General features: G+C 72.0%; 50 protein-coding genes, 1 tRNA gene, 1 pseudogene and 1 riboswitch (1 of these 53 cut by a window edge). Of the genes and pseudogenes, 19 read left to right on the plus strand and 33 right to left on the minus strand.

Going from position 1 to position 56137, the window contains the following annotated elements:
* Nucleotides 1–141: 141 nt before the first annotated feature.
* The 7 genes from ACFU97_RS31810 to ACFU97_RS31840 form a co-directional block, all read right to left on the minus strand.
* Complete coding sequence (locus tag ACFU97_RS31810; RefSeq protein WP_384263901.1) at nucleotides 142–1389, minus strand: hypothetical protein; 1248 nt, start codon at nucleotides 1387–1389, stop codon at nucleotides 142–144.
* Nucleotides 1390–1451: 62 nt separating this feature from the next.
* A complete protein-coding gene (locus ACFU97_RS31815) occupies nucleotides 1452–2522 on the minus strand; it encodes a hypothetical protein (RefSeq protein ID WP_384263636.1) in 1071 nt (356 codons plus the stop codon).
* Complete coding sequence (locus tag ACFU97_RS31820; protein ID WP_384263638.1) at nucleotides 2519–3346, minus strand: hypothetical protein; 828 nt, start codon at nucleotides 3344–3346, stop codon at nucleotides 2519–2521. The genes ACFU97_RS31815 and ACFU97_RS31820 overlap by 4 nt, the downstream gene beginning before the upstream one ends.
* 28 nt (nucleotides 3347–3374) lie before the next feature.
* Nucleotides 3375–4061 (minus strand): LPXTG cell wall anchor domain-containing protein, encoded by a 687-nt coding sequence (locus ACFU97_RS31825; protein ID WP_384263640.1) that lies wholly within the window; start codon nucleotides 4059–4061, stop codon nucleotides 3375–3377.
* Nucleotides 4062–4217: 156 nt separating this feature from the next.
* Nucleotides 4218–5504 carry a serine--tRNA ligase gene (serS, locus tag ACFU97_RS31830; protein WP_384263643.1) on the minus strand — a complete coding sequence of 429 codons (1287 nt, stop codon included), beginning with the start codon at nucleotides 5502–5504 and terminating at the stop codon, nucleotides 4218–4220.
* Nucleotides 5505–5836: 332 nt separating this feature from the next.
* Complete coding sequence (locus ACFU97_RS31835; protein WP_384263645.1) at nucleotides 5837–6361, minus strand: ATP-binding protein; 525 nt, start codon at nucleotides 6359–6361, stop codon at nucleotides 5837–5839.
* Nucleotides 6362–6577: 216 nt separating this feature from the next.
* Complete coding sequence (locus tag ACFU97_RS31840; protein WP_384263904.1) at nucleotides 6578–6955, minus strand: STAS domain-containing protein; 378 nt, start codon at nucleotides 6953–6955, stop codon at nucleotides 6578–6580.
* Nucleotides 6956–7189: 234 nt separating this feature from the next.
* On the opposite strand from ACFU97_RS31840, the gene ACFU97_RS31845 reads away from it, so the two are divergent.
* Nucleotides 7190–8110, plus strand: coding sequence for an RNA polymerase sigma factor SigF (locus ACFU97_RS31845; protein ID WP_384263648.1), 921 nt, complete (start codon nucleotides 7190–7192; stop codon nucleotides 8108–8110).
* Nucleotides 8111–8299: 189 nt separating this feature from the next.
* The gene (locus tag ACFU97_RS31850; protein ID WP_384263650.1) at nucleotides 8300–9841 is read left to right on the plus strand and encodes an RICIN domain-containing protein; all 1542 of its coding nucleotides are present in this window, start codon (nucleotides 8300–8302) and stop codon (nucleotides 9839–9841) included.
* Nucleotides 9842–9902: 61 nt separating this feature from the next.
* On the opposite strand, the gene hutI is transcribed toward ACFU97_RS31850, so the two are convergent.
* Genes hutI through hutU form a run of 4 tightly spaced genes read right to left on the minus strand, consistent with a single transcriptional unit; the run spans nucleotide 9903 to nucleotide 15374 of the window.
* Entirely contained in the window at nucleotides 9903–11078 is a 1176-nt protein-coding gene (gene hutI, locus ACFU97_RS31855) for an imidazolonepropionase (protein ID WP_384263652.1), read from the minus strand.
* 26 nt (nucleotides 11079–11104) lie between these two features.
* Nucleotides 11105–12451: a formimidoylglutamate deiminase gene (locus ACFU97_RS31860; RefSeq protein ID WP_384263655.1), complete on the minus strand. Its 1347-nt coding sequence runs from the start codon at nucleotides 12449–12451 to the stop codon at nucleotides 11105–11107.
* Complete coding sequence (locus ACFU97_RS31865) at nucleotides 12448–13662, minus strand: allantoate amidohydrolase (protein ID WP_384263906.1); 1215 nt, start codon at nucleotides 13660–13662, stop codon at nucleotides 12448–12450. The genes ACFU97_RS31860 and ACFU97_RS31865 overlap by 4 nt, the downstream gene beginning before the upstream one ends.
* 47 nt (nucleotides 13663–13709) lie before the next feature.
* On the minus strand, nucleotides 13710–15374 hold the full coding sequence (hutU, locus tag ACFU97_RS31870) for a urocanate hydratase (RefSeq protein WP_384263657.1): 1665 nt from the start codon (nucleotides 15372–15374) through the stop codon (nucleotides 13710–13712).
* A 195-nt stretch (nucleotides 15375–15569) separates the two neighbouring features.
* On the opposite strand from hutU, the gene ACFU97_RS31875 reads away from it, so the two are divergent.
* The 5 genes from ACFU97_RS31875 (at nucleotide 15570) to ACFU97_RS31895 (ending at nucleotide 19232) form a co-directional block, all read left to right on the plus strand.
* Nucleotides 15570–16937 carry a diaminopimelate decarboxylase gene (locus tag ACFU97_RS31875; RefSeq protein WP_384263908.1) on the plus strand — a complete coding sequence of 456 codons (1368 nt, stop codon included), beginning with the start codon at nucleotides 15570–15572 and terminating at the stop codon, nucleotides 16935–16937.
* A gap of 170 nt (nucleotides 16938–17107) precedes the next feature.
* Entirely contained in the window at nucleotides 17108–17515 is a 408-nt protein-coding gene (locus tag ACFU97_RS31880; RefSeq protein WP_384263660.1) for a hypothetical protein, read from the plus strand.
* Nucleotides 17512–18327 (plus strand): transcriptional regulator, encoded by an 816-nt coding sequence (locus ACFU97_RS31885; RefSeq protein ID WP_384263662.1) that lies wholly within the window; start codon nucleotides 17512–17514, stop codon nucleotides 18325–18327. The genes ACFU97_RS31880 and ACFU97_RS31885 overlap by 4 nt, the downstream gene beginning before the upstream one ends.
* A 13-nt stretch (nucleotides 18328–18340) precedes the next feature.
* Nucleotides 18341–18835: a roadblock/LC7 domain-containing protein gene (locus ACFU97_RS31890; RefSeq protein WP_384263665.1), complete on the plus strand. Its 495-nt coding sequence runs from the start codon at nucleotides 18341–18343 to the stop codon at nucleotides 18833–18835.
* Between the two features lie 22 nt (nucleotides 18836–18857).
* Complete coding sequence (locus tag ACFU97_RS31895) at nucleotides 18858–19232, plus strand: hypothetical protein (RefSeq protein WP_384263667.1); 375 nt, start codon at nucleotides 18858–18860, stop codon at nucleotides 19230–19232.
* A gap of 2 nt (nucleotides 19233–19234) precedes the next feature.
* Here ACFU97_RS31895 and ACFU97_RS31900 read toward each other — a convergent pair whose 3' ends face one another.
* The 3 genes from ACFU97_RS31900 to ACFU97_RS31910 all read right to left on the minus strand — a co-directional run bounded on the left by ACFU97_RS31900 (nucleotide 19235) and on the right by ACFU97_RS31910 (nucleotide 22274).
* Nucleotides 19235–19819, minus strand: a complete 585-nt coding sequence (locus ACFU97_RS31900; RefSeq protein ID WP_384263669.1) for a hypothetical protein — start codon at nucleotides 19817–19819, stop codon at nucleotides 19235–19237.
* Nucleotides 19820–19899: 80 nt separating this feature from the next.
* Nucleotides 19900–20760, minus strand: coding sequence for a MurR/RpiR family transcriptional regulator (locus ACFU97_RS31905; RefSeq protein WP_384263671.1), 861 nt, complete (start codon nucleotides 20758–20760; stop codon nucleotides 19900–19902).
* Nucleotides 20757–22274: an aromatic amino acid ammonia-lyase gene (locus ACFU97_RS31910; RefSeq protein WP_384263674.1), complete on the minus strand. Its 1518-nt coding sequence runs from the start codon at nucleotides 22272–22274 to the stop codon at nucleotides 20757–20759. Before ACFU97_RS31910 ends, ACFU97_RS31905 begins: the two co-directional genes overlap by 4 nt.
* A gap of 141 nt (nucleotides 22275–22415) precedes the next feature.
* On the opposite strand from ACFU97_RS31910, the gene ACFU97_RS31915 reads away from it, so the two are divergent.
* From ACFU97_RS31915 to ACFU97_RS31935, 5 genes are all read left to right on the plus strand, one after another.
* Nucleotides 22416–23450, plus strand: a complete 1035-nt coding sequence (locus ACFU97_RS31915; protein WP_384263676.1) for an ABC transporter ATP-binding protein — start codon at nucleotides 22416–22418, stop codon at nucleotides 23448–23450.
* On the plus strand, nucleotides 23447–24088 hold the full coding sequence (locus tag ACFU97_RS31920; RefSeq protein ID WP_384263679.1) for an ABC transporter permease: 642 nt from the start codon (nucleotides 23447–23449) through the stop codon (nucleotides 24086–24088). The genes ACFU97_RS31915 and ACFU97_RS31920 overlap by 4 nt, the downstream gene beginning before the upstream one ends.
* 1 nt (nucleotide 24089) lies before the next feature.
* Nucleotides 24090–24752, plus strand: a complete 663-nt coding sequence (locus tag ACFU97_RS31925) for an ABC transporter permease (RefSeq protein WP_384263681.1) — start codon at nucleotides 24090–24092, stop codon at nucleotides 24750–24752.
* Nucleotides 24753–24765: 13 nt separating this feature from the next.
* On the plus strand, nucleotides 24766–25698 hold the full coding sequence (locus ACFU97_RS31930) for an ABC transporter substrate-binding protein (protein WP_384263684.1): 933 nt from the start codon (nucleotides 24766–24768) through the stop codon (nucleotides 25696–25698).
* Nucleotides 25699–25808: 110 nt separating this feature from the next.
* A complete protein-coding gene (locus tag ACFU97_RS31935; protein ID WP_384263911.1) occupies nucleotides 25809–26237 on the plus strand; it encodes a hypothetical protein in 429 nt (142 codons plus the stop codon).
* 326 nt (nucleotides 26238–26563) lie between these two features.
* Here the strand turns inward: ACFU97_RS31935 and ACFU97_RS31940 are convergent, their stop codons facing one another.
* A complete protein-coding gene (locus ACFU97_RS31940; RefSeq protein WP_384263687.1) occupies nucleotides 26564–27949 on the minus strand; it encodes a cystathionine beta-synthase in 1386 nt (461 codons plus the stop codon).
* A gap of 149 nt (nucleotides 27950–28098) precedes the next feature.
* Between ACFU97_RS31940 and ACFU97_RS31945 the strand changes: the two genes are divergently transcribed.
* From ACFU97_RS31945 to ACFU97_RS31955, 3 genes are all read left to right on the plus strand, one after another.
* Nucleotides 28099–29151, plus strand: a complete 1053-nt coding sequence (locus tag ACFU97_RS31945; protein WP_384263690.1) for an SGNH/GDSL hydrolase family protein — start codon at nucleotides 28099–28101, stop codon at nucleotides 29149–29151.
* 123 nt (nucleotides 29152–29274) lie between these two features.
* Complete coding sequence (locus ACFU97_RS31950) at nucleotides 29275–30495, plus strand: acetyl-CoA C-acetyltransferase (protein WP_384263693.1); 1221 nt, start codon at nucleotides 29275–29277, stop codon at nucleotides 30493–30495.
* Nucleotides 30496–30767: 272 nt separating this feature from the next.
* Nucleotides 30768–31541 carry a hypothetical protein gene (locus tag ACFU97_RS31955; protein WP_384263696.1) on the plus strand — a complete coding sequence of 258 codons (774 nt, stop codon included), beginning with the start codon at nucleotides 30768–30770 and terminating at the stop codon, nucleotides 31539–31541.
* An 81-nt stretch (nucleotides 31542–31622) separates the two neighbouring features.
* On the opposite strand, the gene ACFU97_RS31960 is transcribed toward ACFU97_RS31955, so the two are convergent.
* Nucleotides 31623–31934: a hypothetical protein gene (locus ACFU97_RS31960; protein WP_384263699.1), complete on the minus strand. Its 312-nt coding sequence runs from the start codon at nucleotides 31932–31934 to the stop codon at nucleotides 31623–31625.
* 102 nt (nucleotides 31935–32036) lie between these two features.
* Between ACFU97_RS31960 and ACFU97_RS31965 the strand changes: the two genes are divergently transcribed.
* The gene (locus tag ACFU97_RS31965; RefSeq protein WP_384263702.1) at nucleotides 32037–32267 is read left to right on the plus strand and encodes a DUF4287 domain-containing protein; all 231 of its coding nucleotides are present in this window, start codon (nucleotides 32037–32039) and stop codon (nucleotides 32265–32267) included.
* Between the two features lie 88 nt (nucleotides 32268–32355).
* On the opposite strand, the gene ACFU97_RS31970 is transcribed toward ACFU97_RS31965, so the two are convergent.
* The 3 genes from ACFU97_RS31970 to ACFU97_RS31980 form a co-directional block, all read right to left on the minus strand.
* On the minus strand, nucleotides 32356–33264 hold the full coding sequence (locus tag ACFU97_RS31970) for a Bax inhibitor-1/YccA family protein (RefSeq protein WP_384263705.1): 909 nt from the start codon (nucleotides 33262–33264) through the stop codon (nucleotides 32356–32358).
* A 194-nt stretch (nucleotides 33265–33458) separates the two neighbouring features.
* Nucleotides 33459–34634, minus strand: a complete 1176-nt coding sequence (locus ACFU97_RS31975; protein ID WP_384263708.1) for a 4-hydroxybenzoate 3-monooxygenase — start codon at nucleotides 34632–34634, stop codon at nucleotides 33459–33461.
* 157 nt (nucleotides 34635–34791) lie between these two features.
* A tRNA-Leu gene (locus tag ACFU97_RS31980) sits at nucleotides 34792–34875 on the minus strand.
* 374 nt (nucleotides 34876–35249) lie between these two features.
* On the opposite strand from ACFU97_RS31980, the gene ACFU97_RS31985 reads away from it, so the two are divergent.
* Together ACFU97_RS31985 and ACFU97_RS31990 are read left to right on the plus strand one after the other, a co-directional pair.
* Nucleotides 35250–36056 (plus strand): ABC transporter ATP-binding protein, encoded by an 807-nt coding sequence (locus ACFU97_RS31985; RefSeq protein WP_384263711.1) that lies wholly within the window; start codon nucleotides 35250–35252, stop codon nucleotides 36054–36056.
* Nucleotides 36056–38584: an ABC transporter permease gene (locus ACFU97_RS31990; protein ID WP_384263714.1), complete on the plus strand. Its 2529-nt coding sequence runs from the start codon at nucleotides 36056–36058 to the stop codon at nucleotides 38582–38584. Before ACFU97_RS31985 ends, ACFU97_RS31990 begins: the two co-directional genes overlap by 1 nt.
* Nucleotides 38585–38641: 57 nt before the next feature.
* Here the strand turns inward: ACFU97_RS31990 and ACFU97_RS31995 are convergent, their stop codons facing one another.
* From ACFU97_RS31995 to ACFU97_RS32030, 8 genes and pseudogenes are all read right to left on the minus strand, one after another.
* Nucleotides 38642–39943: a class I SAM-dependent methyltransferase gene (locus ACFU97_RS31995; RefSeq protein WP_384263717.1), complete on the minus strand. Its 1302-nt coding sequence runs from the start codon at nucleotides 39941–39943 to the stop codon at nucleotides 38642–38644.
* A 208-nt stretch (nucleotides 39944–40151) separates the two neighbouring features.
* Entirely contained in the window at nucleotides 40152–41534 is a 1383-nt protein-coding gene (locus ACFU97_RS32000; RefSeq protein ID WP_384263719.1) for an NAD(P)/FAD-dependent oxidoreductase, read from the minus strand.
* A gap of 442 nt (nucleotides 41535–41976) precedes the next feature.
* On the minus strand, nucleotides 41977–42930 hold the full coding sequence (locus ACFU97_RS32005) for an exopolyphosphatase (protein WP_384263914.1): 954 nt from the start codon (nucleotides 42928–42930) through the stop codon (nucleotides 41977–41979).
* Between the two features lie 204 nt (nucleotides 42931–43134).
* A pseudogene (locus ACFU97_RS32010) lies at nucleotides 43135–43539 on the minus strand (DUF501 domain-containing protein); the annotation flags it as partial.
* 67 nt (nucleotides 43540–43606) lie between these two features.
* Nucleotides 43607–44083: a septum formation initiator family protein gene (locus tag ACFU97_RS32015; RefSeq protein WP_384263721.1), complete on the minus strand. Its 477-nt coding sequence runs from the start codon at nucleotides 44081–44083 to the stop codon at nucleotides 43607–43609.
* A 121-nt stretch (nucleotides 44084–44204) separates the two neighbouring features.
* Entirely contained in the window at nucleotides 44205–45491 is a 1287-nt protein-coding gene (eno, locus tag ACFU97_RS32020) for a phosphopyruvate hydratase (RefSeq protein ID WP_384263916.1), read from the minus strand.
* A 309-nt stretch (nucleotides 45492–45800) separates the two neighbouring features.
* Nucleotides 45801–46469, minus strand: coding sequence for a transglycosylase family protein (locus ACFU97_RS32025; protein ID WP_384263724.1), 669 nt, complete (start codon nucleotides 46467–46469; stop codon nucleotides 45801–45803).
* A 3-nt stretch (nucleotides 46470–46472) separates the two neighbouring features.
* A riboswitch (cyclic di-AMP (ydaO/yuaA leader) is annotated at nucleotides 46473–46642 on the minus strand.
* 195 nt (nucleotides 46643–46837) lie between these two features.
* Nucleotides 46838–47821: a transglycosylase family protein gene (locus ACFU97_RS32030; RefSeq protein WP_384263727.1), complete on the minus strand. Its 984-nt coding sequence runs from the start codon at nucleotides 47819–47821 to the stop codon at nucleotides 46838–46840.
* Nucleotides 47822–48024: 203 nt separating this feature from the next.
* Between ACFU97_RS32030 and ACFU97_RS32035 the strand changes: the two genes are divergently transcribed.
* Complete coding sequence (locus ACFU97_RS32035; RefSeq protein WP_384263730.1) at nucleotides 48025–49263, plus strand: cytochrome P450; 1239 nt, start codon at nucleotides 48025–48027, stop codon at nucleotides 49261–49263.
* On the opposite strand, the gene ACFU97_RS32040 is transcribed toward ACFU97_RS32035, so the two are convergent.
* From ACFU97_RS32040 to ACFU97_RS32065, 6 genes are all read right to left on the minus strand, one after another.
* A complete protein-coding gene (locus ACFU97_RS32040; RefSeq protein WP_384263733.1) occupies nucleotides 49250–50251 on the minus strand; it encodes a nucleoside triphosphate pyrophosphohydrolase in 1002 nt (333 codons plus the stop codon). The genes ACFU97_RS32035 and ACFU97_RS32040 overlap by 14 nt on opposite strands.
* 56 nt (nucleotides 50252–50307) lie before the next feature.
* A complete protein-coding gene (locus ACFU97_RS32045) occupies nucleotides 50308–50958 on the minus strand; it encodes a SurA N-terminal domain-containing protein (RefSeq protein WP_384263736.1) in 651 nt (216 codons plus the stop codon).
* 156 nt (nucleotides 50959–51114) lie between these two features.
* Nucleotides 51115–51942 (minus strand): glycoside hydrolase domain-containing protein, encoded by an 828-nt coding sequence (locus ACFU97_RS32050; protein WP_384263739.1) that lies wholly within the window; start codon nucleotides 51940–51942, stop codon nucleotides 51115–51117.
* Between the two features lie 125 nt (nucleotides 51943–52067).
* The gene (locus tag ACFU97_RS32055; protein ID WP_384263919.1) at nucleotides 52068–53561 is read right to left on the minus strand and encodes a protein kinase; all 1494 of its coding nucleotides are present in this window, start codon (nucleotides 53559–53561) and stop codon (nucleotides 52068–52070) included.
* A gap of 38 nt (nucleotides 53562–53599) precedes the next feature.
* Complete coding sequence (locus ACFU97_RS32060) at nucleotides 53600–54190, minus strand: hypothetical protein (protein ID WP_384263742.1); 591 nt, start codon at nucleotides 54188–54190, stop codon at nucleotides 53600–53602.
* 102 nt (nucleotides 54191–54292) lie between these two features.
* Nucleotides 54293–56137: the 3' portion of an N-6 DNA methylase gene (locus tag ACFU97_RS32065; RefSeq protein WP_384263744.1), read on the minus strand. 231 nt of this gene lie beyond the right edge of the window; the window shows 1845 of its 2076 coding nt (coding positions 232–2076); its start codon lies off the right edge, out of view — the gene reads right to left on this strand; its stop codon occupies nucleotides 54293–54295.

Consider the following 56137-nt stretch of genomic DNA (forward strand, 5'->3'; position numbering starts at 1 on the left):
ACTTGACCGTCGGGTGGTTCCGGATGGTGGGTTCCCCTTTTCTTTTTTTCTTTTCTCCCCCCCCCCGCCGTCGGGCTTCCGTGCGTGGGCGGCCGCGGGTTCGTTGTGGCTGGTCGCGCGGTCCCCGCGACCCTGAAGGAGCTACCGGACCCTCCGGCCCGGCATGAACGTGAACACCGCCGCGCCCAGCAGCACTGCCGTGCCGGCGACCAGTCCCAGCGCCTTCAGGGCGCCGTGGTCGCCGGAGCCCGTCTCCGCCAGGCCGCCGCTCGACGACGAGGACGACGTGTCGCCTCCCGACGTGGACGACGAGCCGCCCGACGCCCCGCTCGCCTGGGCCGAGGTGTCCAGGGTCAGCGAGACCTCCGTCTTGTCCGGCTTGCAGGTGGTGGTCGTGCCCAGGGCGTTGATGGTCAGGACGCCCGGGGACAGCGTCGACTTGCCGTCGGCGCCCGGCTTGTAGGTGCCGGTCAGGTCGGGGATCTCGATCGGGTCGCCCGACTTGATGTCCTTGGCGTTCGTCGGGCCCTCGACGTGCACGGTGCCCTTGTCCGCGCCGCCCAGCACGACCTCCATGGACGGCTTCACCGAGCCCTTGGGGATGTCGGCCGGACTGTCCATCACCGACTTCTTGAACTGCACGGTCAGCGCGAAACTCCCGCCGCTCTTCTTGGCGTTGATCTGGATGGGCGAGGTCGCCTTCTTCTCACCGATGGGTGACTGGCAGGTGTAGGGGATGTCGACTTCCTTGCCGGTGAAATCGGTCTGGTCGCTGCCGGTGCCGTCGCTCGCGGACGCCGACGGGTCCGCGCTTCCGGGGGCCGAGGCGGAGGGGGACGTCGACTGCGAGGCGGAGTCCGTCGGGTCCGGCGTCGTGCTCGACGAGCCTCCGCCGCCCGGCGTCACCTCGATCGTCGCCGCCTTCTGCACGGTCTGGGTCGGCGTGCACTTCGTGTCCGTCGACATGGCGTTGACGGTGTACGCGTCCGGGGTCAGCGTCACCTCGCCCGGCGTCGTCAGCTTCAGGGTGCCCTTCATGTCGGACAGCACCATGGCCGCGCCCTTGGGGATGGCCGGGTTCTCCCGCGCCCCCTGCATCGCGATCGACGCGGCCTGGGCGCCGGCCGCCTTGAGCGTCCCGGACGGCTGGACCGAGTTGGCGGGCAGGTCGATGATGTCCGGGTTCTTCGAGGCGGCCTGCACGAACTTCCATACGACGGTCACCGTGTCGCCCACCTTCGCCGTGGCCGGCGCGGTGACCTCCACCTTCGTGGTGCCGTCGACGGGGTCGATGCCCGCGGGCGGCACGCAGTGCGTCGCGAACGACACCTCGGCGGCCTGCGCGGACCCGGCGGCGAGCCCCAGCAGGGCCCCGGCGCCGCCGAGCACCAGTGCGACGCCCGCCGCACCCAGCCTCCGCGTGCCGCCCGGTGTGACTCTCCTTCGCTTTCTCACGTGGGTCCCTTCGTGGTGGGAGTCGTAGGACTCGTCGGGCTGTCGTCGTGCGGTGCGGAGAGCCGACCGGCCGTGCCCGGATCGGAGTCCGGGGTGAACCACGGCAGGGTCGAGTTCGAGGGGGGTTCCTGGGCCGGCCTGGGGGTGAACTTCGGCATGCGCAGGGTCAGTTCGGGCATCCGCAGGCCGCGGTGGCGCAGGCCGCCCGCGCGCCGCGGCCGGACCCGGTCCACGATCGCCATCCCGGCGCGGAACACCGCGGCCGGCACGACCAGGCAGACCAGGATCCAGAACAGGGTCACGCCCCAGGGCCGGCCCACGCCCCAGGGCTGCTCGGCGAGGACCTTGCCGGTGTACTTCAGCGAGACGTCGTAGTCGCCGTGCGCGCCGCCCGTCAGCTCGACGGGCAGCTTGATCTGCGCCTTCTTCCCGGGCTGGATGGTGCCGTGCCACTGCTGGTCGTCCCACTGCGGGGCGAACACGCCGTGGGAGGTGCCGACCTGGAAGACGGGGTTCCTGACGGCGGTCGTGCCGACGTTGCCGACGGTGAAGACCAGCGTGCGCGAGGGGGGCGCGCCGAACCAGGTGAGCAGCCCGCTCGACCCCTCGAGCCGGGTGTCCGTGAGGACCGACAGGCGCCCTCCGGAGGTGTCGGCGGGCAGCGGTTCGACGGCGTGCCCGGCGACCTGGAAGATCGCGTCGGCGTCGGCCTGGGCGCCGGTGACTGTCGCCACGTGCACCACGCACGGGCAGGGCACAGGCGGTTCGGAGACCGGCAGCTTCTTGCGGAAGGAGCCCTTGGCGTCGGTGGTGACGGCCCTGCCGTCCGCGTTGGCGCAGGAGTTGGTGCCGCCGATGACCCCCCGCGCGGGCACCGACTGCCCGCAGATCAGCATCATCAGCAGCGCGTGCGGCCGCCAGCCGGTGCCGCTGACGGTGATCGAACCGCCCGTCCCCGCCTGGGACTTGGAGAGCTTCACGCTCGGCCCGTCCGCCGTCGCGGGCCCCGCCGTCACAGCCAGCAGGAGCAGCGCGAGCACGGCCGCCGTCCACACCTTGCGGTTCACGTCACCGCTCCCGTCAACTCGACTTCCCTACGCGGGGATTCGGGCGCCTCGCCGTCGTCCCCGCGGCGCCCGCGGCGGCGTAGGAGAAGCAGGGTGGTCCCGGCTGCCGCCGCTGCCGCCGTCGCGGCCACCGCGCCCCAGGGCACGAACCGTGCCGACGCCCCGGCCGTGTCGTGCGCGCCGCCCGCTGCCGTGACGGTCAGCCGTACGTCGACGGCGTCCAGGGCGGGGCGGCCGGGCCAGGGCTCGGTCAGGCGCACGCGGCGGCCGGGCGCGAGGTGCACCGGCAGGGTGCGCGGGGCGCGGTCCAGAACCGGGCCGAACACTCCGTCCGCGTACACGGCCAGGCGCGGCACGAGGGTGGTGGTACCGCGGTTGACCAGCTCGTAGGAGATGCCGTCGCCGCGCACCGAGACGTGCTCGACGGTCAGCGCGGACAGGGCCGGTCCGCCCACCCGCAGGCGGACCGGGACGGTCACCGTGCGGCCGTCGCCGTCGCGGGCGACGATCGAGCCGGTGCGGTCGGCTCCCGCGCCGACCGTGAACGGGACGTCGGCGCGGGTGCGCGCCGGCACCCGCACCCGGCTTCGGGCGAAGGTGACCGCCACGCCCTTGCCGCTCAGCCGTACCGTGACCGCCCGCGCGCCGCGGTTGGTCACGGACACCGTGTCCTGCAGCACCGCGCCGGGCGCGCCCTCGGCGTAGAAGGAGGGTCGTCCGCCGCCGGACGGCGCCAGGGACCAGCCGTCGTCGGCCCGGGCCGACGGCGCGGCGGCCAGCACCAGCAGCAGGGACACGAACAGGACACGGGCGGCAGGCGACATCGGCGGCTCCAGCGGTCGTGGCGGTGGTTCAGCGATGGGCCTGCTGGTTCCTCCGCGTGATCCACAGCGCGCCCGCCGCGCCCACGAGGAGCACGGTGCCGCCGAGCGTGCCGAGCGCGACGGCGGAGTCGTCGGGGCCGGTCTGCGGGAGGGAGGAACCCGACTCGCTGCCGCTCTGGCTGGTCCCGCCGGAGGAGCCGCCGCTCGCCGCCGTCACGTCCAGCGTCAGCGCCGGACCGGGGTTGTTGGACGGCGTGCAGGTGGTCGTGGTGCCCAGCGCCTTGATGGTGAGCACGCCCGGCGTGAAGGTGACGCTGCCGGACTTCTTCGGCGTGTACGTCCCCGTCAAGTCGTTGATCTTGATGGGGGTGTTGGCCGGAATGGCGGCCTGGTTGGCGGGTCCGGAGACGTTCACCGTGCCGCTGTCGGCGCCGCCGACCTTGATGACGGCGCTCGGGTTCATCGCGCCCTTGCCCAGCTCGACCGGGCTGGAGGAGACGCCCTTCTGCCAGGACATGGTGAGCTTGTAGCCGCTGCCGCTCTTGACGCCCTTGATGTCGATGGGCGAGACGGCGCTCTTGTTCCCGATCGGCGTCTTGCACTGGTAGTTGACGTCGACGACCTTGGCCTCGGCCGCGGGGGCGGCGAGCAGCACCACCGAGCCGGCCAGGGCCGCGGCGGACGCGAGCGCGGCGCTTCGTTTCCGGTACGACACGGTTCCGCTCCCTCTGCGAGTTCCTGACGGCATATCAGATTCGGCCGTCAAGGTACGCCCGGGGTCTTGAGGAGGGAAGAGACGGTGCGCGCCGGAGTTGTGGGGATCCGGCGCGCACGCGTGGGGTGGCGGGTGGAGAGGGTGACCCTCGGTAACTCAGGGGCGGGCCGGGTGGGCGGTACGGGTGGCGCCCAGCACCTCCGGCAGGCCCCAGCGCCGCAGCACCTCCGGCACCCGTACCGTGCCGTCGGCCTGCTGGTGCTGCTCCAGGATCGCGGGCAGCAGCCGGCTGGTGGCCAGGCCCGAGGCGTTGAGCGTGTGCACGTGGGCGGGTTTCCCGCCGTTCTCGGGGCGGTAGCGGATGCCGCCGCGCCGGGCCTGGTAGGCGCGGGCGTTCGAGACCGAGCTGACCTCGGTGTACCCGCCGAGGCTGGGCAGCCAGACCTCCACGTCGTACGTCTTGGCCTGGGCGGGGCTGGTGTCCTCGGCGGCGAGCTGGGTGACCCGGTGGTGCAGGCCGAGCCCGGCGACCAACCCCTCGGCGCGGGCGAGCAGTTCCAGCTGGGCCGCCGCCGAGTCCCCGGGGCGCGTGTACTGGAAGAGCTCGACCTTGTTGAACTGGTGGCCGCGCAGCGTCCCGCGCTCGGCGGTGCGGTAGCCGCCGCTCTCCTTGCGGTAACAGGGCGTGTAGGCCACGTACTTGAGCGGCAGCTCGCCCTCGTCGAGCGTCTCGCCACGGTGCAGGCTCGCCAGAGCGGTCTCGGCGGTGGGCAGCAGGAAGTGGTCGTCCACGTGGAAGACCTCGTCGGCGAACTTCGGGAACTGGCCCGCCGTGTAGCCCGCCTCGCGGGTCAGCAGGTGCGGCGGCAGCACGAACTCGTAGCCCGCCGCGCGGTGCGTGTCCAGGAAGTGGTTGAGCAGCGCCCACTCCAGGGCGGCGCCCTCACCCCGGTAGATCCAGTAGCCGTTGCCGGCGAGCGCCGCGCCGCGCCGGTGGTCCACGAGGCGGAGATCCCGGGCGAGTTGCACGTGGTCCCTGGGCGCGAAGCCGAAGGCGGGCGGCGCGCCCGTGGTCCGCACGACCCGGTTGTTCTCCTTGCCGCCCGCGACGACGTCGTCGTCGGGGAGGTTGGGCAGGCCGTCGAGGAAGTCCTGGTGCGGCCCGGCCAGCCCGCCGAGGCGTGCCTCGGCCTCGGTCAGCCGGCCGGCCAGGGCCCTTGCCTCCGCCTGGAGTTCCGCGGCCTCCTCGCCCGCCCGCCGCCGTACGGCGATCTCGGCCGAGATGCGCCGCCGCTCGCCGCGCAGCCGCTCCACGGCCGCACGGGCCTCGCGGAACTCGGCGTCCAGGGCGAGAAAGGCCGGGATGTCCACGTCGACCGCGCGCTTGCGCAGCCCTTCGCGGACCAGGTCGGGATGGCGTCGGATGAGGGTGACGTCGAGCATGTCGCGTGCTCCGTCCGGTCGTCCGGAGCGGTACGCACCACCCCGGGGTGATTCCCTCGGGGCGTGGGCGAGAGGGTGCTCGCGGTGCCACCACGCCTTCACCGCCGTACGCGGGCGACGCACGCCCGCCAGGCGGTCTCGTTCTGGCCCGGTGACGGGGGCCGGCCGGCGGGGCATTGCCTCCCCGCACTCGGGAGGGGATTGGCACCGGGACGCGAGGCCGCCGTCACAGCGGGGGGCGGCTCTCTCGGCTCGCGTGGGTCCGGGCTACTTGTCTCCGTCAGCGCGTTGCCGACGAGGGTAGGCAGCCGCGCCCGGGGCGGCCAAGCGATTTACGCGGGCGCGCCGAGCTCGGCCCACACGGTCTTGCCCGAGACCCCCGGCGACCGTACGACGCCCCAGTCCAGGCAGAGCCGCTGCACGATGAACATGCCGTGGCCGCCGGGACGGCCAGCGCGGTGCGGGGTGCGCGGGGCCGGCTGGCCCGTCCCCTTGTCCGAGACCTCCAGGCGGATGACCTTCTTGTCGCAGGTGATCCACAGCTCGTCCGGGCCCTCGGCGTGCAGACAGGCGTTGGTGACCAGCTCGGAGACGACGAGCAGGACGTCCTCGGCGGCGGCCCGCCGGTCGGCCGTGTCGGCGGGCAGCCAGCCCCACGCGTACAGCGCCTGGCGGGTGAAGTCGCGGGCGAGCGGCACGACGCCGCTCTCGCCGTCGAAGCTCAGCCTGCGGACCTGGCCGCCCCCGGGCGACCCGGGCGCGGCCGGCGATGCGGACGCGTCAGCCTCGGACGCCCCGGAAGCGCCGCTGGTCTCCGGGCCGCGGTCGCCCGGCGAGCAAGGCCGGGTGGTGCTCATCAGCGCTTCACCTCACCGATTCACCGTTCACGATTCAAGAGTCAGTACGTAGATCGACGGTGGATCCGTCGCTGTGCCGCCGACTTGTTCAGAATGTCTCCTGCCCGACCGAACCGGCGGAACACCCCCTTGTTCGGCACCGGGGGCGGGACGCCCGGAAAGTGCCGGTCATGCAGGGGCGGCCCGGCCGGGACACGGGCACGGGCCGCCGAAGACTCAGCCGGCCGTGTCGGCCAGGGCCGCCTCGAGCGTGTCATGAACACTGAAGACCGCTTCCGCCCCGGTGATCTCGAAGACCCGCGCCACCACGGGCTGCATGCCCGCGAGGTGCACCCCACCCCCTGCGGCCTCCGCCTTGAGGCGGGCGCCGAGCAGTACGTTGAGCCCCGTGGAGTCGCAGAATTCCAGCCGCGAGCAGTCCACGACCAGCCGGCTGAATCCCTTGGCGAGGCATTCCTCGAGTGGCTCACGCAACAGATCGGCGGTGTGGTGATCCAACTCACCCGCCGGAGTCACGACGGCACTGGGGCCCTCTTCCCTGACCTCCACCAGTAGCCGGCCAGACTGTGCGCTGCCGACCGTCCCGCGGTCCATGCCGTCTTTCTCCCGACGTCGTGGCTGCTGACTCACGCCCTGGAACACTACGCCTTCCTCACACTCTCCGACACCCGAACATCCGCCCACAAACGGACATATCCCCACAGAACGCACTTGCGGCAGACGGAGGAAAGCAGGTAGGGCTAGAGATACGTAACCGACACGGCCGGCTTTGGAGGCGCCGCACACCGCAGTGCACGCACTGGCTTCGGCAGCCATATGCCGAGAACGATGGAGGACATCATGTCACCCCGGCTCGACGCATCGCACACCCAGGAGGCGACGTCGGCTTCCGCTCCGGAACATCTGGATCCCATCGAGGGCAGCGACGCAGACGCGCTGGCCGGGCTGGACGGACTCCCGGAGATCCCGCCGTTCGACGAAGTGGGACCGGTGGACGCCCGCGCGCTGTCCAAGACCCTCTTCGAGCGGCTGGAGTCCCTCGAGGAAGGCACGCACGAGTACTCGTACGTCCGCAACACGCTCGTCGAGCTGAACCTCGCGCTGGTCAAGTTCGCGGCCTCCCGCTTCCGCTCGCGCAGCGAGCCCATGGAGGACATCGTCCAGGTCGGGACCATCGGCCTGATCAAGGCGATCGACCGCTTCGAACTGGCCCGGGGCGTCGAGTTCCCCACGTTCGCGATGCCGACCATCGTCGGTGAGATCAAGCGCTTCTTCCGGGACACCTCGTGGTCCGTGCGCGTGCCGCGCCGGCTCCAGGAGCTCCGGCTCGACCTGGCCAAGGCCGGTGACGAGCTGGCGCAGAAGCTCGACCGGGCCCCGACCGTCGCCGAGCTCGCCGAGCGCCTCGAACTCACCAAGGACGAGGTCGTCGAGGGCATGGCCGCCTCGAACGCGTACACCGCCTCCTCGCTGGACGCCCAGCCGGAGGAGGACGACGCCGAGGGCGCGCTGGCGGACCGGATCGGCTACGAGGACCACGGCCTCGAGGGCATCGAGTACGTCGAGTCGCTGAAGCCGCTGATCGCCGAACTCCCGCCGCGGGACCGCAAGATCCTCTCCCTCCGCTTCGTCGCGGGCATGACCCAGTCGGAGATAGGGGACGAGCTGGGCATCTCGCAGATGCACGTGTCGCGGCTGCTGTCGCGGACGCTGGTGCGATTGCGCAAGGGCCTGACGGTCGAGGAATGACGCCTGCCGTGTGAGACGCCTCCGCCGAGCGCGGTGCACCCCCGAACGCCGGGGCGCACCGCGCTCGGGCGTTTCTCGGGTTACCCGGAGAAACTCTTTCCCCAGAGGTTCCCATCCCTCACTATGGGCCCCCATACCCGCCGGTAGGCCAGATGCCCGGCGGGCGCAAGGGTGCAAGGAGGCGGGTGGATGGCTCGGGCCGACGGGACCGACAAAGGTGTCGAGACCGGGGGCGGGGTTCACGCGGACGCGTCCGACGCGCGGCTGACCGAACTGCTGCGCACCAGCACCCCCACCGTCTATCCGGCCCTGCAGGAGCTGCGCTCCCGCCATCAGCCGGCGGTCCTCGACTACGCCCGGCTGTGCACGGCGAGCGAGTCCGCCGCCCGGCAGCTGGCCGCGCAGGCCTTCACCCTGGCGGCCCGTCAGACGGCCCGCGGCACCGAGCCCCTGGTGCCGCTGCGGCTGCAACTCCTGCTGCTGACCGGGAAGGTGGCCGCGTCCTGGGCGGCCGACGAGCGGGCCGCGGGCCTCGATCCCGGCCTGCTGCTCGTGCTCAGCGCCTCCGGACCCGAGGGCCCCCTGCCGCCCATGCTCCCCGCCTTCCAGGCGCTCTCCTCCCGCGCGCAGGGCCTGGTCTGGTACGGCATCGTGGAGCGGGAGACGCCGGAGCGCACCGCCGTCCTGCTGGGCCTGACCCCCGTGGACGTCGCCTACGAGACCGCCGCGGCCCTGCAGTCGATGGGCCAGCTCTGCCTGCGCTCGCGCCTCGCCGCCTCGCACGACCCGAGCTGCGGCAACTTCGGCCGGCTCATCGAGGAGTCGGTGCGGCCCGACTCGCCCCGCGACAGCGCCGACCTGCACGCCCACATGGCGCACTGCCCGCACTGCACGGCGGCCTACGAGGACCTGTCGGCACTGCGGGACGCCCCGCGCGCCGCGCTGGCCGAGGGGCTGCTGCCGTGGGCCGGCACGTCCTACGTCAGGAGCGACGCACCACGGCCCGCCGCCCTCACGGACGGCGGCAACTGGCCGCCCTCCCGGCGCTTCCTGCTGGTCGCCCTCGCCGCCGGCGTGGCGCTCGCTCCGCTGCTCGTCTTCCTCCTCACGCGCGGCGACGGACCGGCCGACCCGTCCCAGCAGGCGGTGGGCGCGGTGCGGACGCCGACGAGCGCGCCGCAGGTCACGGTCACGGCGACGCTCTCGCCGACGCCGACGCCGTCGCCCTCGGCGTCGCGGACCGGCAGGTCTCCGTCCCCGACGCACAGTTCGAGCTCCCGGCCGCCGTCCAGATCCCCAAGCCCGTCCCCGTCCCCCACGCTCGCCCCGAACGGCACCTCGGCCCAGATCGTGAACGTCGCCACCGGCCGCTGCCTGGACATCCGCGACGGCGACCTGGAAAACCGCACCGACGTGGTGACGGCGCCCTGTTCCGGCTCCCGCACCCAGCGCTGGCGCGTGGACGCCTCGCGCGGGGTGGTGCAGTCCTCCGCCGACCCGGGCTTCTGCCTCGACAGCCGCGGCCACGTCGACCGGGGCGTGGGCATCTGGGACTGCGACTCGGTGGACGGCGAGCACGGCCAGAACCTGCGTTTCACCGTCGACGACGACGGCGTGATCCGGCCCGCGATCGCCATCGAGACCGCGGTGACGCCCTACGACGGCGACGGGGTGGCGCTGCGCCCGCTCGACGGCAGCGACGCGCAGCGATGGCGGGCCGGGGCCCGCTGAGGCCGCAGCCACCGAGGCCCGAGCCGCCGGCCGCGGGCCGCCGGGACGGCGGCCCGCCGGGTCAGAGCACCCGCTCGCCGCGCCGCCACACGCCGCTGACCAGCGGCACGCCCGGCCGGTAGGCGAGGTGCACATGGCTCGGGGCGTCGAGGAGGATCAGGTCCGCGTGGGCGCCGAGGTTCAGCCGGCCGACGTCGCCGCGGCGCAGGGCCCGGGCGCCGCCCGCCGTGGCCGCCCAGACGGCCTCGTCGGGGGTCATCCCCATGTCCCGTACGGCGAGCGCGATGCAGAACGGCACGGACGAGGTGAAGGACGAGCCGGGGTTGCAGTCGGTGGACAGCGCGACCGTGACACCGGCGTCGAGGAGGCGGCGGGCGTCCGGCCACTCGGCGCGGGTGGAGAACTCGGCGCCGGGCAGCAGGGTGGCGACCGTGTTGCCGTCGGCCAGGGCGTCCACGTCCGCGTCGGTGAGGTGGGTGCAGTGGTCGGCGCTGGCGGCGTCCAGCTCGACGGCCAGCTGCACACCGGGTCCGTAGGAGAGCTGGTTGGCGTGGATGCGCGGGTGCAGCCCCTTGGCCTTGCCCGCGGTGAGGATCGCCCGGGCCTGGTCGCCGTCGAAGGCGCCCTTCTCGCAGAACACGTCGATCCAGCGGGCGTGCGGCGCGCAGGCGTCGAGCATCTCGCCGGTGACCAGGGCGACGTAGGCGGCGGGGTCGTCCGCGTAGTCCGGGGAGACGATGTGGGCGCCGAGGAAGGTGACCTCGTCGGTGTGCGCGGCGGCGATGCGCAGGGCGCGGGCCTCGTCGGCGACGGTGAGTCCGTAGCCGGACTTCGTCTCGAAGGTGGTCGTGCCCTGGCGCAGCGCCTCGTCGAGGTAGCGGGTGAGGTTGGCCGCCAGCTCCTCGTCGCTCGCGGCGCGGGTGGCGGCGACGGTCGTGCGGATGCCGCCCGCGCTGTACGCCCGCCCGGACATGCGGGCGTTGAACTCCTGCGTGCGGTCGCCCGCGAAGACCAGGTGCGAGTGGGAGTCGACGAAGCCCGGCAGGACGGCCCGGCCACCGGCGTCGACCCGGTTGTCGGTGGCGGGTGCTTTGCTTGATTCACCGGTCCACGCGATGCGGTCGCCGTCGACGACGACGGCCGCGTCCTGGATCAGGCCGAGGGGGGAGCCGTCACCGAGGGAGGGGTCGTTGGTGACCAGCGTGGCGATGTTGGTGATGACGGTGCTGCTGCTCATGGCGTCCTCAGGGATGACGGCGGGTTTCAGGCACGCAGGGCTGCGACGGCGTCCGCCAGCGCTGCGGGTACGTCCGGTACGAGGAGGTGAGCACCGTCCCGCACGACGTGACGTCCGCCCACGACCGTGTGGCGTACGTCCGCCGCCGAGGCGGCGAATACGGCCGTCTCCGCGCCGAGCCGCGGCAGCGGGCCGGCGGTTCTGACCGAGTCGAGCGCGATGGTGGTGAAGTCGGCGAGCGCGCCCGCCTCCAGGATGCCGGCGTCCTGCCAGCCGAGGGCCGCATGCCCGTCGGCCGAGGCCGCGCGCAGCAGTGCGGCGGCGGTCCAGTGGCCCCGGCTGCGGGTGCGCAGGCGCTCGTTGAGCTCCATCGCGCGCGCCTCCTCCAGCAGGTCGATGACGGCGTGGCTGTCGGAGCCGAGGGAGAGCGCCGAGCCGGCCTGCTGCAGGGCGACCGCGGGACCGATGCCGTCGGCCAGGTCCCGCTCGGTCGTCGGGCACATGCAGGTGCCGGTGCCGGAGCCGCCGATGAGCGCGATGTCCTCGTCCGTCAGATGGGTGTTGTGCACGCCGGTGGTGCGCGGCCCGAGCACGCCGTGGTCGGCGAGCAGCCGGGTGGGCGTGCAGCCGTGGGCGGCCTGGCAGGCGTCGTTCTCGGCGGTCTGCTCGGACAGGTGCACATGGAGCGGGGCGCGCCGCTCCTCCGCCCAGCGCGCCACGGTCGCCAGCTGCCCGGCGGGCACGGCCCGTACGGAGTGGACGGCCGCCCCGATCCGCGCGTGGTCCCGTTCCTTGAGAAGTGAACAGCGTTCGGCCCAGGCCTCCGCGCTGCCGTCGGAGAAGCGGAGCTGGTGGGTGTTGGGTGCCTCACCGAAACCGGAGGAGAGGTAGGCGGTGTCGAGGAGGGTGATGCGGATGCCGGCGTCGGCGGCGGCCGCGACGAGGGCCTCGCCCATCGCGTTGGGGTCGGCGTAGGGCGTGCCGCCGGGTGCGTGGTGGAGGTAGTGGAACTCGCCGACGGCGGTCACCCCCGCCAGCGCCATCTCCGCGTACACCGCGCGGGCGAGGGCGTGGTAGCTCTCGGGGGTCAGCTGGTCGGCGACCGAGTACATGACCTCGCGCCAGGTCCAGAAGGTGCCGGAGCCGACCTGGACGGTGGAGCGCAGGGCGCGGTGGAAGGCGTGCGAGTGGGCGTTCGCCAGTCCCGGGAGCGTCAGTCCGCGCAGGATCTCGGCGCCGGGCGGCGGGGTGGGCACGTCCGTGCGGACGGCCGCGATCCGGCCGTCCGCCACCTCGACGGCGACCCCCGGCTCGACGTAGGTGTCGAGCCAGGCGTGCTCCAGCCAGTACGTCCGCGTGCGGGGTGCGGTCACCTGCAGGCCAGCCCTTCCAGTACGTCGGCGAGTGCGAGCACCCCGGCCACGCAGTCGTCCTCGGCCGCGAACTCGGCCGGGGAGTGCGAGACGCCCGTGGGGTTGCGCACGAACAGCATGGCGGTCGGAATGCTCCCGGAGAGGATTCCGGCGTCGTGTCCGGCACCGGTACCCAGGACCGGCACGGTGATGTCGCCGTCCCGGTCCGCGTCCTTGCCGAGGATGCGGGCGAGTTCGTCGCGCAGGGCGTGGTCGAACTCCACGACGGGCGTGAAGGACTCGCGGACGACGTCGAGGTCGATGCCGTGCGCGGCGGCGTACTCGCGGGCGGCCCGCTCGATGCCGCCGACGACGGTGTCGAGCGTGCCCTGGTCGGCCGCGCGGGAGTCGAGCCAGCCGCGGACCAGCGAGGGGATGGCGTTGACGCCGTTCGGCTCGACGGCGATCTTGCCGAAGGTGGCGACGGCACCGGCGAGTTCGGCCTCGCGCCGGGCCGCGAGCACGGTCTCGGCGTACGACAGCATGGGGTCGCGCCGGTCGGCGAGCCGGGTCGTGCCGGCGTGGTTGGCCTCGCCCCGGAAGTCGAACCGCCAGCGCCCGTGCGGCCAGATGGCACTGGCGATGCCGACCCGGTCGCCGGACAGGTCCAGCGCCCGGCCCTGCTCGACGTGCAGTTCGACGAAGGCGCCGATGCGGGCGAGCCGCTCGGGGTCGGCGCCGATGGCGTCGGGGTCGTACCCGGCGGCCTCCATGGCCCGGGGCAGGCTGATGCCGTCGCCGTCGGTCAGCCTGTGCGCGTTCTCGGCGGTGAGCTGCCCGGCGGTGAGCCGGGACCCCACGCAGGCGAGCCCGAACCGGGCGCCCTCCTCGTCACCGAAGTTGACGATGGCGAGGGGCCTCGCGAACCGCACGCCCCTGCCGCGGAGTTCGTCGAGGGCGGCGAAGGACGACACGACCCCGAGCGGGCCGTCGAAGGCACCGCCGTCGGGCACGGAGTCGAGATGCGACCCCGTGACGACGGCGTCCCCGGCGTCCGGGTCCCCGAGCCAGGCCCACTGATTGCCGTTCCGGTCGACCTCGTAGGCGAGCCCGCGCCCCTCGGCCTGCTCCTTGAACCAGGCCCGGCACTCGGCGTCGGCCCCGGTCCAGGCGTAGCGCCGGTACCCCTGGGAGTCGGCGTGCCGCCCGATCGGCAGCAGCTCGCGCCACATCGAGTGGAAGGAGCTGCTGCCGGGACGGGCGGTCGCCACAGGCTGCGTCACGCGTCGTCACCCTCGCGCATGGGCACCCGCACGCCCCGGTCGGCGGCGACCGACTCCGCGATGTCGTACCCGGCGTCCACGTGCCGGATGACGCCCATCCCGGGGTCGTTCGTCAGCACGCGGCGGATCTTCTCGCCGCCCAGCTTCGTGCCGTCGGCCACCGTGACCTGCCCGGCGTGGATGGACCGCCCCATGCCCACGCCGCCGCCGTGGTGGATGGACACCCAGGAGGCGCCCGAGGCCACGTTCACCATCGCGTTCAGCAGCGGCCAGTCGGCGATCGCGTCGGAGCCGTCGAGCATGGCCTCGGTCTCGCGGTAGGGGGAGGCGACGGAGCCGCAGTCGAGGTGGTCGCGGCCGATGGCGAGCGGGGCCGCCAGTTCGCCGGAGGCCACCATGTCGTTGAAGCGCTCGCCGGCCTTGTCCCGCTCGCCGTAGCCGAGCCAGCAGATGCGCGCGGGCAGGCCCTGGAAGTGCACGCGCTCACCGGCCATCTTGATCCAGCGGTGCAGCGACTCGTTCTCCGGGAAGAGCTCCAGGATCGCCTTGTCGGTCTTGGCGATGTCGGACGCCTCGCCGGACAGGGCGGCCCAGCGGAAGGGGCCCTTGCCCTCGCAGAACAGCGGGCGGATGTAGGCGGGGACGAAGCCCGGGAAGGCGAACGCCCGGTCGTAGCCGGCGAGTTGGGCCTCGCCGCGGATCGAGTTGCCGTAGTCGAAGACCTCCGCGCCGGCGTCCATGAAGCCGACCATCGCCTCGACGTGCTGGGCCATGGACTCGCGGGCCCGGGTGGTGAAGCCGGCCGGGTCCTTGGCCGCGGCGGCCGCCATGTCGTCGAAGTCGACGCCGAGCGGCAGGTACGACAGCGGGTCGTGGGCGGAGGTCTGGTCGGTGACGATGTCGATGGGCGCGCCCTCGGCGAGCATGCGCGGCAGCAGCTCGGCGGCGTTGCCCAGCAGGCCGATGGAGAGCGGGCGGCGGGCGTCCCGGGCCTCGACCGCGAGCTGGAGGGCGTGCTCCAGGCCGTCGGCCTTCACGTCCAGGTACCGGTGCTCGATGCGGCGCTCGATCGCGCGCGGGTCGCAGTCGATGCAGATCGCGACGCCGTCGTTCATGGTGACCGCGAGCGGCTGGGCGCCGCCCATGCCGCCGAGGCCGGCGGTGAGGGTGATGGTGCCCGCGAGGGTGCCGCCGAACTTCTTCGCGGCGACGGCGGCGAAGGTCTCGTAGGTGCCCTGGAGGATGCCCTGGGTACCGATGTAGATCCAGGAACCGGCGGTCATCTGGCCGTACATGGTCAGGCCGAGGGCCTCCAGGCGGCGGAACTCCTCCCAGTTGGCCCAGTCGCCGACCAGGTTGGAGTTGGCGATCAGGACGCGCGGGGCCCACTCGTGCGTCTGCATCACGCCGACGGGGCGGCCGGACTGGACGAGCATCGTCTCGTCCTGCTTGAGGGTGCGCAGCGTGCGCACCATCGCGTCGAAGGAGCGCCAGTCGCGGGCCGCCTTGCCCGTGCCGCCGTAGACGACGAGCTTGTCGGGGTGCTCGGCGACCTCCGGGTCGAGGTTGTTCTGCAGCATCCGAAGGGCGGCTTCCTGCTGCCATCCCAGGGCGCTCAGTTCCGTACCGCGCGGCGCTCGTACGGGGCGGGGTCCTGACATGGTCTGCCTCCTAGCGGATTGTTGCTGCCGTTATTCACATCTTGGCTTCCTGAATAGAACTAGTCAATACATCCGTCGGCCAGCGCTCGCGAGCTGCGGATGTTTGGCTGGATGCATTGGACACGTCGGCCGCGCCCACCGGACGGTGGCGTCGCGGCCGGCGACGAACTCGCGGGGGACGCGGTGGACGGCGGCATGGACAGGCGGACGGGTGGCGGCGACCGGGCGGACCGGCGCGACGAGGCGGTGCGGGCCGCCGTGGAACAGGGGCTGCTGGGGCCCGGCACCCCCATCGTGGGGCTGCTCGACGTCACCGGCATCCGGGAGGCGGCGGCCGAGCTGCGGTCGGCGTTCGACGCGATGGTGGCGCCCGGGACACCGGTGCTGCACGCCTTCGCGGTGAAGGCGACCCCGCTGGTGCCGGTGCTCAGGCTGCTGCGCGAGGAGGGCATCGGCGCGGAGGTGGCGAGCCCCGGCGAGCTGGCGCTGGCGCGCGCGGCGGGGACACCGCCGGCGCGGACGGTGCTCGACTCGCCCGCGAAGACCCCGGCCGAGCTGCGCGAGGCGCTGGCGCTCGGGATCGCCGTCAACGCGGACAACCCGCAGGAGCTGGAGCGCATCGACGCCCTGATGCGCTCCGCGACCAGCCGCTCCCCGCTCGGGATCCGGGTGAACCCGCAGGTCGGCGGCGGTTCGATCGAGTCCACCTCGACCGCGACGGCGACCTCGAAGTTCGGCGTGGCACTGCGCGACGAGGGGGCGCGGGAGTGGGTCGTGCAGGCGTACGCCGACCGCCCGTGGCTGACCCGGCTGCACGCGCACACCGGCTCGCAGGGCATCCCGCTGTCGCTGATGGCGCAGGGCGTGGCCGAGACGTACGCGCTCGCCGAGGAGATCAACCGGCGGCTCGGGCGCCGGCAGATCGACACGCTCGACATCGGCGGCGGGCTGCCGGTGAACTTCGGCTCGGACGAGACGGCGCCGACCTACGCGCAGTACGCGCGCCTGCTCGGCGAGGCGGTGCCGGGCCTGTTCGACGGCCGGTACGGGCTGGTCACCGAGTTCGGGCGGTCGCTGCTGGCCAAGCACGGGACGGTGGTGGCCCGGGTGGAGTACGCCAAGAGCGCCGGCGGGCGGCCGGTCGCGGTCACGCACGCGGGCGTGCAGGTGGCGACGCGGACGGTGTACGCACCGGGGGCGTGGCCGCTGCGGATCGCCGCCTACGACGGCAAGGGGCGCCCCAAGGTGGGGCCCGCGGTCGTGCAGGACGTCGCCGGGCCGGCCTGCTTCGCGGGCGACCTGCTGGCCGAGGGGCGCACGCTGCCCCTGCTGGAGCAGGGGGACTACGCGGCGGCGCTGGACACGGGGGCGTACTACTTCGCGCACCACTACGCCTACAACTCCCTGGCCCGGCCCGGGATCTACGGCTTCGCGCCGGACGGCGGCGGGGGCGTCGCCTTCGCGACCGTACGGGAGCCGCAGAGCCTCGACGCGATCGTGGCCGAATCCGGAGGGGCGCACGCGAGCGCGCTCACCACCCTCCGCACACCCGAGCGCCGTTGACGCGCGCCCGGTGGATGTGATGGCCAACTGCTGAAAAACGTAGGCAAGTTGACCCACCTTAGTACCCCGTCGCAAGTTCCATCGGAAAATGCCAGATCCCTCACCCCTCGCGCACACGTTGCGTAGTTTCGGCGTCACTCAGCCGTACCGCAGGCGGGAGGGGAGCCACGGTGCCCGGAATCGACGAGTGTCTGCTCGAAGCCATGAGGCTGCCCGGTGCCCGGGGGGCAGCACTGATCGACTGGACGAGCGGGCTGGCCCTGGGCACCGTCGGGGAGTCCCCGGGCGGCGACCAGGAGACGGCCGCGGTGGAGGCCGCCGAGATCGCCCGGCTCGCCGCCGAGCAGCACGCGTTCGCGCCGGACGACGACCTGGAGGCCGGCGCGGCCGCGGACGTGGACCCGCCGGTCGAGGACCTGATCGTCAGCAACCGGGACAGCTACCACGTGCTGCGGTTCGTGGGGGCCTCCTTCGACGGCAGCGTCTTCCTGCACCTGTGGCTGGCCCGCACGGAGGGCAACCTGGCGCTGGCCCGCATCCGGCTGGGCGAGATGGCGGAACGGCTGGTGCTGGCATGACCACCGCCCGGACGGCCGAGCCCCCGCGCCTGCCCGTGCGCGACCGGGCGACCGCCCACACCCGCGCCTGGAGCGGGGTCTCGCCGATGCTGGCCCGGCTCGCCACCGAGCAGGCCACCGGCGTGCTGTTCCGCGAGCACGGCACGCTCCATCTCGACGAGGGCCTGGTCGTACACGCCGAGAGCCCGTTCGCGCCCGGCCTGGACGTCCTCCTCACGGCCCGCGGCACCCTCTCGGTCGAGGACTGGCAGCAGGCGCTGCGGGAGACGGACGAGGACCAGGACACCGGCCGCCTCCTGGTCGAGGGCGGTCTCCTCGCGCCCGGCACGCTGGAGCTGTGCCGGCTGGCGTCCCTGTACGACGCCGCGTACTTCGCCCTCGCCACCAGCAGCGCGCCCGGCCGCTTCCGCTACGGCACCGCGCACCCCGGCCGCCCCCAGCGCCCGGTGCCGGTGGCCGCCCTGGAGCGCGAGACGCTGCGCCGCCGCGACCTCCTGCACCGCATCTGGCCCGACCCGGAGCCGGACACGGCCCCGCTGATCCGCGCGGACCCGGTGGCGGCCCCCGCCCTCACCCGCCGCCAGCGGACGGTGCTGCACCAGGTGGACGGCGCCCGCACGGCGTCGGACATCGCGCGCACGGTGGGCCGTCTGGCGTTCCACACGCTGGTGGACGTCCGCCGGCTGACGGCCGCGGGGTTCGTGGAGACGCGCCGCGAGCCGCCACCGCCGCCGCCCGACCTCGCACAGCTGTCGACCGATCCCCACATCACGCTGCTGAAGAGGCTCAGGGATGCGCTGGAGGCCCTTTGAGAGGAGACCCCGGATGTCTGCCGACCCCCACATGCTCGACGAGTTGCGCCGTCTGAGAGCCCGCGTCCCCCAGCTGACGGGCGCGCTCGCGACCGGTCTCGACGGGCGCGTGCTGGCCCAGGACACCCCCGGCGTCGACCCGGACGGCCTCGCCACGCTCATCGAGACCGCGTACGGGGCGGCGGTGAAGCTGGCGGACGCGACAGGGCAGGGCGAGTTCCGCGAACTGCTCGTGCGGGGTGTCTACGGCTACGTGGCGACCTACGCGGCCGGCGACGCAGCCGTGCTGACGCTGCTCGCCCAGGACCGGGTGAACGTCGGGCGGCTGCTGCTGGAGGGCCGGCGTGCGGCCGCCCGTATCACCGAACTCCTCGACGGCCACAGCCCGCTGCCGACCAGGCCGGCCAAGCCCGCCAAACCGCCGGCCAAGACGGCCGCCACACGGACCAGAACGACCCGCGCGCCACGTACGACGACGACCAACGCGCGCACTGCCACCGAAAGTTGAGAGGAAACCGAGGAAACCAGCCATGGCCAACACCGAAACCTGCCTCAAAGAAGCACTCGCCTCCATCGAGGGCGCGACCGGTGTCGCGCTCGTCGACTACACCAGCGGCATGGCCCTGGGCACGATGGGCGGCAGCAAGGCCTTCGACCTGAACGTGGCCGCCGCCGGCAACACCGATGTGGTCCGCGCCAAGATGCGCACGATGGAGCACCTCGGGCTGAAGGGCCAGATCGAGGACATCCTGATCACGCTGAGCGACCAGTACCACCTGATCCGACTGATCAGCGGGCGCGGCGGCAACGGCCTGTTCCTGTACCTGGTGCTCGACGCCAAGCGCTCCAACCTGGCGATGGCCCGCCACCAGCTGAAGTCGATCGAGAACGACCTGGAGGTCTGAGTTCAGACGAGCGCCGCGGTGCGGCGCCGCGCCCCGCCCGGGGCCGCGTCGCCCGCCGCGATGCCCGTGCTGCGGTACGCCCTGACCGCCTTGCCGGCCGGGCGGCCGCCGTGCGCGTCGAGCCAGTCGACCCGCACCCACAGCAGCGCCTCGCCGTCCCGCTCGCGCCGCCCGAGCCAGGCGGCCTTCAGCCGCAGCCCCGTACCGGCGCCGGCGAGCAGCATGCCGCCCGCGGCGGGCGCGGCGAACGCGCTCACCAGCGCCACCACGAACGCCAGCAGCAGCCACCAGCGGTGTCCCCGGCGCCAGTTGCGCACACTGACCGCGCGGTCCTGGAGCACGTCGTGCTTGCCCGCGCGCACGGCCGACCGCGCCAGAGCCGCGTAGCGCCTGCGGCGCCCGTACGCCACCGCGGCCGCCGCCACCACGAACAGCGCGGCCCCGGCCATGACCCCGATCCGGCGCCCGGTGATCCCCGGCACCAGCACCCCGACGCCGCCCGCGAACACCCCGGCCCACCACAGCGGCGCGGCTCCGGCCCGTACGACGACGGCCACCCTGGCCAGTCCCTGCCCTCCACGTGCCACGTTCGGCCTCCGTCCCATCGCTGCGCGGCATCCGTGGGACGCACGCTAACGAGGGAAGGTGAGACCAGTCTGAGAAGGCGTCACTCCACGAACAGTCCCCGCGCCGCCGCCCGCGCGTCGAACTCCTCCAGGCGGGCCTGCGCCTGAGGCAGGTCGTCGCACATGGCCTCCAGCAGCACCCGGCCCAGCAGCATGGGCGCGCACGCCGTGTCGAAGGCGAGCCCCGTGCCGACGGCGGCGGGCAGCAGCAGGTCGGAGACCTTGGCGACCGGCGCGAAGGCGGAGTCGGCGACGGTCACCACCGTCAGCCCGGCCTCCTTGGCGAAGGCGAGGGTGTCCACGACCTCGCGCGGATGCCGGGGCAGCGCGAAGCACAGCAGGGCGCTCGCCCCGGCCCGTACGGCGGCCTCGATGCGGTCCTGGATCATCGTGCCGCCCTCGTTGAGCAGCCGGACGTCCGGATGGACCTTGCCCGCGAAGTACGCGAAGCCGTAGGCCTGGGAGGCGGCGGCACGCAGGCCGAGCACGGGCAGCGGCCGGGACGCGGCGAGCAGCCGGCCCGCCTTCTGCACCGGTCGCGGGTCGGCCAGCAGCTCCGCGAGGTGCCGCAGGTTCTCGATCTCGGCCTCGACGGCCTGCTGGTACTCGTTGTACGAGCCCGTCCCGGACGCCTGCTCGGCGGGCGCGACCTCGCGCAGATGCCGGCGCAGCGCCGGGTAGCCGTCGAAGCCGAGGGCCACGGCGAAGCGGGTCACGGACGGCTGGCTGACCCCGGCGAGCTCGGCCAGTTCCACGCTGGACAGGAAGGGCACGTCGGCGGCGCGCCGCACCATGCTGTGCGCGATGCGCCGCTGGGTCGGCGTCAGCCGGTGCCCCTCGAAGAGCGCCTGCAGCCGGCCCGCAGGACTGTCCACCACGCTCACATCCCTCTCCGCGCTCATGACCCGCTCCCCCTCCAGATGTCCGTGAACCGGTCCAGCAGTGCGGCCGCCGCCGTCACGTCGTCCGTGAGCGGCCGGTCGGCCTGGTCCTGCGACAGCACCGACTCGGCGAGCTCCAGCGCGCGGCCCACCGGCAGGTCCGGCTCGGGCCGCAGGCCGCGCTGGCGCAGCGCCCGTACGGCCGCGACGAGTTCGCAGCCGACGACGAGCCGGTACGCACGGCAGGCCCGCAGGGTCTGACGCGCGGCGAGCGAGGCGAAGCTGGCCTGTTCCTCGACGCCCCGGGAGAGTACAGCGTGGCCGAGCGACGCGGGAGCGGAGAAGGCGCGCAGGTCGCCGAGGGCCGCCCCGGCGGCGTACTCGAGGATCATCACGCCGGAGGCGGCGGGCTCCTCGTTGGCGAGGAAGGGCCGCAGCCGGGTGAAGCCGGGCTCGTTGAGCGTGGACAGGCGTGACGTCGACAGCCGGGCCACCTGGGTCAGGGCGAGCCTGAAGTGGTCCAGGGCGAGGGCGAGTTGGGCCTGGTAGAAGCCGCCGTGGTGGTAGGCGGCCATGTCCTCGGGCGAGATCAGCGGGTTCTCGGCGGCCGCGTTGATCTCGATGCCGACGACCTCCTCCAGGCCGTCCGCCGCGTCCAGCGCCGGCCCGTGTATCTGGGGCAGGCAGCGGAAGCCGTACGGGTCCTGGATCCGGCCGAGCGGCGGGGTGGGCCGGTCCGCCGCGCCGATCAACTCACGCATCCGCCGGGCGACTTCGGTGGAGCCCCGGTGCGGCCGGGCGGCGTGCACGGGGGCGGCGTACGCCTCGTGCGAGCCGTCGACGGCCAGCAGCGAGAGCGCGGCGACGACCTGGGTGGCCTGCACCAGGCCGCGCAGTTCGTCGAGGGCGAGCGCGGCCTGACCGAGGGTCAGGGCGTTGCTGCTGATGAAGGCCAGCGCGTCGTTGTTGTCGAGCTGCTGCGGCTTGGGCGCGCCCGGCCCCCGCCACGGTGCCTCGCCGGCCAGTGCCAGCGCGGCCTGGGCGAGGGCGGCGATGTCGCCGGTGCCGACCGAGCCGAACTCGTTGACGACCGGGTGGGCGCCGCTCTCCAGCGCCTCGCACAGCGCGGTGACGACGGTGGGCCGCAGCCCGGCGCCGCCCGCGAGGAGCTGGTTGGCCCGGACGGCGAGCATCGCCCGCACCTCCCGCGCGGGCAGCTCGTCGCCGATCGCGCCGGCGTGGCTGCGCAGCAGCCTGAGCCCGTGCTCGGCGGCCGTGTCGGTGGGCACGTCCTCGTTCCGGTTGGCGCCCACGCCGGTGGAGCGGCCGTAGACGCGTCCGGTCGCGGCGATCTGCCGGGCGGCGTCCCAGGAGACCGTCACCCGCTTCATCGCGTCGGTGCCGGGCACCGGCCGCGCGGTCCCCTCGGCGAGGCGCACGACGTCGGCGATGCCGAGCCCGATCCCGTCGAGGACGACCAGGCCGGCGTGCCCCAGAGATGCAGCATCCAGAGTGTCCACGATCCGAGACGACATAACCCTCAAACCCCAATCAATCCGGACATCCGATCTTGCTTACTGGTCATCAGTTACCTCGGATTAACGCGGAGGCGTTGACAACCTATTCAGATACCAAGAACTCTGCATGACGTTATACAGCCGGGCAAGGGACAACTCATGATCCAGTTCGATGCGGTCCACAAGCGCTTCCCCAACGGCACGACAGCAGTCCACGATCTCACCCTGGAGATGCCCGAAGGGGGCGTGACCGTCCTCGTCGGATCCTCCGGTTGCGGCAAGACGACCACGCTGCGGATGATCAACCGGATGATCGAGCCGACCTCCGGGACCATCCGGGTCGGCGGCCGGGACGTGACCCGGCAGGACGCCGCGGAGCTGCGCCGCTCCATCGGGTACGTCATCCAGCAGGCGGGCCTGTTCCCGCACCGCACGGTGCTGGACAACATCGCCACCGTGCCGCTGCTGCTCGGCTGGAGCCGGAAGAAGGCGCGCACCCGGGCCGCCGAGCTGCTGGAGACCGTTGGCCTCGCCGCCGACGCCGGCCGGCGCTACCCCCACCAGCTCTCCGGCGGCCAGCAGCAGCGCGTGGGCGTGGCCCGCGCCCTGGCCGCCGACCCGCCGGTGCTCCTGATGGACGAGCCCTTCGGCGCGGTCGACCCGGTGGTGCGCACCCAGCTCCAGGACGAACTGCTGCGCCTGCAGAAGGAGTTGAGCAAGACCATCGTCTTCGTCACGCACGACATCGACGAGGCCGTGCGGCTCGGCGACCAGATCGCCGTGTTCCGCACCGGCGGCCACCTGGTGCAGTGCGCCACGCCCGCCGAGCTCCTCGCCCGCCCCGCCGACGACTTCGTGGCCGACTTCCTCGGCGCCGAGCGCGGCCTGAAGCTGCTGTCGCTGACGACGCTCGCGGACGTGCCGCAGGGCCCGGCCTCCGAGGACGGCCCCTGGACGCTGGTGCTCGACGAGGCCCGACGGCCCCGGCACTGGAAGGCCGCCGACACCGAGATCCCCGTACGGCCGCTGACCGACGGCGACTCCCTGCTGTCGGCACTCAACGAGTCCGTCGCCTCCCCCACCGGCCTGATCGCCCGCGTCGACGCGGACGGCGTGCTCACCGGCGTCTCCTCCCGCGACGACATCCACGCGCACGCCGGCCGGGCGCACACGCAAGCGCGGGTGGCGGCATGAGCGTCGACTGGTCGTGGATAGGCGACCACACCGACGAGCTCACCAGCCTGACGCTCTCGCATCTGCAGGCGGCCCTGACCGCCGTCCTGTTCGGCGTGCTGATCTCGCTCCCGCTGGCGGTGATCGCCCACCGGATCCGCCCGCTGCGCGGCTTCCTGCTCGGCTTCTCCAACGTCCTGTTCACGATCCCCTCGATCGCGATCTTCGTGCTCCTGCTGCCCGTCAGCGGGCTGACCCGCACCACCACGGTCATCGGCCTGACGGTCTACACCCTGGTCGTGCTGCTGCGGAACACGGTCGAGGGCCTGGACTCGGTGCCCGCGAAGACCAAGGAGGCGGCCAAGGCGATGGGCACGCGCCCTCTGCGCACGCTCCTGACCGTGGAGTTCCCGCTCGCCCTGCCCGTGATCATGGCGGGCGTCCGCATCGCCACCGTCATGTCGATCTCCCTGGTCTCGGTCGCCACCTACATCGGCGACGGCGGCCTCGGCCAGCTCTTCACCGACGGCTTCCAGCGCAACTTCCCGACCCCGGTGATCGCAGGCGTGGTCCTGACGATCCTGCTCGCGGTCGTGGCGGACGCCCTGCTGGTCGCCCTCCAGTACGTGCTGACCCCCTGGCGCAGGAGGCGAGCCTGAGATGTACGAACTCTTCAAGAACCTCGGCACCTGGCTCACCAGCGGTGCCACGTGGGCCGGATCCGACGGCATCGCCCACCGCCTCGCCGAGCACCTGCAGTACTCGCTCCTCGCGACCCTCATCGCGGCCGCCATCGGCCTCCCCCTCGGGCTGCTGATCGGCCACACCGGCAAGGGCGCCTTCGTCGCGATCAACCTCTCGTCCTTCGGCCGCGCGCTGCCCACGGTCGGCCTGGTCGTCCTGGTCTTCCTGGCCGGCGGCCTGTCGATGCTGCCGGTGTACGTGGCGCTGGTCGCCCTCGCCGTCCCGGCCATCGTCACCAACACCTACGCCGGGATGACGGCCGTCGACCCGGACGTACGGGACGCGGCGCGCGGCCAGGGCATGCGCGGCCACCAGGTCCTGTTCCAGGTCGAACTGCCGCTCGCACTCCCGCTGATCATGACCGGCCTGCGCCTGGCGCTGATCCAGGTCGTCGCCACCGCCACGATCGCCGCGTACGTCTCCTTCGGGGGCCTGGGCCGCTACGTCTTCGACGGCCTCGCCCAGCGCGACCTGGTGCAGGTGCTCGGCGGAGCGGTGCTGGTCGCCGTCGTCGCCGTCGCCCTGGACCTCGCCCTGTCGGGCCTGCAGCGCTTCCTCTTCCGCCACCGCACCGCCTAGGGACCCCAAGACCATGAACCGACGCACCCTCCTCGGCGGCCTGTTCGCGGCCGCCTCCGTCCCCGCCCTCTCCGCCTGCGCGAGCGGCGTCACCTCGCTCGACGGCGAGGGCTCCGCCTCCGGCGGCGGCGGCTCCAGCAAGGGCGGGGTCACCATCGGCACCGCCAACTTCACCGAGAACCAGGTGCTGGGCTACCTCTACGCGGCCGTGCTGAAGCAGGCCGGCGTGAAGGTCACCGTCCGCCCCAACCTCGGCACCCGCGAGATCGTGATCCCCGCCCTCAGGAGCGGCGACATCGATCTGCTGCCCGAGTACCAGGGCGCCCTGCTCAACTACCTCGACCCGAAGGCCACCGCCTCGGAGGAGGGCGCGATGCAGAACGCCCTCACCCTGGCGCTGCCCAAGGGCCTGCAGATCCTGCCGTACGGCACCGCCGAGGACTCCGACGCCTTCGTGGTCACCCGCGAGACGGCGAGGAAGTACGGCCTGACCTCGCTGGCCGACCTGACGAAGCAGAACGGCAGGCTGGTCCTCGGCGCCGCCCCCGAGGTCAAGAAGCGCCGGGTGGGCGCGGTCGGCCTGAAGGACGTCTACGGCGTCGAGTTCAAGGAGTTCAAGTCGCTCGACTCCGACGGCCCGCTGGTCAAGGGCGCCCTGAAGAAGGGCGACGTGGACGTGGCGAACCTCTTCACCACCGACACCGACATCAAGGCCAACGGCTGGGTGGTGCTGACCGACCCCGAGAACCTCATCCCCAGCCAGCACATCGTGCCGCTCGTCGCCGACCGCAAGGCCGACGACACCGTCCGCAAGGCGCTCGCCCGGCTCGGCAACGTGTTGACCACGGCCCAGCTCACCGAGCTCAACCGCCTGGTCGACAAGGACAAGAAGGACCCCGAGGAGGTCGCGGACGCGTACGCGAAGCAGCACGGGCTGGCGAGGTGACCCGCGGGGCGTCCCGGCCGCCGGGACGCCCCGAACAGGGGGGCTAACCCCAGTGCGAGCGGCTTCCCGGCTCCTTACCGTTGTGTTCCATGACGGGAATGGAGACCGGTATGGACGCGCGGGACGCCGAGCTCAAGAAGGAACTGAACGCCACCCTGCAGGCGCGCAGGGAACTCGGTGAGGAGTACGAGTCTGCACTGGTCGACTCGTTCCTGGAGAAGGTCGACCAGCGCATCGACGGCGCCGTCGAGCGCCGGGTGCGCAGGCAGCTGGCCGAGCAGCAGATGGTGGTGGCCCGGGGCTCGAGGGCGCCCAGGTCGAGCGACACCTGGGGCGAGCGCTTCGGCTTCGGCCTGGTCTCCCTGGTGCTCGCGATCCCGCTCTCCGCGATCGGCGGCTCGCTCGGCCACCTGCCCGGCCTCTTCGCCACCTGGGCGGGCATCGTGGGCGTCAACTTCGTCCAGGCCGCCCGCGGCAACCCCGAGCTCTTCGGCCGCCGCCACCGGCGGAACAAGGACGGGGACCGCTGGGAGGAATGAGAAGGACATGCGCGGGGACCGCCGCACCCCCGCGAACGGGGGGCGGGACGACGGCGGTCCCCGCGAGGGACGCTGACCGGTCAGGCCGGTGTTCGCGTCCAGGCGTCCATGGAGGTCCGGGAGCCGCTCCGGAGGTCCTTGGACGTTCGGTGCCGGCCGGGGCGGGGAGCCGCTCCCGCCCTGCCGACATCCCCTAATGTGCCGGACCCGTGTTAAGCGTGTGCTGCGTGGACGTGACGCGCTCGTACCACTTCCGCGAAGTCCGCGAACGTTGTCGACCGCCACAACTTCTCTGCGGACACCGGCGGTTCACCCGCAGTTCGGCGCTACTTCCCCTTGGCCAGGAAGGCCAGCAGGTCCTGCCGGCCGATCACGCCGGTCGGCTTGCCCTCGACGAGGACGATCGCCGCGTCCGCCCGGCCCAGCACGGACATCAGGTCCGCGACCGGCTCGCCGGAGCCGACCTGCGGCAGCGGGGCCGACATGTGCTTCTCCAGCGGGTCCTCCAGGGAGGCCCGCTTGGCGAACAGGGCGTCGAGCAGCTCCCGCTCCACCACCGAGCCCACCACCTCGGCGGCCATCACGTCCGGGTGGCCGGCGCCCGGCTTCACGATCGGCATCTGCGAGACGCCGTACTCGCGCAGCACCTCGATGGCCTCCCCGACGGTCTCGTCCGGGTGCATGTGGACGAGCGACGGGATGGCGCCGTGCTCCTTGTCGTTGAGGACGTCGCCCACACGCGCGCTCGGGCCCGTGTCCTCGAGGAAGCCGTAGTCGGCCATCCACTCGTCGTTGAAGATCTTGCTGAGGTATCCGCGGCCGCTGTCCGGCAGCAGCACCACCACGACGTCGTCCTCGCCGAGCCGGGAGGCGACCTCCAGCGCCGCGACGACCGCCATCCCGCAGGAGCCGCCGACCAGCAGCCCCTCCTCCTTGGCCAGCCGGCGGGTCATCTGGAAGGAGTCCTTGTCGGACACCGCGACGATCTCGTCGGCCACGGTCCGGTCGTAGGCAGTCGGCCAGAAGTCCTCACCGACGCCCTCGACGAGATACGGCCGCCCGGAGCCGCCGGAGTACACGGAGCCCTCGGGGTCGGCGCCGACGACCTGGACCCTGCCGTCGCTGACGTCCTTCAGATAGCGGCCGGTGCCGGAGATGGTCCCGCCGGTGCCCACGCCCGCCACGAAGTGGGTGATCCTCCCCTCCGTCTGCTCCCACAGCTCGGGGCCCGTGGAGTGGTAGTGGGAGAGCGGGTTGTTGGGGTTGGAGTACTGGTCCGGCTTCCAGGCACCGGGCGTCTCGCGCACCAGCCGGTCGGAGACGTTGTAGTACGAGTCCGGGTGCTCGGGGTCCACGGCCGTGGGGCAGACGACCACCTCGGCGCCGTAGGCCCGCAGCACGTTGATCTTGTCGGTGCTCACCTTGTCGGGGCACACGAAGATGCACTTGTACCCCTTCTGCTGCGCCACGATGGCGAGCCCGACGCCGGTGTTGCCGCTGGTCGGCTCGACGATGGTGCCGCCCGGCTTCAGCTCCCCGCTCTTCTCGGCCGCCTCGATCATGCGCAGGGCGATGCGGTCCTTCACCGAGCCGCCGGGGTTGAAGTACTCGACCTTGGCCAGGACGGTGGCCCTGATGCCCTTGGTCACGCTGTTGAGCCGCACCAGCGGGGTGTTGCCGACGAGGCTGATCATCGAGTCGTGGAATTGCACCGTTGTCTCCGGATGCTTGCAAAAGATGTGGCTGTGATGGTTCCGCCAGCCTACGGCTCACGGGAGCCACGCACGCGCCGTTGAGATTGGCGGACGGTCGGTACGGGGCAAGGAGTGGATGTACGGCTACGAGGAGGTGGCGGCGGCGTATGACGAGCATGTCGAGGGCGAGGGTGGCCCGGCGGATCGCGGCCGGTGCGGCGTTCGGCGGCGGTGGGATCGGACTCGCCGGCGCGGCGACCGTCGGACTGCTGCTGGCGGAGGTCCACATGGCCCGGCGGCACGTGGGCAACGGCAGCAGCGGCCGCGTCCCGGTGGCGGACGGCCTGTACGGCACGACGTACACCGTCCCCGACGAACCGCCCCTGCGCCTGACGATGCTCGGCGACTCCACGGCCGCGGGCCAGGGCGTCCACCGCGCGGGCCAGACCCCGGGCGCCCTGCTCGCCTCGGGCCTCGCGGCGGTGGCCGAGCGCCCGGTGGAGCTGCACAACGTCGCCCTGCCGGGGGCCATGTCCGACGACCTGGACCGCCAGGTGGCCCTGGTCCTGGCGAACCCCGCCCGCACCCCCGACGTCTGCGTGATCATGATCGGCGCGAACGACGTCACCCACCGCATGCCGCCGACCCGTTCCGTGCGCCATCTCTCGTCGGCGGTGCGCCGGCTGCGCACGGCCGGCACGGAGGTGGTCGTCGGCACCTGTCCCGACCTCGGCACCATCGAACCGGTCCAGCAGCCGCTGCGCTGGCTGGCCCGCCGGTCCTCCCGGCAGCTCGCCGCGGCCCAGACGATCGGCACCGTCGAGCAGGGCGGCCGCACGGTGTCGCTGGGCGACCTGCTCGGCCCGGAGTTCGAGGCCAACCCCCGCGAACTCTTCGGCCCCGACAACTACCACCCCTCGGCCGAGGGGTACGCGACGGCCGCCATGGCCGTCCTCCCGACGGTCTGCGCGGCCCTCGGCCTGTGGCCGGACGAGGAGGAGCGCCCGGACATCTCCCGGCACGAGGGCTTCCTCCCGGTCGCGCGGGCGGCGGCGGAGGCCGCGTCCGAGGCGGGCACCGAGGTCACGGCCGCGATGCCGACGGGGCCGCGGGGTCCCTGGGCCCTGCTCAAGCGCAGGCGCAGGCGCCGGGTGCAGGAGCCGGAGACGTCGCCGGCGCGCACCAGGCTGTCCGGAGGCGCCGCCTCAGGGGGAGTATGAGCAAAGCAAGCGCTTAGAAAACTGCGGCCAGGGTCACACCGCGCTACCCGTGACCCTGACCATACGTACGGGTAACTTCCCAAGCAGCCCTGCCCATCCCCCCAGTACGCCAATGGAGCCGTGATGCCCGAAGCCGTGATCGTCTCGACCGCCCGCTCCCCCATCGGCCGCGCCTTCAAGGGCTCCCTCAAGGATCTGCGCCCCGACGACCTCACCGCCACGATCATCCAGGCCGCCCTCGCCAAGGTCCCCGAGCTGGACCCGAAGGACATCGAGGACCTGATGCTCGGCTGCGGCCTGCCCGGCGGCGAGCAGGGCAACAACCTCGGCCGCATCGTGGCCGTGCAGATGGGAATGGACCACCTCCCGGGCTGCACCGTCACCCGGTACTGCTCCTCCTCCCTGCAGACCTCCCGGATGGCCCTGCACGCCATCAAGGCCGGCGAGGGCGACGTCTTCATCTCGGCCGGCGTCGAGATGGTCTCCCGGTACGTGAAGGGGAACTCCGACAGCCTCCCCGACACGCACAACCCCCTCTTCGCCGAGGCCGAGGCCCGCACCGCCGAGGTCGCCGCGCAGGAGAACACCACCTGGCACGACCCGCGCGAGGACGGTCTGGTCCCCGACCCCTACATCGCGATGGGGCAGACCGCCGAGAACCTGGCCCGCCTCAAGGGCGTCACCCGCCAGGACATGGACGAGTTCGGCGTCCGCTCGCAGAACCTCGCCGAGGAAGCCATCAAGAACGGCTTCTGGGAGCGCGAGATCACCCCGGTGACCCTGCCCGACGGCACGGTCGTCTCCAAGGACGACGGGCCGCGCGCCGGCGTCACCATGGAGGGCGTCGCGGGCCTCAAGCCCGTCTTCCGCCCCGACGGCCTGGTCACCGCCGGCAACTGCTGCCCGCTGAACGACGGCGCGGCGGCCGTGGTCATCATGAGCGACACCAAGGCCCGCGAGCTCGGCCTCACTCCGCTCGCCCGCATCGTGTCCACCGGCGTCTCGGGCCTGTCCCCCGAGATCATGGGCCTCGGCCCGGTCGAGGCGAGCACCCAGGCCCTGAAGCGGGCCGGCCTCACCATCGGCGACATCGACCTGGTCGAGATCAACGAGGCGTTCGCCGCTCAGGTGATCCCCTCCTACCGCGACCTCGGCATCCCGCTGGAGAAGCTGAACGTGAACGGCGGCGCCATCGCCGTCGGCCACCCCTTCGGCATGACCGGCGCCCGCATCACCGGCACGCTGATCAACTCCCTCCAGTTCCACGACAAGCAGTTCGGTCTGGAGACGATGTGCGTCGGCGGCGGCCAGGGCATGGCGATGGTCATCGAGCGCCTCAGCTGAACCTCTCGGTAACCGCCGTAGCACACACCGTGAGTCGATGGCCCGGAGTCCGGGAATCCCCCGGCCTCCGGGCCGTTTTGTGATCCAATCTCCCCCAGGATGTGACCTATCTCCCTAGCGGAGGAGATCTACGCAGGTCAGCGCCGTTGCGCCGGTAAACGTCGGGCCCAAAGTCCTGCCCGTTTCGTGACGTTACGCACTGACAGCTGGTTAGTCCGCCCTTCAAGCTGATGTAGGAAGTCGGGGGTCGACTTTGAACCGGGAGTACGTCAGTGAGCGCCATGCCGATCGCCTTGCTGGTCATCACGGCCGCCACCGGCGCCGTGGGTGTCGCCGTCCTGCGCACGCTCATGGTGCTGCGTCGTGAGGTCGCGGTACTGCACACCCAGCTCGCCGAGCACCACTCCGCGCGCGGTCTCGTACCGGCCGCCCGCTCCTCCGAGGCCGACGAGATACGTGCCGCGGTCGCCGCGGCCCTCGCCGAGGAGCGCGAGCGCGAGCTCGCCGAGGCGCGGGCCTTCTGGGCCGCGCAGGAGGCCCGTGACGCCTCCGACGCGCCGTCACTGCTGGGCCTGCCCGACAGCGAGCTGTTCCTGCCCCGTCAGGCCGATTTCGTGGGCCTTGAGCCGGTGAGCGAGCCGAGCGCGGACGCCGACGAGTTCGCGGGCGAGTCCCCCGAACTGGCCGCCGCCCGCCGCCGCCACCCCTCCCACCCGGACTTCGTCCCGGTGCAGTCACCGGTCGTGAACGACCACGAGCGCACCGTGGCCACCCTGGAGGAGCTGGCCTCCTCGCGCGTCGAACTTGCCGACGTCCGCCCGGGCCCGCTGGGCACCCTCGACGTCTACGTCTTCGCCGACGGCACCACGCTGTGCATGACCCCGGGCCACCGCGAGACGGCCGAACGCCTCGCGGCAGCCCTCCGCTCCGGCGAAACCCCCGTCCTGCTGGGCGGCTCGGGCATCTCCGGCGCGTACACGCTGACCTTCGAGTGCGGCGAGGAGAACGTCTACATCCTGGCGGACCGGGTCATCGCGTCCCTGTAGAGCGCGGGGCCCTGCAGCGCCCTGAAGGGGCGTGGGGAACCGCGCGACCGGCCACGACGCACCGGCACCCGCCGACGGCGCTCAGACCCCCGCCCGGGACTGCGCCTCCCCCACAAGCCGCACCGCTTCATCGACCTGGCCCTCGTCACTGAGCACGAGGGCCAAGTCATGAACCGCGACGGTAATTTGATCAGCCGCGGCGAACATCCCCGCATCGGGCATCTCCCGAGGCTCCGCCCCGGGCTCCTCCAGCGCCTGCGCCCGCCGGGTCAACTCCCTTGCCAGCGCCAGCGCTTCCGCGGCAGCACCGCGCTGCAGGCGGCTCTGCGGCGCCGCCCTGAGACGGTCGGCGAAATGATCCACGGCACGAGTCAGAGGCGTCGTATCAACCACGAACCGAGCCTACGCGCCGCCGCACTGTTGCCAACAGGCGAACGCTCAGGCACGGTGACCTGAAGGACCGGCTTACATCCCCTTTTTCGTCCGGAGGCGCCGATGTCCCAAGTCTTCTCCGAGGAGACCCATCGCAACCTGCTCGCCCGCATCCCCCACTGCACCGGCCGTGAAGTCACCGACTGGCTTCGCGCCGTCGAAGATGGCCCGGCTCTCTTCAACTTCGAGGAGAAGGTCAGCTGGCTCCGCCACGAGCACAACCTCGCGTACGGCCACGCCAAGGCGATTGTTCATGAGTACGACCTGAGGAGGGCCGCGCGCAAACTGCTCTAGGCGCGCAACTGGACGACGTCGAAGGGCCCCGGGGGGAACCCGGGGCCCTTCGCTGTGCGCGCGGCGGTCGCCGTACGACCGCCGATCGCTAGTCGTTGCTGTTGAGGATCGCGATGATCCGCAGGAACTCCATGTAGATCCACACCAGCGTCAGCGTCAGGCCGAAGGCCGCCAGCCACGCCTCGTCCTTCGGCGCGCCGTAGGCGATGCCGTCCTCGACCTGCTTGAAGTCCAGGGCGAGGAAGCACGCGCCGAGCAGGATGCCGACGACGCCGAAGAAGACGCCGAGCGGGCCGCTGCGGAAGCCGAGGCCGTCACCGCCGCCGAAGACGGCGAACAGCAGGTTGACCGCCATCAGCAGCACGAAGCCGAGCGCGGCCGCCATCACGAAGCCGTAGAAGCGGCGGTTGACGCGGATCCAGCCGGCCTTGTACGCGATCAGCACACCGGCGAAGACCGCCATCGTGCCGATCACTGCCTGCATGGCCGCGCCGCTCGCGATGCGGTTGTCGACGATGCTGGAGACCACGCCGAGGAAGACGCCCTCGAACGCGGCGTACGACAGGATCAGCGCCGGGGTGGCCTTGCGCTTGAAGGACTGGACGAACGCCAGGACCATGCCGATCAGCGCGGCGCCGATGCCGATGCCGTAGGAACGGCTGATGTGGGCGTCGTCGACCGGCAGCAGCGCCCAGGCGAGCGCGGCCGTCACGATCAGGGTGCCGAGCGTCGACGCCGTGCGCAGCACGACGTCGTCCATGGTCATCCGGCCTGCGGTGGTGACCGGGGCCTGGGGCGGCGCGCCCTGCAGGCCCTGCTGGGCGTACGGGTTCTGCGCGTACGGGTTCTGCGCGTAGGGGTTGCCGGCCGGCTGGGCGTACGGATTGCCCTGCGTGCCGACAGCCTGTCCCCCGGCCTGCGGCGCGGCGTTGAAGCCCGCGTAGCCGTTGTCGCGGCTGAACCCCCGTCGCGAGAAGACCGGGTTTCTGCTCCTCATTGCACTCCTCCATGGCCGCACCACGCGGCCTTGGCATCAAGGGTAATAGGTAGGCAAAGGATTGACCCTAGTGCTTGGGGAGGATCTTTCCCTCGTCGTGCTGGCCAACACGCTAGCCGGATCCGTGATTCCCCTCACCGCGAGGGGCCACTCATGACCAATCTGCGACATGGCCGGAACCTGTCGGAGATCACTCAGTCCAGCGGGAAGCCCGTGTAGCCCTCGGCGAGGTCGGTCTCGGCGGCCCGCGAGGAGGCGACGCGCTCCAGCCGGGCAAGCTGCAGCCGCTCCTCGAAGGGCGTGGCGCCGGGGGCGCTGTGCAGCATGGTCGTCATGTCGTACGAGAACCGCTCGGCCTGCCAGACACGGCCGAGGCAGGTCTGGGAGTAGGCGTCCAGGAGGTCCGCCGAGCCGGTCTCCTTCCGGTGGATCAGCGCCCGCGCGAAGGTGACGACGTCCCCGACGGCGAGGTTCAGGCCCTTCGCGCCGGTGGGCGGCACGATGTGGGCGGCGTCGCCCGCCAGGAAGAGCCGGCCGTGCCGCATGGGCTCGTGGACGTAGGAGCGCATCGGCGTCACCGACTTCTGGGTGATCGGGCCGCGCTCCAGCCGCCAGCCGTCCTCGGTCTCGAAGCGGCGCTCCAGCTCCCGCCAGATCTCCTCGTCCCTCCACGCCTCGGCGTCGGTGCCCTCGGGCACCTGGAGGTAGAGGCGGGAGACCGACGGGGAGCGCATGGACAGCAGGGCGAAGCCGCGGTCGTGGCGGGCGTAGACCAGCTCGTCGTGCGAGGGTGGGACGTCGGCGAGGATGCCGAGCCAGGAGAAGGGGTACGTCCGCTCGAAGACGCGGGTCAGCTCCTCGGGGATCGCCTTGCGGGCGACACCCCAGAAGCCGTCGCACCCGACGACGTAGTCGCACTCCAGGACGTCCTCGGCGCCCTCGTGCCGGTACCGGATGCGCGGGCTGTCGCCCTCGACACCCTCGACCGCGAGCGCCTCCGCCTCGAACAGCAGCGGGCCGCCCTCCTTCAGCTGGAGCGCGATCAGGTCCTTGCACACCTCCGTCTGGGCGTACACCATCACCGACCGGCCGCCGGTGAGGGCGGGGAAGTCGACGCGCCGGCGCCTCCTCGCGTACCGCAGCTCGATGCCGTCGTGCCGCAGGCCCTCGCGGTCCATGCGGTCCCCGGCCCCGGCCGCGCGCAGCACGTCCACCGTGCCCTGCTCCAGGATTCCGGCCCGCTGGCGCTGCTCGACATAGGCCCTGCCGCGGCTCTCCAGCACGACCGAGTCGATGCCGGCGTCGTGCAGCAGCCGGGCGAGCAGAAGTCCGGCCGGACCGGCTCCGATGATGCCGACGGTGGTGCGCATCGGTCGTTCCCTTCGGTGGGGCTCCATGGCCGCTTTGTTCGTCTGGTGAAAGTTCCTTCACCAACTTCTGATGCGAGTGTCCGGCCGCACCCGCCCGCTGTCAACGTTCAGGTGGTGAAGTCTTCAATGGAGGATGCACGGAAACGAGGAGTGGAAGTGCCCGGAGCCGGACTTGAACCGGCACGCCCGCGAAGGGGCAGCGAGGTTTAAGCTCGCCGTGTCTGCATTCCACCATCCGGGCAGGCCATGGGCTCCGCTTCGAGCGCTCCGAGCCTATCGGGATACATCCCCCGAACAGCGGATCGGCGGACCGATGTTGTCTTATTTTATTGACGTCTGAGGGTGCATCAGCCCCCGGTACGAGCCATCCGCACTTGCCAATAGCCTTGCGTGCGACGGTTCGTGGCGCATGCGGAATGACGGAATTTCACCGCCCGAACGAGGGTGCTCCACCGGTTCTCGACGCGCGCCCGCCCGGGTGCCGGAGTCAGGGGTCCCCGTCATCCCCAGGTATGACTACGCGGCGGGGGGTCCGACCCGAGTCGCCCCCAGGAACCGGAACAGCGGCTGACTACACGGGCTTGCGCGGCCACCACCATGGAACACGTCCCCTTCATGACGTCGTCCCGCGAGGAGTTCCTTCCCGTGACCACCACACCCGTCGCCGCCGGCCGGGCCACCGCCACCGTGGCCGCACGCGCCACGGACCTGTCGAAGATCTACGGACAGGGCGAGACCCAGGTGGTCGCCCTCGACCGGGTCTCCGTCGACTTCCGGCAGGCCGAGTTCACCGCGATCATGGGCCCCTCGGGGTCGGGCAAGTCCACGCTGATGCACTGCGTGGCCGGACTCGACACCTTCTCCTCCGGCTCCGTCCGCATCGGCGACACCGAGCTCGGCTCCCTCAAGGACAAGCAGCTCACCAAGTTGCGCCGGGACAAGATCGGCTTCATCTTCCAGGCGTTCAACCTGCTGCCGACGCTGACCGCGCTGGAGAACATCACGCTCCCGATGGACATCGCCGGCCGCAAGCCCGACAAGCAGTGGCTGGAGTCGGTGATCGGCATGGTCGGCCTCAAGGACCGCCTGGGCCACCGGCCTTCGCAGCTCTCCGGCGGCCAGCAGCAGCGCGTCGCCGTGGCCCGCGCGCTCGCCTCCCGGCCCGAGATCATCTTCGGCGACGAGCCCACCGGAAACCTCGACTCCCGCTCCGGCGCCGAGGTGCTGGGCTTCCTGCGCAACTCCGTGCGGGAGCTGGGCCAGACGGTGGTCATGGTGACCCACGACCCGGTGGCGGCGGCGTACGCGGACCGGGTGGTGTTCCTCGCGGACGGCCGGATCGTCGACGAGATGTACCGGCCGACCGCGGACAGCGTCCTGGACTTCATGAAGCAGTTCGACGCGAAGGGCCGTACGAGCTGATGTTCCGCACCGCCCTGCGCAACGTCCTTGCGCACAAGGCCCGTCTCCTGATGACCGTGCTCGCCGTGATGCTCGGCGTGGCGTTCGTGTCCGGGACGCTGGTCTTCACCAACACCATCTCCGACGCCTTCCAGAACAGTTCGGCCAAGGGCTTCGACCAGGTCGACGTGGCCGTCCAGGCCAAGTCCCAGGCGGACAAGGGCAACACGATCAGCAGGACGCCCGAGCTGACCCAGGCCATGCTCGACAGGAGTGCCAAGGTGCCGGGCGCGGCGCACGCCGTCGGCGTCGTCAGCGGCTTCACCGCCATCGCCGACAAGCACGGCAAGCTCATCGGCGGCGGCTTCCAGTCGCAGGGCGGCAACTACTGGGGCGCGAAGGACTCCCGGTACCCGCTGAAGTCGGGCAGCGCGCCGCACGGCGCGAACCAGGTCGCCATCGACGCCAGGACCGCCGAGCGCGCCGGCTACAAGGTCGGCGACACGGTCCGCCTCTCCGTCGACGGCCCGGTCCTCACCCCGACCATCAGCGGCATCTTCACCACCGACGACGGCAACGTCGCGGCGGGCGGCAGCCTCGCCCTCTACGACACCGCCACCGCCCAGAAGCTGTTCGGCAAGCCCGGCACGTACGACGAGATCGACGTGAAGGCCGCCGCCGGCACCTCCCAGACCGCGCTGAAGGCCGGGCTGGACAAGGCGCTGGGCACCAAGCTGGTGGAGACCACCACCGGCAAGAAGCTCGCCGACGACCAGGCCGAGCAGATCTCCTCGTCGATGAGCGGGCTGAAGCAGGGCCTACTGGTCTTCGCGGGCATCGCGCTCTTCGTCGGCACCTTCATCATCGCCAACACCTTCACCATGCTGGTCGCCCAGCGCACCAAGGAGCTCGCGCTGCTGCGTGCCGTCGGCGCCTCGCGCCGCCAGGTGACCCGGTCGGTGCTGATCGAGGCGTTCGTGGTCGGTGTGGTCGCCGGTGTCACCGGACTGGTCGCGGGCATCGGCATCGGCGCCGGCCTGCGCGCCCTGATGGGGACGCTGGGCGGCAGCGTCCCGGACGGCCCGCTGATCATCACGCCGGGCACGGTCGCGGCGGCCCTCGCGGTCGGCGTCGTCATCACCATGCTCGCGGCCTGGCTGCCCGGCCGCCGCGCCGCGAAGATCCCGCCGGTCGCGGCGATGAGCAGCGTCCACGCGAAGGCCACGACCAAGTCGCTGGTGCTGCGCAACACGCTGGGCGCGCTGTTCAGCGGCGCGGGCGTCGCGGTGGTCCTCGCGGCCACCACGATGGACGGCTCGGACGGCCAGGCCCCGATGGGGCTCGGCGCGGTCCTGCTCATCATCGGCGTCTTCATCCTCACCCCGCTGCTGTCGCGCCCGCTGATCGCGGCCGCGGCGCCGGTGCTCAGGATCTTCGGCATCTCGGGCAAGCTGGCCCGCCAGAACTCGGTGCGCAACCCGCGCCGCACGGCGGCCACCGCCTCCGCGCTGATGATCGGGCTCACCCTCATCACCGGCATGACGGTGATGGCGGGCAGCCTGCAGAAGTCCATCGACAAGATGGCGTCGTCCGCCATCCGCGCCGACTACGTGGTCTCCATGGCGAACGGCAACGAGCTGTCGCCGGACGTCGACAAGAAGCTGAACGCCACCGGTGACGTGAGCGCCACCAGCCCCCTGCGCAACGTCTACTCGCGCATCGACGGCACGGGCGAGTCCCTGACCGGGGTGAACGGCGCGGCGATCGCGAAGCTCACCGACCTGAAGGTGGACAACGGCGCCTTCACGGTGGGCGGCGGCCGGGTCGTGGTGGACGAGGACACGGCCAAGTCCCATGGCTGGAAGGCGGGTTCGCGCTTCACCGCGCACTACGAGGACGGCAAGTCGACCCCGCTGACGGTCTCCGGCGTCTACGAGGGCAACGAGCTGATCCGCGGCATCCTCGTCGACAGCGCCACCGTCACCCCGCACATGACCGACCCGGGCGACATGCAGGTCCTGGTGAAGACGGCGGACGGCGCGTCCGGCGCGACCAAGGACCGGCTGGAGAAGGCCCTGGGCGCCAACCCGGCCATCAAGGTCCAGAGCAAGCAGGACCTCTCCGACGGCATCGCGAAGATGTTCACGCTGATGCTGAACATGCTCTACGGCCTGCTCGCCATGGCGGTGATCGTGGCGGTCCTCGGTGTCATCAACACCCTGGCCATGTCGGTGTTCGAGCGCTCGCAGGAGATCGGCATGCTGCGCGCGATCGGCCTGGACCGCAAGGGCATCAAGCGCATGGTCCGCCTGGAGTCCCTGGTGATCTCCCTGTTCGGCGGCGTGCTCGGCATCGGCCTGGGTGTCTTCTTCGGCTGGGCGGCCGGCGAGCTGCTGGGCACGAAGATGGCGACATACGAACTGGTCCTGCCCTGGGCGAGGATGGGGGTCTTCCTCCTCCTGGCGGCGGCGGTCGGCGTCCTCGCGGCCCTGTGGCCGGCCCGGCGGGCGGCCCGCCTGAACATGCTCACGGCCATCAAGTCGGAGTAGCCGCACGGCAGTCGGGGCCCCGTCCGGCGACCGGACGGGGCCCCTTCGTGCGTGCTCCTACGCCCGCGGCGCACCCCAGGTGCGGGCCCGCAGCGGCATCCCCGACGCGCCGCTCTCCGGTGCCTTCACCGCCAGCACCTGGTTGATGCCGATGCGGTTGTGCTCGAAGGCGAGCGCGCACGCGGCCATGTACAGCCGCCAGACGCGGGCGCGCCCCGGACTGGTCAGCCGCATCGAACGCGCCCACTCCGTCTCCAGGTTGGCCACCCAGCGGCGCAGGGTGAGGGCGTAGTGCTCGCGCAGCGACTCGACGTCGCGCACCTCGAACCCGGCGCGCTCCAGCTGGGTGACGGTGGTGCCGACCGGGGCGAGCTCACCGTCCGGGAAGACGTAGGCGTCGATGAACTCGTCGACGTCGTACGCCGATTCGTCGCGCTGCGGCCGGCGGGCGATCTGGTGGTTGAGCAGCCGGCCGCCGGGGCGCAGCAGGCTGTACAGGTCCCGGGCGTACTCCAGGTACCGCTCCGCGCCGACGTGCTCGGCCATCCCGATGGAGGAGATGGCGTCGTAGGGCCCGTCGGCGACGTCCCGGTAGTCCTGCACCCGGATCTCCACCCGGTCGGTCAGCCCCTCGTCCGCGACGCGCTTGCGGGCGTAGGCGGCCTGCTCCTGGGAGAGGGTGACGCCGACGACGCTCACGCCGTGCTCGCGCGCCGCGTGGATGGCCATGGAGCCCCAGCCGCAGCCGACGTCGAGCAGCCGCATGCCGGGCCGCAGGTCGAGCTTGGCGCAGACGAGTGCGAGCTTGTCGCGCTGGGCCTCCTCCAGGGTGCCGCCCTCGTGCCAGTAGGCGCACGAGTACACCATGGACGGGCCGAGGACGATCTCGTAGAAGTCGTTGCCGACGTCGTAGTGGTGGCTGATGGCCCGCTTGTCGCTGCGCCGGGTGTGCAGATGCCCGCGGGATCTGCGGACCTCCTCGCGCGGCGGGGCGGGCGGCAGCGGCAGCCCGGCCACCTTCACCAGCCCGCGCGCGGCGGCCCGCACCTGCGGGTCCCGGAGCGCCTGGAGCAGGGTCCTGGAGTCCTCGCCGCGCTCCCACACCAGCGACGACATGAGGTCCAGGGCCTCGTAGAGGTCTCCCTCGATGTCCAGGTCGCCGGCCACCCAGGCGCGGGCCAGACCCAGTTCTCCGGGCTTCCACAGCAGCCGGCGCACCGCCCGGCGGTTCCGCACCACCAGCGCGGGTGCACCCGGCGGCCCCGCCTGCGAACCGTCCCAGGCGCGGATGCGCACCGGCAACGGCACCCCCAGCAACTGTTCGACGAGGCTCTTCAGCCGCAGCGCGGCGTCAGCCATGGCGCACACCTCCGTGACAGCGATCCCGGAATGTCAATCACCACGTAAACACCTGTGGGCGGCTCGCGCAGTCCCCCGCGCGCGTTACGACTGGGCAAAATGCATGCAGTACCCATCTAGTTTTCCGGCGCCGATGTCCGGAAAACGCCGAAGGACCTCCCGCACCACGGATGGCGGGAGGTCCTTCGGTTTGTTCAGCGGGCTCCGGTCAGGAAGCCTTCGCCTCCGTCTTGGCCTTCTCCGGCTGGGCCGCCGGCACCGGCTTGGCGGCCTCGTAGAACTCCTCGCGCGGGTGCTCCATCGCGCCGAGGGAGACGACCTCGCGCTTGAGGAACATGCCGAGGGTCCAGTCGGCGAAGACGCGGACCTTGCGGTTCCAGGTCGGCATCGCCATGCCGTGGTAGCCACGGTGCATGTACCAGGCCAGCCGGCCCTTGAGCTTGATCTTCATCTTGCCCATGACGATCATCGCGACGCCCTTGTGCAGGCCGAGACCGGCCACCGCGCCCTTGTTGGCGTGCGAGTAGTCCTTCTGCGGGAAGCCCCGCATGCCGGAGATCACGTTGTCGCCGAGGACCTTGGCCTGGCGCAGCGCGTGCTGGGCGTTCGGCGGGCACCAGGCGTTCTCGTTGCCCGCCTTGCGGCCGACGAGGTCCGGGACCTGGGCGTTGTCGCCCGCGGCCCAGATGTAGTCGGTGCCCTTGACCTGGAGGGTCGGCGCGCAGTCGACGTGACCGCGGGGGCCGAGCGGCAGGCCGTAGCGGGACAGGACCGGGTTCGGCTTGACGCCGGCGGTCCAGACGATGGTGTTGGAGTCGACCTCCAGGCCGTTCTTCAGCACCACGTGGCCGTCGACGCAGGAGTCCATCGAGGTGGAGAGGTAGATCTCCACGCCGCGGCTCTCCAGGTGCTCCTTGCCGTAGGAGCCCAGCTTGGGGCCGACCTCGGGCAGGATCTTGTCGGCGGCGTCGACCAGGATGAAGCGCATGTCCTCGCGGGACACGTTCTTGTAGTACTTGGCCGCGTCGCGGGCCAGGTCCTCGACCTCACCGATGGTCTCCGCACCGGCGAAGCCGCCGCCGATGAAGACGAAGGTGAGCGCCTTGCGGCGGATCTCCTCGTCGGTGGTGGAGTCGGCCTTGTCGAGCTGCTCGAGGACGTGGTTGCGCAGGCCGATGGCCTCCTCGATGCCCTTCATGCCGATGCCCTGCTCGGCGAGGCCGGGGATCGGGAAGGTGCGGGAGACCGCGCCGAGCGCGATCACCAGGTAGTCGAAGGGCAGCTCGTACGCCTCGCCGACCAGCGGGGCGATCGTGGCGACCTTGCGGTCCTGGTCGATGGTGGTGACCCGGCCGGTGAGAACCTCCGCCTTCGGCAGCACGCGTCGCAGCGGGACGACGACGTGGCGCGGGGAGATGTTGCCGGCGGCGGTTTCGGGAAGGAAGGGCTGGTAGGTCATGTACGACCGGGGGTCGACGACCGTGACGGTCGCCTCGCCGTAGCGCATCTTCTTCTGGATGCGCCGAGCTGCGTACAGGCCTACGTACCCACCGCCTACTACGAGGATCCTGGGACGCTCCGTGGTGCTCATGCCATCGAGTATCCACCTGCCTCAGGGGGTGGGCTCGTGCGCCCCTTCACAAGCATCGGCAGGGCCTGTGTTATCCTCCGCGACCCGCTTGACACCGGTCTCCGCGCGGCGGGGTGCGCCGGGGCGGTACGTCCCGTTGTCAATGCCGCGTGAGCTGGCTCTCCGTCCTCCGGCGACCGTCGTGAGGCCCCGGAAACACCCCTCCGGAAGACCCGTGCGCGACGCCCCCATCTGCTCCGATTGAACGCGTTCAAGGGCCTGTTGACCCCCGAAAAGCTCAACCGGCGCTCATTTCGTGCTTCCACGAGGCGGAATTCCTTGTGAAGAACTTCACGAACTTCGTCGGCGGGGCGTCGCCGAGAGGCCCCGAAAGGCCCCTCGGACACGCTCATAAGCTATCCGACCTGCTCGTCCGAGAGCTACTGATGGGTAATAAAGAGACCTACGCCACCGACCACGCGATGCCGTCGAGGATGTCGTGTTCACTCACCACGACCTCCTCGGCGCCGGTCCGCTCCATGATCGAGAGCAGCACGAGGGCGCCCGCCGCGATGACGTCGACGCGCCCCGGGTGCATGGAGGGGACGGCCGCGCGCTCGGCGTGGGTGGAGTGCAGCAGCCACTCGGTGATCTCGCGGACCTTCTCGCGCGAGACGCGGGAGTGGTGGATGCGCTCCGAGTCGTACTCGGGCAGCTCCTGCGCGATCGCCGACACGGTCGTCACCGATCCCGCGAGCCCCACCAGCGTGCGCGCCTCGCGCAGCGGGACGGTCTCCTCGGCGAGGTCGAGGGCTTGCTCGATGTCGGCCCGCATGGCCGCGATCTGCTCCTCGGTGGGCGGGTCGGTGACGGCGCCGTCCCGGACGAGGTGGCGCTCGGTCATCCGCACACAGCCGACGTCGACCGAGCGCGCCGCGCGCACATGGTCGTCGCCGACGACGAACTCGGTGGAGCCGCCGCCGATGTCGACGACGAGGTACGGCCTGGCCATCGCGTCGCCGCCGGCCAGCTCCTTGGTCGCGCCGGTGAAGGAGTGCTCCGCCTCCTGCTCGCCGGAGACGACCTCGGGCTCGACGCCGAGGATGTCCACGACGCCGCGGACGAAGTCCTCGCGGTTGGAGGCGTCCCGGGAGGCCGAGGTGGCCACGAACCGCACCTTGGCGGCGCCGAGTTCGCGGATCACCTCCGCGTACGTCCGGCAGGCGGCGAAGGTGCGCTCCAGCGCCTCCGGGGCGAGCCGCCCCGTACGGTCCACGTCCTGCCCGAGCCGCACGATCGTCATGCGCCGGTCGAGCTCCAGCAGCTCACCGGTGGCCGGGTTCACGTCGGCGACCAGCAGCCGGATGGAGTTGGTGCCGCAGTCGACGGCGGCGACGCGGGTGAACCCGGCGGGCACCAGCGGGGTCTCGGCGAAGAAGCCGCTGCGGATCGCGGTGGGGTCCGCCACCTCGCCCTCCTCGCCGGGGTGTTCGTCCGCCGGGTCCGGCGCGGCGAGCGGCTGCACGCACGGGCCCTTGCGCCACCACTCCGGCAGCATCGCGAGGGCCTCGTCGCCCAGGGGGTTCACGCCCGGGCCCGCGGCCAGGGAGTGGCCGACCAGCACGTGCAGGCACTTCACCCGGTCCGGCATGCCGCCCGCGCTCGGGAAGCCCTCCAGGACCTCGATGGCGTCGCGGCGGGCGATGTAGTCCTCGTGCGCGGCGCGGTAGGCGGCGGCCAGCTCCGGGTCGGTCTGCAGCCGTTCGGTCATCTCCTTCATGACGCCGTTGGCCTCCAGCGTGCCGATCGCGGAGGCGGCGCGCGGACAGGTCAGGTAGTACGTCGTCGGGAAGGGCGTGCCGTCGGGCAGCCGCGGCGCGGTCTCGACGACGTCCGGCTGCCCGCACGGGCAGCGGTGCGCGATGGCGCGCAGCCCGCGCGGCGGCCGCCCGAGCTGCTGCTTGAAGGCGTCGACGTCCGCGGCGGTGGGCTCGGTGCGCGGGGTGGGCGGCGGGGGCGTTTCCATGCCTGTCTTTCTGCTTGTTCAGCGGTTCACCGGCGAGGGCGCCGGCGCACCGGTCGGAGGCGTCGGGTCACCGGCCGGCGGCGTCCGACTTGTCGACGTCGTCCCAGACGTTGGTGTACCAGGGGCGGTCGGCCGCCCCCAGTTCGGACCGCGACTGCTTGGCCGCGTTGGGGTCGATGACGATGTAGCCGGTCTCGCCCGGCATCACATAGTGCAGCCGCTGCCGGATCTGCTGCTCGGCGTAGGAGTCGTCCTGCCAGCGCGCCTTGAGGTCGCGCAGCTGCTCGACCCGCTCCCGGGCCTGCTGCTTCTGGCGCTGGAGGTCGGCGATCTGGGAGCGCTGGGAGACGTACTGCCTTATGGGATAGGCGAGGGCCACGACCAGCGAGCACACGACCAGGGCGAGCAGGGCCGCGCGACCGGTCAGCCGCGAGCGGCGGGCCTGCCGCTTGGTCTGGGAGCGGTAGACACGGGCCGCCGTCTGCTCGCCGAGCAGCTTGATCCTGGTCGCGGTCGAGAACCGGTCCCGGTCCTTCACGGCCATGTCCCCGCCTCCCGGTCACACGTGCGTACGTCCCCGCACACGGTACGGGACCGGTACGGGGACGTACGTACGACTGGCGAGGGCTTGACTCCGAAGGGTCCCGAAGGACCCCCGAAGTTGGTCAGCCCTTGAAGCGGGGGAAGGCGCTGCGGCCCGCGTAGACCGCGGCGTCGTCGAGGATCTCCTCGATGCGCAGCAGCTGGTTGTACTTGGCGACGCGCTCGGAGCGGGCCGGGGCGCCGGTCTTGATCTGGCCGCAGTTGGTGGCGACGGCGAGGTCGGCGATGGTGACGTCCTCGGTCTCGCCGGAGCGGTGGGACATCATGCACTTGAAGCCGTTGCGCTGGGCCAGCTCCACGGCGTCCAGGGTCTCGGTCAGCGAGCCGATCTGGTTGACCTTGACGAGCAGTGCGTTGGCGGCGCCGTCGTCGATGCCGCGGGCCAGGCGCTCCGGGTTGGTGACGAACAGGTCGTCGCCGACGATCTGCACCTTGTCGCCCAGCTTGTCGGTGAGGACCTTCCAGCCGGCCCAGTCGTCCTCGAACAGCGGGTCCTCGACGGAGACGAGCGGGTAGGCCGCCACGAGCTCCTCGTAGTACTCCGTCATCTCGGCGGCGGAGCGCTCCTTGCCCTCGAAGAGGTACTTGCCGTCCTTGTAGAACTCGGAGGCGGCGACGTCGAGCGCGAGGGCGATCTGCTCGCCGGGGGCGTAACCGGCTTCCTTGATGGCCTCGAGGATGAGGTCCAGGGCCTCGCGGTTGGAGCCGAGGTTCGGGGCGAAGCCGCCCTCGTCGCCGAGGCCGGTGGCCAGGCCCTTGCTCTTCAGCACCTTCTTGAGGGTGTGGTAGACCTCGGTGCCCCAGCGCAGCGCCTCGGAGAAGGACTCCGCGCCGATCGGGGCGATCATGAACTCCTGGATGTCCACGTTGGAGTCGGCGTGCGAGCCGCCGTTCAGGATGTTCATCATCGGCACGGGGAGCAGGTGCGCGTTCGGGCCGCCGAGGTAGCGGAAGAGCGGGAGGTCGCTGGCCTCGGAGGCGGCGTGGGCGACGGCCAGGGAGACGCCGAGGATGGCGTTGGCGCCGAGCGAGCCCTTGTTGTCGGTGGCGTCCAGGTCGAACATCGCCTGGTCGATCAGGCGCTGCTCGGTGGCGTCGTAGCCGACCAGCTCCGGGCCGATCTGCTCGATCACGGCGAGGACGGCCTTCTCGACACCCTTGCCCTGGTAGCGGTTGGGGTCGCCGTCGCGGAGCTCGATGGCCTCGAAGGCGCCCGTGGAGGCGCCGGACGGGACGGCGGCACGACCCGTGCTGCCGTCGTCGAGGCCGACCTCGACCTCGACCGTGGGGTTGCCTCGGGAGTCCAGGATTTCCCGGGCTACGACGACGTCGATGGACGGCACGAGCATCTCCTTCATGGATGTGACGCGGCTACGGCAGTAGCGCGGTGGCTCTGCGAGACGAGCCTAACCGCCCGGGGCCGATCGGCCAGCCGGTCGCCCACCCCTTGAGCAGAACCGAGAGTAAATTGTTTCCGAACGGAACAAAAACCCGCACGAAAGCACGCGCGCACGCGCACGAAAGAACCCCGCCCCGGTGCGTACGGGGGAACACGCACCGAGGCGGGGAGACCGTGGGGACGGGGGCGGCCCCTCACGTGTCCTCCATGCTGGAGGACACGGCTGTCAGGGCGCTGTGGTCCGGCTACCGGCCCGCTGTCACTTGAGGTGCAGCTGCTGGCCCGGGTAGATCAGGTTGGCGTCCTGGACGATGTCCTTGTTCAGCTTGAACAGCTTCGACCAGCCGCCGGCCACGTGGTGCTTGGTGGCGATGGAGCTCAGGGTGTCGCCCTTGACGACCTTGTACTCGCCGTCGCCCTTCTTGACCTTCTTGCCGGTCGGGGTGGTGACGGTCTTCTGCGACTTCGCGGCCGGGCGCTCGGAGGAGCGGGAGGCGGCCTGCGACTCGGAGTGGGTGGTGGTGCTCGGCTTCGAGGCGGCGGCGCCGTTGTAGGCGGCGCCGGACAGGCCCGTGCCGCAGACCGGCCAGGCGCCCTTGCCCTGGGCGGCGAGAACCTTCTCGGCGACGGCTATCTGCTGCGCCTTGCTGGCCTGGTTGGCCTGCGGGGCGTAGGCGGTGCCGCCGTACGCGGCCCAGGTGGAGGCGGAGAACTGCAGACCGCCGTAGTAGCCGTTGCCGGTGTTGATGGACCAGTTGCCGCCCGACTCGCACTGGGCGACCTTGTCCCACTCGGAGGCGGTCGCGGCGGAGGCGTTGCCCGCTGCCATCAGCGGGGCGGCGATGGCGACACCGGTGAGGCCGGCGAACGCGGCGGCCCTGGTGGCCTTGGAAGGACGACGGTGCTTGCCCTGGCGGGAAAACAGCATGGTTGATCCCCTCACCGACGCCTGCGAGGTGAGCTGTCGGGTTCGGGCCGGTTGAGTTGCCCGGTCGTGCCTCGCTCTCGCTCGGCACGGCTACACCCCAAGCCGCCACCGGCAACTTCCCGGTGGGGCACTTACCTTGGGTCCCCCGCTCCTGCCTACGGCGCATGACGCGACGACTGTTCCCGTACGGCCGCTGGCAGGATTCGGCGTTGCGGCAGACGGGGCTCGTGTTGACGAGCGGTGTAGACCGTAGACACGCGATCCGCGGAAATTCAAAGACGATCAGGGCTTCTGAGACTCATCCCACACTTTCACCAAACCGGACATTCCGCGGCGAAATGTGACGTGAACTCCCGTTAATTTTCGCCCTATTCGCTACCGAGACGCAGGGTCTGACCGGCCGAGATCTGGTTCGGGTCGCTGCCGATGGCCTTCTTGTTCGCGTCGTAGAGCGCGCGCCATCCGCCGCGCACGTCACGGGAGTCGGCGATGGACGCGAGGGTGTCGCCGGCGCGGACGGTGTAGGTGCCGGCCGCGTGGCCGTCGGTCTCGGTCTCGTCGGCGCTCGCGCCGCGATGACGGCCGCTGCCGAGCGCACCGGTGTCGACCAGACTCCAAGAGCCCGCGGACTGCTGCGAGTTGTCCGAGTCGTCCGTCTTCGCCCGCTCGGTGGGGGAGCTTTCGCCCCCCTGCGAGGCGCTCGGGACGCGACGGGACGGGGAGTCGGACGGCGAGGCAGATGCAGTAGATTCGGCCGAGTTGTCCGTCTTGTCGGTGGAGGTCGAGGGGGACGGGCTGGAGGACGAGTCCAGGAGGGAACCGCCGGACGAATCCGACGAAGACGACTCACCGGAGGAGTCGGACGAGGAGTTGCCCGAGGAGTTGGACAGACCGAAGGAGCTGCCGGAGTCGCCGGAGTCGGACGAGTCACTGCCGCCGCCCAGCACCCCGGTGTCGATGTCCGCCGAGTCGGAGTCCTTGCTCAGCCCGGTGGTCAGGCCGCAGGTGCGGAACGCGCCCACGCCCTGGTCCGCCAGGACCTTCTGGGCGACGGCTATCTGCTGGTTGCGGCTGGCGAGGTCGGGCCGGGTCGCGTAGTCGAGACCGCCGTACTTGTCCCAGTCGTCCTGGCTCAGCTGCAGGCCGCCGTAGAGACCGTTGCCGCTGTCCTGGCTCCAGGCTCCGCCGGTCTCGCACTGCGCCACCTTGTCCCAGGTGCTGCCGCCGTCGGCGGCGCTCGCGCCGGATGCGGCGAGCAGCGGGATGGCGATCGCGGAGCCGGTCACCCCGGCCGCGACGATGATGGCGGGAGCCTGACGGGGGCGACGGTGTCGACCGTTCCCGGAGAGCATGCAGAGGCCTTTCGGAGACAGCATTGACCGGCGCGGCGCAGGATCTGGGCAGCGCACTGGTGGGTGAACGTATCGGCTGACGATCACTTGTCACAAGTTAATGCCGCGTAGATCACGTGAAGATCACATAGTTGAAGGCGTGTCATCTTTGACCGGTTCAAGGCGGCGGCGCGAGCGCCGGCCGGTCCCGATACCGTCGTGCCGTGAACGTCCCGAACTCCGCACCCGAACTCTTCACCTGGGAGTTCGCCTCGGACCCTTATCCGGCCTACGCCTGGCTGCGCGAGCACTCCCCCGTCCACCGGACGAAGCTGCCCAGCGGGGTCGAGGCGTGGCTGGTCACCCGCTACGCCGACGCACGTCAGGCGCTCGCCGACGGGCGGCTGTCGAAGAACCCCGACCACCACGCCGAGGACGCGCAGGGCAAGAGCCGGACCGGCATCCCGGGCGAGCGCAGCGCCAACCTGATGACGCATCTGCTCAACATCGACCCGCCGGACCACACCCGGCTGCGCCGTCTCGTCTCCAAGGCGTTCACCCCGCGCCGGGTGGCCGAGTTCACGCCCCGGGTGCAGGAGTTGACGGACGACCTCATCGACCGGTTCGCGGCGCGGGGCGAGGCCGACCTGATCCACGAGTTCGCCTTCCCCCTGCCCATCCACGCCATCTGCGACCTGCTCGGGGTGCCGCGCGAGGACCAGGACGACTTCCGGGACTGGGCGGGGATGATGATCCGGCACGGCGGCGGACCGCGCGGCGGGGTCGCCCGCTCGGTGAAGAAGATCCGCGGCTATCTCGCGGAGCTCATCCACCGCAAGCGCGGCGACCTCGGCGAGGACCTGATCTCCGGCCTCATCCGCGCCTCCGACCACGGCGAGCACCTCACCGAGAACGAGGCCGCCGCGATGTGCTTCGTGCTCCTGTTCGCCGGCTTCGAGACGACCATCAACCTCATCGGCAACGGCATGTACGCGCTGCTGCGCAACCCCGGGCAGCGGGCCCTGCTCCAGGAGTCCGTCGAGCGGGGCGAGACGGAACTGCTGGACACCGGCCTGGAGGAACTGCTCCGCTACGACGGCCCCGTGGAGCTGGCCACCTGGCGCTTCGCCACCGAACCCCTCACCATCGGCGGGCAGTCCATCGCCACCGGCGACCCCGTGCTGGTCGTCCTCGCGGCGGCGGACCGCGACCCGGCCCGCTTCACCGGGCCGGACACCCTCGACCTGGCCCGCCGCGACAACCAGCACCTCGGCTACGGCCACGGCATCCACTACTGCCTCGGCGCCCCCCTGGCCCGGCTGGAGGCCCGGACCGCGCTGGAGACGCTGCTGCGCCGCCTGCCCGACCTCGAACTCGCCGCCGACCCGGCCGACCTGCGCTGGCGCGGCGGGCTCATCATGCGAGGGCTGCGGGAGCTGCCCGTGCGCTTCACCCCTGGCTGACGGGCCCGTCCCGGCGGGCGCCGTCCTCGGTCCGCCTGATCGCGTCGCGGTAGGCGCGGGCCGCCGCGCGCAGTGCCGCCTCCGGGTCCACGCCCTCGGACTCGGCGCGGACCGCCAGGGCCAGCAGCTCGTAGCCGATGCCCTCGGACCGGGGCAGGGGGACGTCCAGGCCCGCCGTCCGGGTACGGGAGGCCAGCTTCGCGGCGAGGGCCAGGCCCGGCTGGCCCAGGGGGACGCCCTCGGTGACCGAGGTGCGCTGCTTCTCCACCGCCTTGGTGCGCAGCCAGTGCTCCTTGACCTCCTCGGGCGTCGAGGCGGTCTCGTCCCCGAAGACATGGGGGTGGCGGTGGATGAGCTTGGCGACGATGCCGGCGGCGACGTCGTCGACGGAGAAGGGCGCGTCCGGGTCCTCCTCGGCGATACGGGAGTGGAAGACCACCTGGAGCAGGACGTCGCCGAGCTCCTCGCGCAGTTCGTCGCGGTCGCCGTCCTCGATCGCCTCGACGAGTTCGTAGGCCTCCTCGATGCCGTACTTCGCCAGGCCCTTGTGGGTCTGGCGGGAGGACCACGGGCACTCGGCGCGGATGCGGTCCATGACCTGGACGAGGTCGAGCAGGCGGGCGCCCGGCAGGTCGTAGGAGGCGGGGAGCAGCTCCAGCTCCGGCATCCGCACGCGACCGGAGCCCGCGAGGCGCGCCAGGCCGTCGGTGAGCGCGGGCTCGCCCTCGCCCGTCGCCACGACCACGACCGTGTGCCCGCCCTCGCACGCGCCGACCAGCTCCTCGGCGGTGGGCGCGTCCTCGGCGACCGCTATGCCGGCCTCGCGCAGATACGGCAGCTGCGGATGCGCGCCGTCCGCGCACAGCACGCGGTCGGCGGCGTGCAGGGCCTGCCAGGCGGGCCAGGACAGCAGGCCGGGTGCGACTCGGTGGCTGGTGGTGAGCAGGACGATGCGGCCGGGAGACTCCGCGGAGCTGGTTGCGTGCACGATCCGAACGTAACCCACGCCACCGACCGCACCGCGGGTTGTCCACAGGCAGGGGGTTACGCCGGCTGCTGCTGCGTCCCGGTCGTCGTGACCTCGCGCACCCATGGCGTCTTGGCGTCGACGCGGCTGCTCTGCTGGACGTCCCAGGCGCCGTAGCGCGGGTTCAGGTCGACGTGCAGCTCCTTGGACGCCTTGGACAGGGCGTTCCAGAAGGGCGGCTTGCTGGTGTCGGTGCCAAGGCTCTGCGCGAGCTTCTGCGCCTCCAGCTGGAGGCGGAGGTTGTCGTCCAGGCGGCCGGGCGCGACGCCGTACTGCTGGAGCCAGGCCGTCTCGAGCGCCTTGGCGCCGCCGACCTGCTGTTCCAGGCCGGTGCGCATCTGCTGGATCTCCTTGGGCGTGACCGTGATGTCCGCGTCCTGGGCGGCCCGGTGCAGCACCCGGTCGAGCACCATGCTGTGCAGGGTGTCGCGGGTCAGGGAGCTGGTCTGCGAGACGGCCTGCTGGTACTGGGCGTCGTCCTTGACGGCCGCGCGCTGCGCCGTGCGCACCTCGTTCACCCGGTTCTCCAGCTGTGCCACGGTGATCCGCTGTCCGCCGACCACGGCGGCCGCGCCGGGATGCGCGTCGCTTCCGCATGCGGTGAGCAGGGGAGCCGCGGCGGCGATCGCGGCGGTGAGGACGAGCGCGGAGCGACGGCGGCGGTGCAAGGAAGCCTCCCGAGGAGATTGTGCGACGGTGCACAAAGTCTTGCGGTGATCGATGGTATGCAGCGGCCAGGCTCTGGCCAACCCATTCGACCAACGATTCACCGCGACTTCGGGCACCGTCCCCTCCCCCGACGCGTGCACGCGCGCGTGCGGGCGTCAGCCCGTGATGGCCACCGGCCCGTCCCAGGCGTCGCGGTCCACGGTGATCGTGTAGCCGTTGCGCGTCTCCTTGCTGTTGACCAGGTACTGGTGGCCGCGGCTGTGGTCCGTGAACTGGGTCGCGCCGAACGGCCAGTCCGCGGTCGTGGTGTTCTGCTTGTCCCACAGCGCGTACCAGAGGTTGCCCGGCAGGTCCGTCTTGTCGGTGGCGTTGGCGATCGCCTTGGCGCTGGAGCTGGTGAAGCCGTAGTAGCCCGCGCGGTACACCTTGACGCGCAGCTCCTTGTCGAAGGCGCGGACATAGGTGAGCACGGCGTTGTTGCACGACGTGTTCGTGATGTCGTACGACTCCATGTCCAGGTAGATCGGGCTGCCGGCCTTCATGCCGAGCGCCGAGGCCTTCGAGACGGCGTCGTCGGCGTCGCTCCTGCCCAGCGTGGAGGCCGTGGTGGCGGTGAGCTTCTCCGGGTTGGAGCCGGACTGGCAGGGCGGCTGCGCGCCGACGTAGATCGGGATGAGCTTCCAGCCGGCCGTGGCGACCGACTTCACCCAGGAGGCGGTGAGGTTGGGCTGCGAGCAGCCGCGGTTCTTCCCGCCGACGTAGACGGCGGCGGCGCCGTAGAGGCCGCCGTGCCACGCCTTCATGGCGGAGAGGGAGGGCGCGGCGCAGGTGTCGAAGGCGCGGCCGGTGTAGGTCTTCTGCGCGGGCCAGGTGGTGGCGGCCATGGAGGACTGCGCGGCGAGCCCGGCTCCGGCGACGACGGCGGCACCAGCGGCGCCCCACGTGATGTATCTGCGCTTCTTCGACTGCCGATGCCCGGCCATGAATACCCCACCCCTGGTTGTGCGTTGCGCGGCGAAAACGAACCGCAACCTATCCCGCGCCGGTCAAGCGTTCGGGAAACGCAAACCCCTGAAGATCACAAGAGTCCCCCAGGGAACGGCAAAACCTAGCCGCGCACCTGTCCCAGCCACTGCAGCGTCCGGCGGACCTCCACCGCGAGCGGGTGGCCGGGGCCGCGCAGTCGCTCCACGTCCATCAGCAGGCGGGCCAGGGTGTCGTGGGCGGCCGGGCGGTCGCCGAGGGCGAGCAGCAGCAGGCCGATGCGGCGGCGGACGTCGTGGGAGAGCTCGGGGTCGCCGGCCACGTACTGGTTCTCGTAGTACGGCAGCAGCGCGCGGTACTCGGCCAAAGCGGCCGCCGGTTCGCCCAGGGACTCCAGGCACTGGGCGGCCTCGTAGCGGAAGCGGAGCGACTGGGGGTCGGCCTGGCCGGCCTCGGCGGCGCGCTCGTCGGCGAGGCGGCGCAGCTCGGGCAGCGCGCGGCGGTACTGGCCGTCGTCCATGAGGGTCGCGGCGTACTGCTTGCGCAGCGTGCGGACCACCGGCGAGTGCTCGCCGTGCTGTTCGGCGGCGGCGGGCAGGATCGCGCCGAGGATGTCGACGGCCTGGGTGATGCGGCCCTCGCCCAGCAGGCGCTTGACCTCGTCGACGGCACGGGCGACGTCCGGCTTCTCGGCCTTCTCCACCGCCGGTGCGACCGGGGCGGGCTGGGGCGCGGGCGTGCGGGCGCGATCCGGCCAGGGTGCGTGCGGACGCAGGAAGGGACGCGTGGGGTCCAGCGGCGCGCCCGTGGGCGTCCCGCGCGCGGGCAGGAGCAGCTCCAGGTGCTCGTAGACCTCCTGCGCGGAGGCCGGGCGGTGCAGCGGGTCCTTGGCGAGCAGCCGCAGCACGAGCGCCTCGAGGGCCTCGGGCACCTCGGGGCGCAGCCGGCGCACGGGCACCGGCGGCTCGTACAGGTGCCGGTGCAGCACACCGAGCGCCGTCGAGCCCGCGAACGGGACGTCGCCGCTGAGGAGTTCGTGCAGCAGCACACCGAGCGCGTACAGGTCGGTGTACGGGCCGACCGCGCCGCCCATGGCCTGCTCGGGCGCCATGTAGGCGGGCGAGCCGATGGGCGAGCCGGTGTGGGTCAGGCGCGTGGTGTCGGTGTCCATCACCGAGGCGACGCCGAGGTCGAGAACCGTGACGGTGCCGTCCTGCTTCACCATCACGTTCCGCGGCTTGAGGTCGCGGTGGACGATCGGCACGGCGTGCACGGCGCTGAGCACCGCGCACAGCTGCGCGACGACCGCGACCGCCCACTGCCAGGGGTAGGGGTCGTGCTCGGCGAGGTGGTCGGAGAGGTCGGCGCCGTCGACGTACTGCATGACGAGGAACAGCTCCTCGCCCTCGCTGCCCGCGTCGTGCACCGTGACCAGGCCCGGGTGGTCGACCTGCGCGGTCACCCGGCACTCGCGCACGAAGCGGCGGCGCAGCTCGTCGGCCTCCTGGCCCGCCACCTTGTCGGGGCGCAGCAGCTTCACCGCCACGCGCCGGTCGAGCCGCTGGTCGTAGGCCGTCCACACCTGGCCCATGCCGCCCTGCCCGATGAGCGTGGACAGCGCATACCGGCCGGCGACGACACGCCCTGTCGTCACGCTCACCTTCCGCCCTCAGGGTTGCCGGGGTGCTTGCGCAAGTAGTCGCTGAGCTCGTCGAGTTCCGCGCGCACCTGGTCGATACGGGCGGGGGCGGGGCGCTGCGGCGGAGGGGGCGGCACGGGCGTGTGGGGCCCGGGGGCGGGCACGGGGCCGGCCGGCGTCTGCGGGACGGTGGCCGCGTACGGCGACGGGGGCTGCGGGTAGCCGTAGCCCATGCCGTGGGCCGGGGGCGCCGCGTAGCCGGCGGGGTAGGGCCGGAAGTGGCGTATGTCCGCGTACAGGTAGTAGCCCGCGCAGGCCGCGGCGTTGAGCAGCAGGATGATCATGCCCGCGTTGCCCTTGGGCGTGCTGAAGTCGTCGGTGTTGTCGGTGGCGAGCAGGCCGAAACTGACGCCGAGGACCGCCAGCGAACCGCCGAAGACCCACCAGTCGCCGCGCTTGCGGGTCACGATCGCGGCCCGCAGCGTGGCCACCCAGGACAGGAACCCGATGCTGAGGATCGCCACCGCCACGAAGATCACGCGCAGCAGGACCAGCACCCCGGTCGAGGGTCGACGCTGCGGCGGCGGGGCATAGCCGGGGCCCTGCATGGCTGCTCCTGGGGACCTGATGGGACGAACACAGATGCTGTGTCCGAGCGTATAGGCCGACAAGGACAACCGGTCACGGGTTGTACCGAACCGTTGTCCGGCTCAGTCCGGCGCGACCGTCCCGTCCGTCAGCCCGTCGTACATCCCGCGTACGAGCTGCTCCCCCAGCCGGCCCGCCTGTCTGAGGGCGCGCTCGAACTCGTCGAGGGCACGGAAGCGGGCGCCGTAGCGGCGCTGTTCGTCCAGCGGGAGCCGGGGCAGCTGGAGGCGGCGCACGTCGAGACGGGTGGCCGTGGACGCATAACTGCTGGCCTGGCGGTTGTTGGCGGTGCCGCGCAGGAAGCCGGCGAGGAACCAGGGGTCGAGCGCGGCGGGATCGGGACGCAGCAGCACGAGGTTGCGCCCCAGGGCGGCCCCGCCGGTCGCGTCGTCGATCACGCGCGCCACCGAGCCGCCGCCGAGCACCGGCACGACCACGTCGCCCGATTCGGTCAGCACGGCCTCGTCGTCGCTCTCGGGCAGCGCCCCGGAGGGTGCCGTGCCGGCGAGTACGTCGTGGTCGGTGAGCACGGGCACGCGCGCGTGGCCGCCGGTTCCGCCGGTGCGCATCACCAGGGCTCCCCCGCGCGCGAGTTCGCCGACCGTGGTCAGCGGCCAGCGCGCGGAGGCGGAGCCGGCGGGCGGCGGGGTGAGGTCGGCGGACAGCCGCAGGGTCTCACCGAGGCGTTCGCGTACGGCGGTGAGGGCGCCCGCGCCGTCGGCCGCCGCCGGGGGCGGCAGGTGCCGGGCCGGGGCGAGGTCGACGTCGTCGTCGAGCAGGTCGATGACAGGCAGGGAGCGGGCGAGCCCCGGCCGCTCCTTCAGCGTGCCCGTGCGGTCGTGGGCGCGCCAGGTGTCGAGGACGCTCTCGCGCACCGCCCGCCAGTCGGGCCCGCCGCGCCCCTCGGTGGCGTGCTGTCCGGTGTCCACGAGCAGCAACTCCGGCTGTGCGGGCGCCCGTTCGGGCCGCCGCAGCACCCACAGGTGCAGCGGGATGTTGTACGGCGGCGCCGCCCCGAGGGGCAGCGCGACGACGGCGCGCAGCGCGCCGCGGCGCAGCAGGTCGGCACGGATGCGGCGGCCGGAGCGGCGGGACGCCGCGGCGGGCGGCATGAGGAGCACGGCGGTGCCGCCGTCCCGCAGGCGGGCCAGGGCGTGCTGCACCCAGGCCAGTTCGGACTCGTTGCGGGCCGGGAAGCCGTACTCCCAGCGAGGGTCGTAGGCGAGTTCGTCGTGACCCCAGTTGCGTTCGTTGAACGGCGGATGGCACAGGACGGCGTCGGCGCGCAGGCCGGGGAAGGCGTCGGCGCGCAGCGTGTCGCCCGCGGCGGCGCGCACGGCGGCCGGGGTGTGCAGGGCGAGCCGGAGCGCGGTGAGCACGGCCAGTTCGGGGGCGCTGTCCTGGGCGTACAGCTCCTGGCCGGGGCGGGGGGCGACGGCGCGCAGCAGGGCGCCGGTGCCGCAGGCCGGGTCGAGGAGGGTACGGGCGGGCCCGGCGAGGTCGGCCATCAGACCCGCCAGGTCGGCGGGGGTCAGCGTGTACTGGCGCGGATTGGCGTCGAGGTGCCGGCCCAGCAGGAACTCGAAGGTCTGCCGCGCCCCCGTCTCGGCGGCGAGCTCGGCGACACCGCGCAGGAGGGGTACGGACGGCAGGAGCGGCACGGACGGCAGGAGCGGCACGGACGGCAGGAGCCGGGGCGCGGCCGGGGCATGAACGGCGGGCGGGGTGTTCACAGCGGGCTCCGATCCGAACCGCGGTGCGAGCACCTCCTCCAGCGCCTGGGGCAGCCGCGCGGCCAGCTGCTCGTCCGGGCCCGCGCTCACCTTCAGCCACGCGGTGGGCCGGGCGTGGATGAGCAGCAGGACGCAGGCGGCGTGGGTCAGTGCCGTGACGGGGCCCTCGGGGTG

Source organism: Streptomyces sp. NPDC057616, assembly GCF_042800575.1.
GTDB lineage: Bacteria > Actinomycetota > Actinomycetes > Streptomycetales > Streptomycetaceae > Streptomyces.

Coding starts and splice junctions, on each gene's coding strand:
- ACFU97_RS31820 (WP_384263638.1), bottom strand. CDS start 3,346: ATGTCGCCTGCCGCCCGTGTCCTGTTCGTGTCCCTGCTGCTGGTGCTG.
- serS (WP_384263643.1), bottom strand. CDS start 5,504: ATGCTCGACGTCACCCTCATCCGACGCCATCCCGACCTGGTCCGCGAA.
- ACFU97_RS31835 (WP_384263645.1), bottom strand. CDS start 6,361: ATGAGCACCACCCGGCCTTGCTCGCCGGGCGACCGCGGCCCGGAGACC.
- ACFU97_RS31840 (WP_384263904.1), bottom strand. CDS start 6,955: ATGGACCGCGGGACGGTCGGCAGCGCACAGTCTGGCCGGCTACTGGTG.
- ACFU97_RS31845 (WP_384263648.1), top strand. CDS start 7,190: ATGGAGGACATCATGTCACCCCGGCTCGACGCATCGCACACCCAGGAG.
- ACFU97_RS31850 (WP_384263650.1), top strand. CDS start 8,300: ATGGCTCGGGCCGACGGGACCGACAAAGGTGTCGAGACCGGGGGCGGG.
- hutI (WP_384263652.1), bottom strand. CDS start 11,078: ATGAGCAGCAGCACCGTCATCACCAACATCGCCACGCTGGTCACCAAC.
- ACFU97_RS31865 (WP_384263906.1), bottom strand. CDS start 13,662: ATGTGGCGCGAGCTGCTGCCGATCGGGCGGCACGCCGACTCCCAGGGG.
- hutU (WP_384263657.1), bottom strand. CDS start 15,374: ATGTCAGGACCCCGCCCCGTACGAGCGCCGCGCGGTACGGAACTGAGC.
- ACFU97_RS31875 (WP_384263908.1), top strand. CDS start 15,570: ATGGACAGGCGGACGGGTGGCGGCGACCGGGCGGACCGGCGCGACGAG.
- ACFU97_RS31885 (WP_384263662.1), top strand. CDS start 17,512: ATGACCACCGCCCGGACGGCCGAGCCCCCGCGCCTGCCCGTGCGCGAC.
- ACFU97_RS31890 (WP_384263665.1), top strand. CDS start 18,341: ATGTCTGCCGACCCCCACATGCTCGACGAGTTGCGCCGTCTGAGAGCC.
- ACFU97_RS31895 (WP_384263667.1), top strand. CDS start 18,858: ATGGCCAACACCGAAACCTGCCTCAAAGAAGCACTCGCCTCCATCGAG.
- ACFU97_RS31905 (WP_384263671.1), bottom strand. CDS start 20,760: ATGAGCGCGGAGAGGGATGTGAGCGTGGTGGACAGTCCTGCGGGCCGG.
- ACFU97_RS31910 (WP_384263674.1), bottom strand. CDS start 22,274: ATGTCGTCTCGGATCGTGGACACTCTGGATGCTGCATCTCTGGGGCAC.
- ACFU97_RS31915 (WP_384263676.1), top strand. CDS start 22,416: ATGATCCAGTTCGATGCGGTCCACAAGCGCTTCCCCAACGGCACGACA.
- ACFU97_RS31920 (WP_384263679.1), top strand. CDS start 23,447: ATGAGCGTCGACTGGTCGTGGATAGGCGACCACACCGACGAGCTCACC.
- ACFU97_RS31925 (WP_384263681.1), top strand. CDS start 24,090: ATGTACGAACTCTTCAAGAACCTCGGCACCTGGCTCACCAGCGGTGCC.
- ACFU97_RS31930 (WP_384263684.1), top strand. CDS start 24,766: ATGAACCGACGCACCCTCCTCGGCGGCCTGTTCGCGGCCGCCTCCGTC.
- ACFU97_RS31935 (WP_384263911.1), top strand. CDS start 25,809: ATGGACGCGCGGGACGCCGAGCTCAAGAAGGAACTGAACGCCACCCTG.
- ACFU97_RS31945 (WP_384263690.1), top strand. CDS start 28,099: ATGACGAGCATGTCGAGGGCGAGGGTGGCCCGGCGGATCGCGGCCGGT.
- ACFU97_RS31950 (WP_384263693.1), top strand. CDS start 29,275: ATGCCCGAAGCCGTGATCGTCTCGACCGCCCGCTCCCCCATCGGCCGC.
- ACFU97_RS31965 (WP_384263702.1), top strand. CDS start 32,037: ATGTCCCAAGTCTTCTCCGAGGAGACCCATCGCAACCTGCTCGCCCGC.
- ACFU97_RS31970 (WP_384263705.1), bottom strand. CDS start 33,264: ATGAGGAGCAGAAACCCGGTCTTCTCGCGACGGGGGTTCAGCCGCGAC.
- ACFU97_RS31975 (WP_384263708.1), bottom strand. CDS start 34,634: ATGCGCACCACCGTCGGCATCATCGGAGCCGGTCCGGCCGGACTTCTG.
- ACFU97_RS31985 (WP_384263711.1), top strand. CDS start 35,250: ATGACGTCGTCCCGCGAGGAGTTCCTTCCCGTGACCACCACACCCGTC.
- ACFU97_RS31990 (WP_384263714.1), top strand. CDS start 36,056: ATGTTCCGCACCGCCCTGCGCAACGTCCTTGCGCACAAGGCCCGTCTC.
- ACFU97_RS31995 (WP_384263717.1), bottom strand. CDS start 39,943: ATGGCTGACGCCGCGCTGCGGCTGAAGAGCCTCGTCGAACAGTTGCTG.
- ACFU97_RS32000 (WP_384263719.1), bottom strand. CDS start 41,534: ATGAGCACCACGGAGCGTCCCAGGATCCTCGTAGTAGGCGGTGGGTAC.
- ACFU97_RS32015 (WP_384263721.1), bottom strand. CDS start 44,083: ATGGCCGTGAAGGACCGGGACCGGTTCTCGACCGCGACCAGGATCAAG.
- eno (WP_384263916.1), bottom strand. CDS start 45,491: ATGCTCGTGCCGTCCATCGACGTCGTCGTAGCCCGGGAAATCCTGGAC.
- ACFU97_RS32025 (WP_384263724.1), bottom strand. CDS start 46,469: ATGCTGTTTTCCCGCCAGGGCAAGCACCGTCGTCCTTCCAAGGCCACC.
- ACFU97_RS32030 (WP_384263727.1), bottom strand. CDS start 47,821: ATGCTCTCCGGGAACGGTCGACACCGTCGCCCCCGTCAGGCTCCCGCC.
- ACFU97_RS32050 (WP_384263739.1), bottom strand. CDS start 51,942: ATGGCCGGGCATCGGCAGTCGAAGAAGCGCAGATACATCACGTGGGGC.
- ACFU97_RS32060 (WP_384263742.1), bottom strand. CDS start 54,190: ATGCAGGGCCCCGGCTATGCCCCGCCGCCGCAGCGTCGACCCTCGACC.